Annotated in this window: 51 protein-coding genes, 5 tRNA genes, 3 pseudogenes and 1 riboswitch (2 of these 60 cut by a window edge); of the genes and pseudogenes, 33 read left to right on the forward strand and 26 right to left on the reverse strand. The window is 46.2% G+C overall.

The genetic code is table 11. The features are described 5' to 3' along the window. The 9 genes from hisIE to FTV30_RS02150 all read left to right on the forward strand — a co-directional run. Window positions 1-460, forward strand: partial view of a bifunctional phosphoribosyl-AMP cyclohydrolase/phosphoribosyl-ATP diphosphatase HisIE gene (gene hisIE / locus FTV30_RS02110; protein WP_179999320.1) — the 3' portion only. It extends 323 nt beyond the left edge of the window; the window shows 460 of its 783 coding nt (coding positions 324-783); the start codon falls outside the window, past its left edge; its stop codon occupies window positions 458-460. Window positions 461-475: 15 nt separating this feature from the next. Next, window positions 476-1,978 (forward strand): UvrD-helicase domain-containing protein, encoded by a 1,503-nt coding sequence (locus FTV30_RS02115; protein ID WP_100357801.1) that lies wholly within the window; start codon window positions 476-478, stop codon window positions 1,976-1,978. 33 nt (window positions 1,979-2,011) lie between these two features. After that, window positions 2,012-3,394 (forward strand): AAA family ATPase, encoded by a 1,383-nt coding sequence (locus FTV30_RS02120; protein WP_100357764.1) that lies wholly within the window; start codon window positions 2,012-2,014, stop codon window positions 3,392-3,394. 446 nt (window positions 3,395-3,840) lie between these two features. Further along, window positions 3,841-6,678: a monovalent cation/H+ antiporter subunit A gene (locus tag FTV30_RS02125; RefSeq protein ID WP_074383643.1), complete on the forward strand. Its 2,838-nt coding sequence runs from the start codon at window positions 3,841-3,843 to the stop codon at window positions 6,676-6,678. 4 nt (window positions 6,679-6,682) lie between these two features. After that, window positions 6,683-7,048, forward strand: coding sequence for a Na+/H+ antiporter subunit C (locus tag FTV30_RS02130; RefSeq protein WP_005168933.1), 366 nt, complete (start codon window positions 6,683-6,685; stop codon window positions 7,046-7,048). Then, window positions 7,048-8,856, forward strand: coding sequence for a monovalent cation/H+ antiporter subunit D (locus FTV30_RS02135; RefSeq protein ID WP_100357765.1), 1,809 nt, complete (start codon window positions 7,048-7,050; stop codon window positions 8,854-8,856). Before FTV30_RS02130 ends, FTV30_RS02135 begins: the two co-directional genes overlap by 1 nt. Next, window positions 8,856-9,374, forward strand: coding sequence for a Na+/H+ antiporter subunit E (locus FTV30_RS02140; protein ID WP_005094373.1), 519 nt, complete (start codon window positions 8,856-8,858; stop codon window positions 9,372-9,374). Before FTV30_RS02135 ends, FTV30_RS02140 begins: the two co-directional genes overlap by 1 nt. Beyond that, window positions 9,371-9,646 (forward strand): monovalent cation/H+ antiporter subunit F, encoded by a 276-nt coding sequence (locus FTV30_RS02145; RefSeq protein WP_005094376.1) that lies wholly within the window; start codon window positions 9,371-9,373, stop codon window positions 9,644-9,646. Before FTV30_RS02140 ends, FTV30_RS02145 begins: the two co-directional genes overlap by 4 nt. A 10-nt stretch (window positions 9,647-9,656) precedes the next feature. Further along, the gene (locus tag FTV30_RS02150; protein WP_005094378.1) at window positions 9,657-10,061 is read left to right on the forward strand and encodes a Na+/H+ antiporter subunit G; all 405 of its coding nucleotides are present in this window, start codon (window positions 9,657-9,659) and stop codon (window positions 10,059-10,061) included. 105 nt (window positions 10,062-10,166) lie between these two features. Here the strand turns inward: FTV30_RS02150 and FTV30_RS02155 are convergent, their stop codons facing one another. From FTV30_RS02155 to tpiA, 11 genes are all read right to left on the reverse strand, one after another. Further along, the gene (locus tag FTV30_RS02155; RefSeq protein ID WP_005094380.1) at window positions 10,167-10,571 is read right to left on the reverse strand and encodes a ribosome-binding factor A; all 405 of its coding nucleotides are present in this window, start codon (window positions 10,569-10,571) and stop codon (window positions 10,167-10,169) included. Further along, window positions 10,571-13,282 carry a translation initiation factor IF-2 gene (gene infB, locus FTV30_RS02160; RefSeq protein ID WP_005094383.1) on the reverse strand — a complete coding sequence of 904 codons (2,712 nt, stop codon included), beginning with the start codon at window positions 13,280-13,282 and terminating at the stop codon, window positions 10,571-10,573. The genes FTV30_RS02155 and infB overlap by 1 nt, the downstream gene beginning before the upstream one ends. A 10-nt stretch (window positions 13,283-13,292) precedes the next feature. After that, window positions 13,293-14,777, reverse strand: coding sequence for a transcription termination factor NusA (gene nusA / locus FTV30_RS02165; protein ID WP_005094384.1), 1,485 nt, complete (start codon window positions 14,775-14,777; stop codon window positions 13,293-13,295). A gap of 34 nt (window positions 14,778-14,811) precedes the next feature. Then, entirely contained in the window at window positions 14,812-15,336 is a 525-nt protein-coding gene (gene rimP, locus FTV30_RS02170; protein ID WP_005094386.1) for a ribosome maturation factor RimP, read from the reverse strand. 223 nt (window positions 15,337-15,559) lie between these two features. After that, window positions 15,560-15,636 (reverse strand) — tRNA-Met (locus tag FTV30_RS02175). Window positions 15,637-15,832: 196 nt separating this feature from the next. After that, window positions 15,833-15,909 (reverse strand) — tRNA-Met (locus FTV30_RS02180). Between the two features lie 68 nt (window positions 15,910-15,977). Beyond that, window positions 15,978-16,054: transfer RNA gene (locus tag FTV30_RS02185), tRNA-Met, on the reverse strand. Between the two features lie 80 nt (window positions 16,055-16,134). Further along, window positions 16,135-16,211: transfer RNA gene (locus tag FTV30_RS02190), tRNA-Met, on the reverse strand. 54 nt (window positions 16,212-16,265) lie between these two features. Further along, window positions 16,266-16,350, reverse strand: a tRNA-Leu gene (locus FTV30_RS02195). 53 nt (window positions 16,351-16,403) lie between these two features. Further along, the gene (gene secG, locus FTV30_RS02200) at window positions 16,404-16,733 is read right to left on the reverse strand and encodes a preprotein translocase subunit SecG (RefSeq protein WP_005094388.1); all 330 of its coding nucleotides are present in this window, start codon (window positions 16,731-16,733) and stop codon (window positions 16,404-16,406) included. Between the two features lie 13 nt (window positions 16,734-16,746). Continuing rightward, window positions 16,747-17,538, reverse strand: coding sequence for a triose-phosphate isomerase (gene tpiA, locus FTV30_RS02205; RefSeq protein WP_005094392.1), 792 nt, complete (start codon window positions 17,536-17,538; stop codon window positions 16,747-16,749). Between the two features lie 277 nt (window positions 17,539-17,815). Between tpiA and pilB the strand changes: the two are divergent. The 4 genes and pseudogenes from pilB to coaE all read left to right on the forward strand — a co-directional run. Next, window positions 17,816-19,177, forward strand: a pseudogene (pilB, locus tag FTV30_RS02210) (type IV-A pilus assembly ATPase PilB); the annotation flags it as partial. After that, window positions 19,177-20,382: a type II secretion system F family protein gene (locus FTV30_RS02215; RefSeq protein ID WP_180000934.1), complete on the forward strand. Its 1,206-nt coding sequence runs from the start codon at window positions 19,177-19,179 to the stop codon at window positions 20,380-20,382. The pseudogene pilB and the gene FTV30_RS02215, both read left to right, overlap by 1 nt. Further along, complete coding sequence (locus FTV30_RS02220) at window positions 20,382-21,242, forward strand: A24 family peptidase (RefSeq protein WP_074383650.1); 861 nt, start codon at window positions 20,382-20,384, stop codon at window positions 21,240-21,242. The genes FTV30_RS02215 and FTV30_RS02220 overlap by 1 nt, the downstream gene beginning before the upstream one ends. Before the next feature lies 1 nt (window position 21,243). Next, window positions 21,244-21,843: a dephospho-CoA kinase gene (gene coaE, locus FTV30_RS02225; protein ID WP_074383651.1), complete on the forward strand. Its 600-nt coding sequence runs from the start codon at window positions 21,244-21,246 to the stop codon at window positions 21,841-21,843. Between the two features lie 21 nt (window positions 21,844-21,864). Here coaE and FTV30_RS02230 read toward each other — a convergent pair whose 3' ends face one another. The 3 genes from FTV30_RS02230 to FTV30_RS02240 form a co-directional block, all read right to left on the reverse strand. Beyond that, window positions 21,865-22,788: a DMT family transporter gene (locus FTV30_RS02230; RefSeq protein ID WP_005094400.1), complete on the reverse strand. Its 924-nt coding sequence runs from the start codon at window positions 22,786-22,788 to the stop codon at window positions 21,865-21,867. Window positions 22,789-22,794: 6 nt separating this feature from the next. Then, window positions 22,795-23,544 carry a 23S rRNA (guanosine(2251)-2'-O)-methyltransferase RlmB gene (gene rlmB / locus FTV30_RS02235; RefSeq protein ID WP_005168959.1) on the reverse strand — a complete coding sequence of 250 codons (750 nt, stop codon included), beginning with the start codon at window positions 23,542-23,544 and terminating at the stop codon, window positions 22,795-22,797. A gap of 136 nt (window positions 23,545-23,680) precedes the next feature. Continuing rightward, window positions 23,681-24,004: a pyrimidine/purine nucleoside phosphorylase gene (locus FTV30_RS02240; RefSeq protein WP_004281089.1), complete on the reverse strand. Its 324-nt coding sequence runs from the start codon at window positions 24,002-24,004 to the stop codon at window positions 23,681-23,683. A 414-nt stretch (window positions 24,005-24,418) separates the two neighbouring features. Between FTV30_RS02240 and recN the strand changes: the two genes are divergently transcribed. From recN to ruvX, 3 genes are all read left to right on the forward strand, one after another. Next, on the forward strand, window positions 24,419-26,080 hold the full coding sequence (gene recN / locus FTV30_RS02245) for a DNA repair protein RecN (protein WP_005094403.1): 1,662 nt from the start codon (window positions 24,419-24,421) through the stop codon (window positions 26,078-26,080). Between the two features lie 113 nt (window positions 26,081-26,193). Further along, window positions 26,194-26,748: a YqgE/AlgH family protein gene (locus FTV30_RS02250; protein ID WP_005094405.1), complete on the forward strand. Its 555-nt coding sequence runs from the start codon at window positions 26,194-26,196 to the stop codon at window positions 26,746-26,748. Then, a complete protein-coding gene (gene ruvX / locus FTV30_RS02255) occupies window positions 26,741-27,184 on the forward strand; it encodes a Holliday junction resolvase RuvX (protein WP_005094407.1) in 444 nt (147 codons plus the stop codon). Before FTV30_RS02250 ends, ruvX begins: the two co-directional genes overlap by 8 nt. Before the next feature lie 63 nt (window positions 27,185-27,247). Here the strand turns inward: ruvX and FTV30_RS02260 are convergent, their stop codons facing one another. Beyond that, window positions 27,248-27,868: an alpha-ketoglutarate-dependent dioxygenase AlkB gene (locus tag FTV30_RS02260; RefSeq protein WP_005094409.1), complete on the reverse strand. Its 621-nt coding sequence runs from the start codon at window positions 27,866-27,868 to the stop codon at window positions 27,248-27,250. Between the two features lie 150 nt (window positions 27,869-28,018). Here FTV30_RS02260 and FTV30_RS02265 point away from each other — a divergent pair, with 150 nt between their 5' ends. Then, window positions 28,019-29,821 carry an ABC transporter ATP-binding protein gene (locus FTV30_RS02265; RefSeq protein ID WP_180000935.1) on the forward strand — a complete coding sequence of 601 codons (1,803 nt, stop codon included), beginning with the start codon at window positions 28,019-28,021 and terminating at the stop codon, window positions 29,819-29,821. A 64-nt stretch (window positions 29,822-29,885) separates the two neighbouring features. Here the strand turns inward: FTV30_RS02265 and phoU are convergent, their stop codons facing one another. Then, entirely contained in the window at window positions 29,886-30,605 is a 720-nt protein-coding gene (gene phoU, locus FTV30_RS02270; protein ID WP_005094412.1) for a phosphate signaling complex protein PhoU, read from the reverse strand. A 92-nt stretch (window positions 30,606-30,697) separates the two neighbouring features. Beyond that, the gene (locus FTV30_RS02275; protein ID WP_180000936.1) at window positions 30,698-32,044 is read right to left on the reverse strand and encodes a TolC family outer membrane protein; all 1,347 of its coding nucleotides are present in this window, start codon (window positions 32,042-32,044) and stop codon (window positions 30,698-30,700) included. A 288-nt stretch (window positions 32,045-32,332) separates the two neighbouring features. On the opposite strand from FTV30_RS02275, the gene FTV30_RS02280 reads away from it, so the two are divergent. From FTV30_RS02280 to FTV30_RS02310, 7 genes are all read left to right on the forward strand, one after another. Beyond that, window positions 32,333-33,364 (forward strand): hypothetical protein, encoded by a 1,032-nt coding sequence (locus FTV30_RS02280; protein WP_180000956.1) that lies wholly within the window; start codon window positions 32,333-32,335, stop codon window positions 33,362-33,364. A gap of 106 nt (window positions 33,365-33,470) precedes the next feature. Further along, window positions 33,471-33,603, forward strand: a riboswitch (TPP riboswitch). An 88-nt stretch (window positions 33,604-33,691) separates the two neighbouring features. Then, window positions 33,692-35,587, forward strand: a complete 1,896-nt coding sequence (gene thiC / locus FTV30_RS02285; RefSeq protein WP_180000937.1) for a phosphomethylpyrimidine synthase ThiC — start codon at window positions 33,692-33,694, stop codon at window positions 35,585-35,587. A 76-nt stretch (window positions 35,588-35,663) separates the two neighbouring features. Next, window positions 35,664-36,299: an NUDIX domain-containing protein gene (locus tag FTV30_RS02290; RefSeq protein WP_100357774.1), complete on the forward strand. Its 636-nt coding sequence runs from the start codon at window positions 35,664-35,666 to the stop codon at window positions 36,297-36,299. Next, window positions 36,296-37,108 carry a 3',5'-cyclic-AMP phosphodiesterase gene (gene cpdA, locus FTV30_RS02295; protein WP_100357775.1) on the forward strand — a complete coding sequence of 271 codons (813 nt, stop codon included), beginning with the start codon at window positions 36,296-36,298 and terminating at the stop codon, window positions 37,106-37,108. Before FTV30_RS02290 ends, cpdA begins: the two co-directional genes overlap by 4 nt. Before the next feature lie 210 nt (window positions 37,109-37,318). Further along, complete coding sequence (gene dksA / locus FTV30_RS02300; RefSeq protein ID WP_005094428.1) at window positions 37,319-37,846, forward strand: RNA polymerase-binding protein DksA; 528 nt, start codon at window positions 37,319-37,321, stop codon at window positions 37,844-37,846. 2 nt (window positions 37,847-37,848) lie between these two features. After that, complete coding sequence (gene gluQRS / locus FTV30_RS02305; protein WP_225553535.1) at window positions 37,849-38,769, forward strand: tRNA glutamyl-Q(34) synthetase GluQRS; 921 nt, start codon at window positions 37,849-37,851, stop codon at window positions 38,767-38,769. Between the two features lie 56 nt (window positions 38,770-38,825). Beyond that, window positions 38,826-39,086, forward strand: a complete 261-nt coding sequence (locus FTV30_RS02310) for a zinc ribbon domain-containing protein (protein WP_005094432.1) — start codon at window positions 38,826-38,828, stop codon at window positions 39,084-39,086. Here FTV30_RS02310 and ftsW read toward each other — a convergent pair. The 5 genes from ftsW to FTV30_RS02335 form a co-directional block, all read right to left on the reverse strand. Then, window positions 39,075-40,271 (reverse strand): putative lipid II flippase FtsW, encoded by a 1,197-nt coding sequence (gene ftsW, locus FTV30_RS02315; RefSeq protein WP_005094435.1) that lies wholly within the window; start codon window positions 40,269-40,271, stop codon window positions 39,075-39,077. The two genes, FTV30_RS02310 and ftsW, sit on opposite strands and share 12 nt — an antisense overlap. A 20-nt stretch (window positions 40,272-40,291) precedes the next feature. Beyond that, window positions 40,292-41,638: a UDP-N-acetylmuramoyl-L-alanine--D-glutamate ligase gene (gene murD, locus FTV30_RS02320; protein ID WP_180000938.1), complete on the reverse strand. Its 1,347-nt coding sequence runs from the start codon at window positions 41,636-41,638 to the stop codon at window positions 40,292-40,294. 161 nt (window positions 41,639-41,799) lie between these two features. Continuing rightward, window positions 41,800-42,051, reverse strand: a complete 252-nt coding sequence (locus tag FTV30_RS02325) for a DUF6587 family protein (protein ID WP_005094438.1) — start codon at window positions 42,049-42,051, stop codon at window positions 41,800-41,802. 56 nt (window positions 42,052-42,107) lie between these two features. Then, window positions 42,108-43,964, reverse strand: coding sequence for a ferrous iron transporter B (locus tag FTV30_RS02330; protein WP_005094440.1), 1,857 nt, complete (start codon window positions 43,962-43,964; stop codon window positions 42,108-42,110). Next, the gene (locus tag FTV30_RS02335; protein WP_004281065.1) at window positions 43,961-44,221 is read right to left on the reverse strand and encodes a FeoA family protein; all 261 of its coding nucleotides are present in this window, start codon (window positions 44,219-44,221) and stop codon (window positions 43,961-43,963) included. The genes FTV30_RS02330 and FTV30_RS02335 overlap by 4 nt, the downstream gene beginning before the upstream one ends. A 175-nt stretch (window positions 44,222-44,396) precedes the next feature. Between FTV30_RS02335 and xerD the strand changes: the two genes are divergently transcribed. The 4 genes from xerD to thrC all read left to right on the forward strand — a co-directional run bounded on the left by xerD (window position 44,397) and on the right by thrC (window position 48,853). Next, window positions 44,397-45,314, forward strand: a complete 918-nt coding sequence (gene xerD / locus FTV30_RS02340) for a site-specific tyrosine recombinase XerD (RefSeq protein ID WP_180000939.1) — start codon at window positions 44,397-44,399, stop codon at window positions 45,312-45,314. 99 nt (window positions 45,315-45,413) lie between these two features. Further along, on the forward strand, window positions 45,414-46,226 hold the full coding sequence (locus FTV30_RS02345; protein WP_100329427.1) for a DsbC family protein: 813 nt from the start codon (window positions 45,414-45,416) through the stop codon (window positions 46,224-46,226). Window positions 46,227-46,351: 125 nt separating this feature from the next. Continuing rightward, a complete protein-coding gene (locus FTV30_RS02350) occupies window positions 46,352-47,656 on the forward strand; it encodes a homoserine dehydrogenase (RefSeq protein WP_005094444.1) in 1,305 nt (434 codons plus the stop codon). A gap of 57 nt (window positions 47,657-47,713) precedes the next feature. Further along, the gene (gene thrC / locus FTV30_RS02355) at window positions 47,714-48,853 is read left to right on the forward strand and encodes a threonine synthase (RefSeq protein ID WP_005094446.1); all 1,140 of its coding nucleotides are present in this window, start codon (window positions 47,714-47,716) and stop codon (window positions 48,851-48,853) included. Between the two features lie 54 nt (window positions 48,854-48,907). On the opposite strand, the gene FTV30_RS02360 is transcribed toward thrC, so the two are convergent. After that, the gene (locus tag FTV30_RS02360) at window positions 48,908-49,975 is read right to left on the reverse strand and encodes a serine hydrolase (protein ID WP_180000940.1); all 1,068 of its coding nucleotides are present in this window, start codon (window positions 49,973-49,975) and stop codon (window positions 48,908-48,910) included. A 219-nt stretch (window positions 49,976-50,194) separates the two neighbouring features. On the opposite strand from FTV30_RS02360, the gene FTV30_RS02365 reads away from it, so the two are divergent. From FTV30_RS02365 to FTV30_RS02385, 5 genes and pseudogenes are all read left to right on the forward strand, one after another. Further along, the gene (locus tag FTV30_RS02365) at window positions 50,195-50,830 is read left to right on the forward strand and encodes a response regulator (RefSeq protein ID WP_005108454.1); all 636 of its coding nucleotides are present in this window, start codon (window positions 50,195-50,197) and stop codon (window positions 50,828-50,830) included. 22 nt (window positions 50,831-50,852) lie between these two features. After that, window positions 50,853-51,458: pseudogene (locus tag FTV30_RS02370) on the forward strand (histidine kinase); the annotation flags it as partial. A gap of 41 nt (window positions 51,459-51,499) precedes the next feature. Next, window positions 51,500-52,322, forward strand: a protein-coding gene (locus tag FTV30_RS02375; protein WP_087554504.1) for an IS5 family transposase whose coding sequence is annotated in 2 segments (ribosomal slippage) — window positions 51,500-51,880 and window positions 51,882-52,322 — 822 coding nt in all. Because the reading frame shifts where the segments join, the coding sequence is not laid out codon by codon here. A gap of 13 nt (window positions 52,323-52,335) precedes the next feature. Beyond that, window positions 52,336-53,301: pseudogene (locus tag FTV30_RS02380) on the forward strand (PAS domain-containing sensor histidine kinase); the annotation flags it as partial. 15 nt (window positions 53,302-53,316) lie between these two features. Next, window positions 53,317-54,003 carry a DNA-binding response regulator gene (locus FTV30_RS02385; protein WP_180000941.1) on the forward strand — a complete coding sequence of 229 codons (687 nt, stop codon included), beginning with the start codon at window positions 53,317-53,319 and terminating at the stop codon, window positions 54,001-54,003. On the opposite strand, the gene FTV30_RS02390 is transcribed toward FTV30_RS02385, so the two are convergent. The 3 genes from FTV30_RS02390 to lptG all read right to left on the reverse strand — a co-directional run. After that, window positions 54,004-55,176 (reverse strand): S41 family peptidase, encoded by a 1,173-nt coding sequence (locus FTV30_RS02390; protein ID WP_100355200.1) that lies wholly within the window; start codon window positions 55,174-55,176, stop codon window positions 54,004-54,006. A 34-nt stretch (window positions 55,177-55,210) separates the two neighbouring features. Beyond that, the gene (gene gpmI, locus FTV30_RS02395) at window positions 55,211-56,755 is read right to left on the reverse strand and encodes a 2,3-bisphosphoglycerate-independent phosphoglycerate mutase (protein ID WP_180000942.1); all 1,545 of its coding nucleotides are present in this window, start codon (window positions 56,753-56,755) and stop codon (window positions 55,211-55,213) included. A 124-nt stretch (window positions 56,756-56,879) separates the two neighbouring features. Then, window positions 56,880-57,671 carry the 3' portion of an LPS export ABC transporter permease LptG gene (gene lptG, locus FTV30_RS02400; protein ID WP_005094459.1) on the reverse strand. 279 nt of this gene lie beyond the right edge of the window, so only the last 792 of its 1,071 coding nucleotides appear in the window; its start codon lies beyond the right edge, outside the window — the gene reads right to left on this strand; it ends in the stop codon at window positions 56,880-56,882.

Raw genomic sequence — 57,671 nt, forward strand, 5'->3', positions numbered from 1 at the left:
ACTCACGCCAAATGGCTGGGAAATTGTCGATGCACAGCTGAAACACCCGTCTGCGATTTATGGTGAAAAATCCACAAATCCGCATACGCTGGCGATGGAAGCGTCAACCGCTCAATCTGAACAGGTCGAAGTCTTGTCCTATCTGGGCCAAATGATGGCAGAACGCAAACAGGCCGATCCGGATTCCTCTTATGTGGCCAAGCTCTATCACAAAGGCCTGAACAAGATTTTAGAAAAAGTCGGTGAAGAAAGCTTTGAAACTGTGCTGGCTGCCAAAGATTTCAACGCTCAGGTCTCTGAAGACAATAAAAATGATCTGATTTATGAGGTGGCAGATCTGTGGTTCCATACTATCGTCATGCTCGGCTATTTCGATATCGAACCGCAACTGGTCTTGAATGAGCTGGCACGTCGTCAGGGCTTATCCGGTCTGGTTGAAAAAGCCAGCCGTCAGCATTAAATGATGAATATGCCTGTGTCTGATCTGCAAAAACCCAAGGCCACTTATGAGCAGGCCACTGCCATCGATAATGCCCGTCTGGGTAATTCCTTTAAAGTGATTGCCTATGCCGGCACAGGTAAAACCACCACATTACAAATGATCAGTGATGCCATGCCTGAACGGCGTGGCATGTATCTGGCTTTCAACAAAGCCATTGCCAGTGAAGCGCAAGCCAAATTTCATCGCGGCGTAGATTGCCGCACTTTTCACTCGCTGGCATTTCGCAGTGTTCCACGTGGAATCACCGACAAGCTGCGTCTGCCCCGTTTAAGTCCAAGCTTTATTGCCAAAGAATACCGTCTGGAACCGATGACCATGCGCCGTATGATGGGTGGGCGTTATGAAAAATATGTCTTGATGCCTTCGCGTCTGGCGAGTTTAGTCGCCAATGCGGTTGGCTATTTCTGTTCGACCAGTTCGCAATATCCTGCTCCGCGGCATATTCAGGCACCGAGCTGGTTGCATCCAGATGATATTGAGATCCTGCAAAAGAAACTCTATCCGGCCGTAGAACGGCGCTGGCTAGAATCAATCGATCCCAATCATCAGGCCGGGATTGGCCATGATATTTACCTGAAACTCTGGGCGCTGTCTGAACCGAATATTCCGGCCGATTATGTGCTGTTTGATGAAGCGCAAGATGCCGACCCACTCATGCTCGGAATTTTGCTGAAACAGCGGAATACTCAGGTGATTTATGTCGGTGATGCGCATCAGCAGATTTATGCCTGGCGCGGTGCGGTGAATGCCATGCAGCAACTGCCTTTACCCGAATCACGCCTGACCACATCGTTTCGTTTTGGCCCTGAAATCGCGTTAAATGCCAATGCCATTTTAGGTGCACTGAATGAAACCGTGCCTTTGCTTGGCAATCCGTTGTTAGATTCTAAAGTCGTGAATAAACCGCATACCAAAATGCGTGATGCGATTCTGTGCCGGACCAATGCCCGGGCCATGGAGTTGTTATTAGCAGGTTTAGTTCGTGGCGATAAAGTCAGCCTGCAAGCCGATCATGTCAAACTGAATCGTTTTGTCGATGCGGCTGCCATGCTCAAACAAGGCAAACGGGTGATTGATGTGCCGGAACTGGCCTGGTTTAATTCCTGGCATGATGTGCATGAATACTGTGAAACCAATGAAGGCAGCGATATCAAACCGCTGGTTAAACTAGTCGATGAACATGGCACCGATCCATTGAAAAAAGCCTTGGCCAAAATCACCCCGATTGGACAGGCGGACTATATTATTTCCACTGCACATAAGGCCAAAGGTCTGGAGTGGGAACGGGTGCATATTGAAGATGACTATCAGTTTAAGCTGAATGAAAAAGATCATAAAATTAGTGATGAAGAGCTACGTTTACTTTACGTGGCCTGTACACGTGCTAAAGTAAGCTTAAATATTCATCACATTTATGACCTGATTCAACAACTGAAGATCAAGATGCCGCAGTCGCTTCGTCAAGCCGTCGGTTAAGGTATGGATGTAAAATCATGGTACAGGTGACCTATGCACATCGAAGCGCTTCAACTGAAACACATCCTGCATTTTCCAGAGATTCAGCTCCAGCTTGATTATTCACAATATCCGCTTACCTTAATTTTGGGCAATCAGGGTACTGGCAAAACCACTTTGTTACGCTGTGCTTATCAGGCGCTGACCTGGTTTGCAGCGCGTTATCGCGATAGCCGGGCTGCCGGTCTGGTGATACCTGATCAGGACATCATGCAACACCGGCTGCAATCCAAAATTGATATCCGGGTTGGCTTTCCCGAAGAGGTTTCAGCGCTTACAGAATCCAGCCAGACTGAAGCTGCACAGCAACAGAGTTTTTCCTGGCAAGTCTATAAGACTTTAAATAGTCAGGGACTCGGCTTTAGCAAAGCCGAAACTGCACAACTGGACAGCATGCTTGGCCTTTATCAGAAAGCCCGATTCAATGATCCTCTGCTCGGCTTGCCGCTGATTGCCTATTATCCTGCCGACCGCTTTGTCAATGACGTCAATCTGATCAGCAAAAACAATCCAGCCATTTTCCATACAGCGTATGCTTACGACATTGGCGCGATTCCGTTTACGACCTTTGCCCGTTTCTTTGAATGGTTGCGTGAAGTCAGTGATATTGAAAATGCGCAAAGCGCCAAGATCATGGATCAGATTTTAGCGCGTGCCTTGCAGCAGCCTGAAGATATTCGGGGAGATGAACTGGCGTGGCAGATCGAGAAAGCCCAGGCACAGCTGCATACCCCACATTTAACGGCCTTAAAAAATGCCCTGTCGCAGGTACTGCCTGACATCAGCCAGATTGAGTTAAAATACCAGCCCAGGCTGCAACTGATGCTGACCTATCAGGACAAGCGTTTTACTTTTCAGCAGCTTCCCAATAGCATCCGTACCTGGATTGCACTGGTGGGCGATATTGTACGGCGTCTTTGTCTGCTCAACCCGAACAGTTTATTTCCATGTCAGGAAGGTACAGGAGTGTTGTTGATTGATGCCATTGATCATCAGCTGGATCAGGATCTGGCAGCAGAGATTCTGCCACGTCTGCATCAGGCATTTCCTAACTTGCAAATTATTGCCACCGGCAACCGACCTGAGTTACTGGAACATGCACAGGCCTTTCAGTGCTTAAGACTCGAAAATAAACAGTTGCATCCAATTCATCTTGAAAGCATGAAAATCCAGTTTGATCAGATCTATGCCGAAATGGGTCTACATACTGATCCAGACGCAATTCCTGCCGAAGAAGCGCTAATAGAAACCGTCACCGAACCGACTACACCGCTTGCTGTATTACAGCGGATTCAGCAACAGTTGAATCCTGAACAGCAGCAGGAATTGTTACGTTTACTTGCTCAGGATCAGCCGACGCTACCGCAATCGCTCTAAGTAACGTTGAAAAACAGTAATGATCGTTTCGATGAATATCGAGATTTATCCAGACCATTTTAGTGCTGTCTTTTTGCAATTGTAAAACTGCATTTAGTCATATTTACAATCAATGCTTGCAATTTAATCTTAATTTTCGGTCACTTCTGGATGAACTGTTTAAGCATCCACCCCACGCCAAAAGCCTGCTCGCGTATAATTTATAAGTTCGACATAAAAACGTTGATGTTGTTGTTATCCTGTAATATGATCGGTTTTATTTGCGAATTTCATTGTAAAATCGGAATTTGCTATCGTTTATAAGTTGCGCAATACAACTGTTTTTATATTCTTTTTGAATATTCTTTTGGCTTTCAAGATTGAGAAGTTTGGGTTGCTCCTTGTAATCCTGTAGTCCTTGAAAGATGAAGATTCACCCTAGGTTGGTCACAACCTAAATCACGACAATGGATACGAGTGTGCTGCCGATTATTATATTGTTACCGTTAGTATTAGGCACAACCCTTGTCTCGTGGCTGAAGCAATTTTCGCGCGGGGTAACGGCTTTAGGGGCAATTGGTGTCAGCCTCAGCAGTTTCTTATTATTATTGAGTCAGGCGCCTGCCATCTTTGATGGTGCCGTGATCATTCAGACCTGGTCCTGGCTGCCCCAGCTCGGGATCGATTTCAGTTTCCGTCTGGATTCTCTGGCCCTGCTGTTTGCCTTGCTGATCAGTGGCATAGGCACCCTGATCTATATTTATGCCTATTATTATCTCAATCCTAAAAATTCGCTGAGCAAACTTTATTTCTTGCTGATGCTGTTTATGGCAGCCATGCTCGGAATTTCATTGTCGAATAACTTGCTGATCCTGCTGGTTTTCTGGGAACTTACCAGTATTTCATCATTTTTACTGGTGGGCTATTGGAGCAATTACGAAGCCGCACAGCGCGGCTCACGTATGGCCTTGACCATTACCGGCATGGGTGGCTTGGCCATGCTTGGTGGCTTCATCCTGCTGGGTCAAATTACCGGCACTTATCAGATTGATCAAATCCTGACGATGACTGAACAGATCCAGTCACATGCGCTATTTGTTCCCACTTTGTTGCTGATTTTACTCGGTGCCTTTACCAAGAGTGCGCAGTTCCCCTTCCATTTCTGGTTACCCAATGCCATGGCAGCACCGACACCGGTCTCTGCCTATTTACACTCGGCCACCATGGTCAAAGCCGGCCTGTTTCTGGTCGCACGTTTACTCCCGATTTTTGCGGGCGCGGCACTGTTTCATAATATTGTGACCTTTGTCGGTCTGTTTACCCTGTGCATGGCCGCCTTTTTTGCCATTTTTAAGGAAGATCTGAAAGGCTTGTTGGCCTATTCAACCATCAGTCATCTGGGTCTGATCATGTGTCTGCTCGGGATTGGTTCTCCACTGGCAGTCGCAGCGGCAATTTTCCATATTATTAACCATGCCACCTTTAAAGCGGCCCTGTTTATGATTGCCGGTATTATCGATCATGAATCTGGTACCCGTGATTTACGTAAGCTTTCAGGTCTATGGCAACTGCTGCCCTTTACTGCAACGCTGACCATGATCACTGCGGCCTCTATGGCCGGTGTTCCATTGACCAATGGTTTCCTCTCCAAAGAGATGTTCTTTACTGAGCTGGTGGCCAATTTAAGCGGGCCAGTGCTGGTCGGTTCAGCCATTGTGGCGACATTGGCCGGAATTTTTGCAGTCACTTATTCGATTCGTCTGGTGCATGGGGTATTTTTCGACGGCCCACTGGGCAAGCAAGTCCCGAATAAAAATGCGCATGAGCCACCATTTGGCATGCGCGCACCCGCCACTTTACTGGCATTTTTATGTATTTTAGTGGGTCTATTGCCAGCACTTTTAGTCGAAAAAATCGTGAATAGTACCACGCAGGCAACGACTCAAAATTTTGCTTTTGAAGGTACGCATCTGGCCCTCTGGCATGGGTTTAATCTGCCATTATTAATGAGTGTGATTGCTTTGGCCGGTGGTGCAGTATTTTACTTTTCTCTGGCCAAAGGTGGTGCCTTACGTGAAATTGATCTGGATCCAAAACTGGGCCGCTTACAGGGTCGGATCCTGTTTGACCTGTTCCTGAAAAATCTGCTGTTAAATTCACGTCGTTTCCGCCGTGCCACTGAAACTGGCAAATTACAAAGCTATTTATTGTGGATTGTGATCTTTACCATCGGCCTGGTTGGTTTCCCATTGTTATCCAATGGTATCGGTAGCGGTACGCGTGAGCTGACCCATGCCCCTGCCCTGGCCATTGTCTTGTGGATGTTGCTGTTCTCTGCCTGCTGGATGCTGCTATGGTTCCATCATGAACGGATTAAAGCGGTACTGATCAGTGGTGCAGTAGGTCTGGTGGTGACCATGGTCTTTATTGGCTTCTCGGCACCTGACCTGGCATTGACCCAAATTACAGTCGATGTGGTCACCACGGTTCTGCTCCTGATGAGTTTATCTTTACTGCCACAACTAACTCCGTATGAATCGAGTCCGACCCGTCGCTGGCGTGATGCCATTATTGCCTTGGGCGGCGGTCTCGGTATTGCCACCATCGCCTGGCTGATTATGACCCGTGATCATAATTCTATTTCATGGTTCTTCCTGCAGCAGTCAATTCCACTCGGCGGCGGCACCAATGTGGTCAATGTGATTCTGGTCGACTTCCGTGGTTTCGATACCTTCGGCGAAATTACTGTACTCGGGATTGCCGCGATTGGTGTGCTTAGCCTGATGGATGGCATGCGTGCGCATGGCACCACCATGACCCAAGGTTTGACCTATCGATTTAATCCCTCCCCCTTGATGTTACGTATCACGGCATCATGGATTTTACCTGTAGCTCTGGTAGTCAGCCTGTATATCTTTATGCGTGGCCATAACCTGCCGGGCGGTGGATTCATTGCAGGATTAGTCACCTCACTGGCCTTAATTATTCAATATATTGCAGTGGGACAGGATAAAACTGAACAGTTGCTGGGTGCCAAATCTGGTCGTTTGTATGAAATCTGGATTGGCGTGGGTTTAACCATTGCCGGTTTGACCGGGGTTGCAGCCTGGTTCTGGTCACGCCCATTCCTGACCAGTGCGCATATTTATGTCTCGCCACCCGTGATTGGAGAAATGCATCTGGCTTCGGCGGCGCTGTTTGATGTCGGTGTCTATGTCACTGTAGTCGGTGCGACCATGCTGATGATTTCTGTGCTGGGCGATTCACGTCACTCCAGTATGACTGGCCCAGTACCAAGAGGATAATAGAATGATGAGTTTAGAATTTTTATTAGCCTCCGCCATTGGTCTACTCGCCGCCACCGGAATCTATCTGATTCTGCGTGCGCGTACTTTTCCGGTGGTGCTGGGCTTGGCCATGATTGGTTATGCGGTCAACCTGTTTTTATTTGCCATGGGGCGGATCCAGATGAATTCGCCTGCCGTATTGACCGAGGCCTCCAGAGTCACCGATCCCCTTCCGCAGGCACTGGTGCTGACCGCCATCGTGATTGGCTTTGCCACCACTGCCTTTATTGTTCAGCTGGCACTGCGTAGCCGTTATGAATCAGGAACAGACCACGTTGATTCAAAAGAAGAAACACCTCAGATTGACCCACGTGAGGATGAGCCTTAATGACTGATTTTCTTCACTTCTGGTCTCAACATACGCCAATTTTCAGTATTCTTTTACCGGCCCTTACCGCTTTTAGTCTGGTACTTTTAGGCAATCCGGGTTCTGGCTCCCTGACCACAGACTGGCGTCAGCCTTGGCGTCGTGGTATCAGCCATATCTCGGGTATCTTGGGTCTGATCATTGCGGTCAGTTATTTAATTGACAGCAGTCAGGGTCAAGTCAGTGTATATACACTGGGCGAATGGGCGGCACCTTTTGGGATCGTGCTGGTGCTGGACCAACTCTCTGCCATGATGCTGGTGTTGACCTATGCCCTGGCAGTACCGGTGGTCTGGTATGCCAGTAAAGAATGGGATACCCGTGGCCGTTATTTCCATACTATGGTGCATTTCCTGCTGATGGGCCTGACCGGCGCCTTCCTGACCGGTGACTTATTCAACCTGTTCGTATTCTTTGAAATCTTGTTGATGGCATCCTATGTGCTGCTATTACATGGACAGGGCAAGGCGCGTTTCCAGCTGGGAATTCATTACGTCACCATTAACCTGCTGGCTTCTGCGCTGTTCCTGATTGGACTCGGCATGATTTATGGCAGTGTCGGCAGTCTGAACATGGCCGATGTGGCGCGCTTAATGCCTACCTTGGCAGCAGATCAGCATAAACTGGCCGTTGCCGGTGGACTCATGCTATTCGTGGTCTTCGGGATTAAGGCGGCAATGCTGCCGGTGGGCTTCTGGTTACCCAAAACCTATGCCGTAGCCACCACCCCTGTTGCCGCACTCTTTACCATCATGACCAAAGTCGGGATCTATGCGATTTTGCGAATCAATGGAACTGTTTTTGATGATGAATACAGCCATCAGATTCTGATGAACTGTCTACTGGTGATCGGTCTGATTACTTCAGTCTATGGTGTCATTTGTGCGATTGGTACAGAACGCCTGCGCCGTTTTGTCGGCTTTATGGTGCTGTCTTCAGTCGGCACGATTCTGGTGGCGATTGGCATGAATACGACTGCAGCCTGGGCCGGCGCCCTGTACTATATGGTACACAGTACCCTGATTGCTGCAGCATTTTATATCCTGTCTGGCTGGATTACCTCACAGCGCGGTGAGTTCAAAGATCATTTTAAAATCGCACCGCTGATGAAACAGAACAAGCTGGTTTCGATTATCTATTTCATCATTGCCTTGATGATGGCCGGTCTGCCACCGTTCAGCGGCTTCTTTGGCAAAGTCTTTATTTTGCAGGCTTCTGCCAATTCAGAGCATCAGATGATCATTATCCTGACCATTCTGCTGGTGAGTTTCCTCAGTATTCTGGCTTTTACTCGAGTCGGCTTTATGCTGTTCTGGCGCTCGACCAAACCTGAAGATGATTTGAATTCTGACGATTTCCACAAATATGAAGCTTTACCCAGTAAGGCACCTGCACGTAATGATCACACGATCTATTTGCTACTTGCCGGCTTAACAGCTTATGTTGTATTTGCTGGACCGATCTATCAATATAACTATCAGACGGCAGAACAGATTAAAAACAATCCGGTCTATGAAGCTGCCCTGTTAAAACGTGATGCAGAAGGTCAATTTATTAGTGTGCAACCCTTTGATCCAAGTTATTTGCCAGAAACCAAATATGGTGGCGAGGTGGTGGATCCAAATGCACATCTGATTCCTTATATGATTTCAGAAGCCACTTTGGAAGGTGAAAATATTTCTGAATTCAAACAACGTCAGATTGACCAGCAGCATATTGAACAAACCCAACATGATGATAATCAACTTAAACCGGCGGAGGGACCTTAATGGCTGAATCATTCCTGCAACGTTGGTTCCCGCACCCGTTGGTTTCTGTAATCGTGGGGCTCAGCTGGACTTTACTGTCACATAGCACAGAAGCCGGAACCTTGCTGGTGGCCCTGCTTCTGGCGATTGTCATTCCCAAAATGGTCGCGCCGTTTATTGACTATACCCCGAATATCCAGTGGCGGCCTGCGCTGCGTCTGTTCTTTGTCGTGGTCTGGGACATTGTGGTGGCCAATCTTAAAGTTGCAAAACTGGTCTTGGGGCCGACCAAAAACCTACATCCCAAATGGTTCCGTGTGCCTCTGGAAACCGAGCATGAAGAAGTCAACACCTTACTGGCCATGATTATTACCACTACACCGGGCACAGTCACTGCCGGTATTGATCAGGATCGTGGTGATATTCTGGTGCATGCTTTAAGCACGGATGATGAAGCAGCTGAAATCGAGCTGATCAAACAACGTTATGAACAGCCCTTGCTTAAAATTTTCAGCGCACAGACAGGAGAAAAAATATGACGATTCTGCCTTATGCATTAATGATTTGCCTGGGTGCAGTCACTGTCTCGATGTTACTCTGCCTGATCCGACTCATTACCGGCCCTTCTATCGTTGACCGCCTCTTGGCACTCGATACCCTGTTCCTGAATGCCACCTGTCTGATTGTCATTTTGGGAATTTACTGGAGTAGCACTTTTCTGTTTGAAGAGGCCTTACTGGTGGCGATGCTCGGCTTTGTCTCTACGGCAGCTTTGGCGCGTTATTTCACCACTGGCCATGTCATCGACTAGGAGTTTTTAAATGCCGTTAATTTTAGAAATACTAGTTTCGATTTTTTTATTGATTGGTGCTTTCTTCATGCTGGTCGGTGGGATCGGGATGGTGCGCCTGCCCGATCTGTTTATGCGGCTGCATGCACCAACCAAATCCAGTACCTTGGGCTTGGGCAGTTTTCTGATTGCCGCGATTATTTTTTCTGCCATGTACGGCCGTTTCGGTTTTGCTGAAGTGCTGATTACCCTATTTGCCTTTATCACTGCGCCAGTATCGGCCAATCTGATGGCGCAGGCAGCATTGCATTTACGTTTACGCTCACTAAGTGGTGAGGTTCCAGAAACACTAGAGCGCCCCCTGCCTTGGCAACGTTCACGTCGCCGTGCTTTTTATGAGAAAAAAATGAATCATAAAAATGATGATCTCACTTGATTTAGATTATTTTTAGATAGGTCGATTCACTTCTAATGTTTAAAGTTTCAATAAAGCCAGCAATAAAAAAGCCACCCGAAGGTGGCTTTTTTATTGTCCTAAGACTTATTCATCATCTTTTTTTGCTTCAGCTTCAGGTAAATCCTTCACAGCTTCAGCAATCAGACCAAACATATAGTTACCATAGGCATTGGTCTTGTCGTAATGGAAACGTAGACGAGGTGTAATACGGGTTTTGATACGACGGCTCAGTTCGTGACGCAGGAAACCAGAGGCTTTGTTTAATACCTCTAAAGTTTCTTTATTCGCCGCTTCACTTTGTTCATCGCCCAGCTCACGTCCCATAACAGTGACATAAACTTCCGCATATCCCAAGTCCGGGCTCACCTTCACGGCAGAGATGGTCACCAGACCACCTAAGCGTGGATCTTTCAGCTCCTGACGGATCAGTTCTGACAACTCGCGTTGTACTGTATCCGCCATACGCTTCAGACGTTGACTACCCGCCATTAAAGACTCCGTTTAATCAGTTGAACATCGTACACTTCGATCTTATCCAGTGCTTTGATGTCTTTATAACCTTTCACCGCAAGACCACATTCCATACCGGCACGAACTTCTTCAACCACTTCTTTATAGCGACGAAGAGATTCAAGCTCGCCCTGGAATACCACCACGTCATCACGGAGTACGCGAATCGGTTTGTTACGATGCAATACGCCTTCAAGAACCATACAGCCCGCAGCCGCACCGAATTTACTTGAGTGGAATACTTCACGTACTTGTGCAACACCCAGAATCGTTTCACGATGTTCAGGTGCCAGCTTACCACTCATTGCTGCTTTCACATCATCAATCAATTGATAGATAATTGAGTAGTAACGAATGTCGATGCTGTCTGCATCGGCTTTTTGACGCGCAGTGTTGTCCGCACGAACGTTAAAGCCAAGTAGAACTGCTTCTGAAGATTCAGCCAGTGTTACGTCAGACTCGGTGATTGCACCAACGCCCGAACCAATAATACGTACTTTCACTTCATCCGTTGCAAGTTCAGCAAGTGCAACATGCAAGGCTTCCAGTGTACCGCGTACGTCAGTTTTCAGCACCACGTTCACGATAGGCACATCTTTCTTGCCCATAGACGCCATGATGTTTTCAAGACGCATTGCAGATTGACGCTCAAGACGTTTTTGACGTTCACGATCCATACGTGCATCGGCAACTTCACGTGCTTTTTTCTCATCGCTAACAACAAGAACTTCGTCACCTGCCATTGGCGCTTCTGGAAGACCCAAAATTTCCACTGGAATCGAAGGACCTGCAGATTTGATACGCTGACCATTTTCATCGGTCATTGCACGAACGCGACCATAAGATGAACCGGCAAGAACCAGGTCACCCACTTTCAAGGTACCGTTTTGAACCAGAATAGACGTGACCGCACCACGGCTGTTGTCTACACGTGCTTCAATCACCACACCTTGTGCAGCACCTTCTTCCGATGCTTTCAGTTCAAGCAATTCAGCCTGGATCGAAATCAGGTCTAGAAGTTCATCGATACCTTGACCAGAATGCGCCGAAACCATTGCAACCGGTACATCACCGCCCCATTGTTCAGGTACGATCTGTTTGGTGGTCAATTCGTTCAATACGCGATCTGGATCAGCAGATTCTTTATCCATCTTGTTGATTGCAACAATGATTGGTGTACCTGCAGCACGTGCATGGTCGATTGCTTCTGCAGTTTGTGGCATAACACCATCATCTGCTGCAACAACCAGTACCACGATATCCGTTGCTTTGGCACCACGTGAACGCATTGCAGTAAACGCTGCGTGTCCCGGAGTATCAAGGAAGGTAATAATACCTTTGTCGGTTGTAACGTGGTAAGCACCGATATGCTGGGTAATACCGCCTGCTTCGCCTTGCGCCACTTTGGCACGGCGGATACGGTCAAGAAGCGATGTTTTACCATGGTCAACATGGCCCATGATGGTAACCACTGGTGCGCGCGTTGTTTGTGCACCACGTGCTTCTTCAGCTGCTTCAAGCAAGTTATCTTCAGCTTGCGTATCAGAAACCAATACCGGGTTATGACCCATTTCTTCTACGATTAACGCTGCAATTTCCTGATCAATGGCTTGGTTCTGAGTAACCAGCTCACCCATTTTCATGAGAGATTTAATAACTTCACGAACCTTGATCGCCATTTTCGCAGCCAGGTCAGCCACAACAATGGTTTCACCAATTTCAACATCGTAAACCTGTTTCTTCACAGGTTTTTCGAAGCCGTGCTTATTGCCCTGGCTGGTTTTCAAACCGCGTTTAGGCTGTTTGCTGAAGCTCTGTTCTTCCTGACCACGACGTCCACCTTTTTTCGGTGCACGTGCAGCTGGGGTATTGGTACCACGTTTGATCTCGCGGTCTTCTTTGGCAAATGAGTCTTCATATGCCTGACCTACCAGACCGGCAGCAAGCGGAGAATCATCTACGACACGAATCGTTGCTGTTGTATCTTCAGCGGTGTACTTAGACGCCATCTGACGCATTTGTTCAAGCGTACGTTGCTGCGCTTCTTCAGCCGCTTTACGACGTGCTGCTTCTTCAGTCGCTTTTAATTGCGCTGCCTGAGCTTCACGTGCTTTTTTCTGTTCAGCCGTTTCAGTTTGTTTAACAACCTGTTTTACAATCGGCTTGTTGGTCGATTTGCGTTTTACCACGACTGCCGCTTTAGAAACTTCTTGCTTGTCGCTGGTTTGTTTTGCAGCAGCACGCATCGCTTCTAGAGCTTTACTCGCGTTATTTACGCCAGTTTTCGGAGCTTCAGCAGAAGAAGCAGCTTGTGCTGTATTCTGCTCAGGCGCAGCTTTGGCCTGTTGTTCAGCCTTGGCTTTCGCCAATGCTTCTGCTTTGATCTGTTCTGGATCAGGCTTAACAAATGTATGCTTCTTGCGAACTTCTACATTAATCGTTTTCGCCTTACCTGAAGTACTCGCAACTTTTGCAGTACTGGTTGTTTTACGTTTCAACGTGATTTGCCCTGCTTGGCTTTCTGAACCTTGTGATTTCTTCACATGGCTCATCAAGCTATCTTGTTGTTCGGTGGTAATAATATCGTCAGCTTTACGCTGTGGTAAACCTGCCTCACGAACCTGCTCTAGGAGCTTCTCAACTGGACGACCCACGCTGAGGGCTAACTCTTTAATCGACTTGTCCGTCATATACTACCTCCTAGTTAAACCATGATTCGCGCGCTTTCATAATGAGTTGACCGGCTTTCTCAGCACCCAAACCTTCAATATCTTCGATATCGTCGGTCGCCTGATCTGCCAAATCGTCAACTGTTACCACACCACGAGCTGCTAGAGCTTGCGCGATCTCTGCTGTCATGCCTTCCATTGCAACAAGTTCTTCACTTGGCGCTTGTATATTCTCTTGCTGTTGTAATGCATCAGCAAGTGCAATTTCTTTCGCACGGCTTTGCAATAATTCAACCAGTTCAGCATCAAGTTCGATTTCATCAAACGTTTCTGCAGGGACATAAGCAATTTCTTCAAGCGAGGTGAAGCCCATTTCTACCAGTGCCATCGCCAAATCTTCCGCGATATCCAGACGTGTTACAAACATGTCCAGATACTGTTGCGCTTCGTTTTGTTGACGGGCGTAGTATTCCTCTTCCAGCATCATGTCCAGCTTGTAGCCAGTCAATTCTGATGCCAGACGAACGTTCTGACCTTGTGAACCAATCGCACGAGCCAATTGATCACTCGTTGCAAAGATGATGTCTGCAGTACGGGCATCTTCATCGATGACAATACTCGATACATCTGCTGGTTCCAGTGCGCTGGCGATGTACTGGGCAGGGTCGTCAGACCATACCACGACATCGATACGCTCACCGTTCAATTCTTGTTGAACAGCCTGGATACGTGTACCACGCATACCAATACATGCACCAACCGGATCAATACGGTGATCATTTGTTTTTACTGCAATTTTAGCACGCACGCCTGGTTGACGAGCTGCTGCTTTAATTTCAATAATTTCTTCAGAAATCTCAGGGATCTCTTTCTTCATCAATGCGATCAGCATATCCGGCTTGGCACGTGACAACTGGAGTTGCGCACCACGACCTTCACGGTTCACATTGAACAGAATCGCATTCATACGTTGCTTCGGACGAAGAATTTCTTTCGGAATCATTTCTTCACGTGCAAGGTATGCTTCAGCATTATCACCCAAGTCAATGATAAAACCATCTTTGGTTTGTTTCTTCACTTCACCATAGATCAGCTCGCCGACTTTAGATTCATAAGCATCGGCCACAAGTGCGCGTTCTGCTTCACGGATCTTCTGTACAATCACTTGCTTGGCAATTTGTGCTGCAATACGACCGAAATCAATCGATTCTACTTCGAGTTCACGAATATCACCAATTGACCATTGTGCAGGATCAAGATCAGAAATCGCATCCTGACACGCTGGCATTTCATGATCTTCGTCAGCGACTACTTCCCACTGACGAAAAGTACGGTAGTCACCTGTTTTGCGATCAATTTCCACACGTAAACGTGCTTCTTCAGAGCGAGTTCCTTCGTAGAATTTTTTCTTGGTCGCCGCAACTAAAGCTTGCTCAAGCGCTTCGAAAATTGCTTCACGAGGTACACCCTTTTCGTTACTAACCGTTTCAACGACGGTCAGAATTTCACGTGCCATACGTCACCTATTCGTTAAATTTTTATTTATTCAATTAATCTTGGAAGACCAAATTTGCTTTATCGATATTGTGACTGTCGATCTCCAATACCTGTTGCTTTTCTACTTCAACTTGAATCATTTCATTGTCTAGGTCGACTGCAACCAGTTTGGCCTGGAATTTACGACGGTTATCTACTGCACTAATCAGACGTAATGCTACGCTATGACCAATATAGCCTGACATCTGTTCGAGCTGGAAGAATGGACGATCCCAGCCTGGAGAAGACACTTCAAGTGAATATTCACCCGAGATCGGATCATGAACATCCAGCATGGCGCCGACTTGCTGCGTTACACGCACACAATCCTGAACACCAATACCACGCCCCTGTTCCTCTTCACCGTCTTCATTAACGGCCGGTTCAGCGCTTGCATCGACCGGTTTGTCGATGTAGATACGTAATAACGAACGTTTACCCTGTGGCAGGAACTCAATCCCCCAAAGGTTTACATTACAGGCTTCAACTGCCGGTGCAATCAAGTCCTGAAGTGCTTGAGTTTTATTTGATAGCTTCATTTACTCTCGTCATCTGGTGCGATTTTATGATCTATTTGACCACTACAAACCAATACAAACTATAGTAGTAGTGAAACATGGAGACGTGACCAAATAATGTCGACACTACACGATAGCCAATAAAAAAGGGCGTAAATCGCCCCAATTAAGCACAATAGCGATTTTTTTTCAAATCCCACTGTGCAAAAAGGCCCACCTTGTTGTGAGCCTCTTTTTAGAAACTTGGTAGCGGGAGCTGGATTTGAACCAACGACCTTCGGGTTATGAGCCCGACGAGCTACCAGACTGCTCCATCCCGCATCAACGTGCAAAAATTATATACAAAAGATGAGAGCTTTTCAATCAAAACTGCATCATTCTGCATATTTGTCATCTGTGACTGAAAAAATGGTAGTGGGTGCTGGATGTAAACCAACAACCTTCGCCAGTTTATAGAGAGTTGAGCCCGACAAGCAATCAACTAAATCCATAAATAACGTTTACCAAACCATTTAAATGGTAGCGGGAGCTGGATTTGAACCAACGACCTTCGGGTTATGAGCCCGACGAGCTACCAGACTGCTCCATCCCGCATCAGCGTACAAATAACATTCAGCTTAAAAAAACTTAAACTGCTTTTAAAGTTTGCATCTTTAAAAGATTGGTAGCGGGAGCTGGATTTGAACCAACGACCTTCGGGTTATGAGCCCGACGAGCTACCAGACTGCTCCATCCCGCAACAACATGCAAATTATATTTCTCAGCTTAATAACTTATTAAACTGCCTCTTAAAAGTTTGCGTCTTTAAAAAGGATTGATTGGTAGCGGGAGCTGGATTTGAACCAACGACCTTCGGGTTATGAGCCCGACGAGCTACCAGACTGCTCCATCCCGCATCAACAGAAGTTTTTTCAGCTGCATACACCAACTTAAATTTCTGGATTATAAGTTGGTGCGGAAGGGGGGACTTGAACCCCCACGCCCGAAAGCACTACCACCTCAAGGTAGCGTGTCTACCAATTCCACCACCACCGCAGCTGTGACGCATTCTAGTCGCATCACTGGAAAAAAGAAAGGACTAATTAAAACTATTCGGTCGTTTCTGGTGCAGTTGGTGAAGTTTCATTCGATTGCACAGGCATGGTCGGCGCAGATTGAACCGTTCCCAAACTATAGGCATTTGTGCTGTCTTTCTTGGCCAAAACAGCCAGAGTCAAACTGGTCACAAAAAATAGCGCCGTTAAAATGGCAGTCAAACGGGTCATAAAATTGCCGGAACCCGATGCCCCGAATACTGTCGCCGCACCACCGCCACCGAAAGAGGCACCAGCATCTGCACCTTTACCATGCTGAACCAAAATCAAGACAATCATCAAAACAGCTAAGATAATATGTACTACCAGCACAAAAGTTTGCATGCTGAACTCCTAATTATTGTGTATTTGCAAATGCGTGAGCAATTTTATGGAACGACTCAGCATTGAGTGATGCACCACCGACCAGTGCTCCATTGATATCCGGGCAGGCTGCTAACTCTACTGCATTTTCCGGCTTGACACTACCACCATATAAAATCGCCATGGTTGCACCATAGCCGGTGATCTGGCTCAAACCTTGACGGATTTGTGCATGCATGGCTTGTGCATCTTCAGGAGAGGCGGTTTTACCGGTACCAATTGCCCAGATCGGCTCATAAGCAATCACGATATTTTTCCATTGCTCAGCGTCCACTACCGCTGCAATATCACAAATCTGTTGCAATACGACCGCTTCAGCCTGCCCTGCTTCACGTTGTTCCAGGCTTTCACCCACGCAGTAAATCACCGTTAAACCGGCAGTTAATGCATGCTTGATTTTGGCATTCAGAACTTCTGCGTTTTCTGCGAAAACTTCACGACGCTCAGAATGACCAATCAGTACATAATGAATCTGGCTGTCTTGCAATAATTCAGCGCTCACTTCACCGGTATAAGCACCCGTTCCTGAAATACGTGAAACATCTTGTGCTACAGTGTAAACAGGACGAGTCGCAGATGACAGTTCCGCCTGAATCTGGGTCAGGGCAAGAGCAATCGGGGCTACACCGATATGACATTTATCTGCGGCGATTGGTGCAGTTTCCAGTAAATTTTTAATACCGTGCACCAGTGTTAATGCATCTGCCTGCAGCGGATTCATTTTCCAGTTACCTATTACCCAAGGGGTAATCGTCGAAACTGACATAATTAACCTATTTTATTTACATATTTCGAATTGGGCACATTCTACACGGAATTGGAAAATTTAAAGAATAGTTTTCTTATCACTTATTCTAGGTTTAGACTATTCAAAATGGTTGTTTTTTGTTATCACTTAAAAAAATGGGAACTTCTTCTAACCAGTTCAAAGTTTTACTGGATATGAGGAAGGTAGCAGCACTCTTAGCTATGGTATTTTTACGTAACAAACGTATAATTTTAATATAGCAATTAAAAAAATTTGATTTATAGGCATTTATAGCATGACAGCATTACAGGGGGCGCCAAGATTTACCGGATTTATTCGTCGTTTGGTCGAGGAAGGCGTCATCTCGGCTGAAGATATGCGCAGTGCTTTGGCACATGCCAAGCAAGAAAAAATAGATATTGTGGCGGAGCTGATTAACCAGCAACAGCTCTCCCCAACCGTTATTGCTGAAACGATTTCAGTCGAATTTGGTGAGCCGCTGTTTGATATCAGTGCCTATGACCCTGCGCAAATTTTGCGGGATATCATTGATAAGAAGCTGATTACCAAGCATCGCATCCTGCCAATTTTTAAAAATTCCAGTATTTTATATATTGCCATTAGTAATCCGACCAATATTGAAGCGATTGATGCCGTTCGCTTTTCAACCAAGCTCAATATTGAAACCATTATTGTTGAACACAATAAACTGGTAAAACTGATCGAGCAGAATTTTACCGAAGAAAGCACTTTTGAGTTTGATGAAGACTTTGATCTGGATGTAGATTTCGATTCATCTGATCCGAGTAAAGAAGAAGATGAAAAAGACAAAGGTGAAGAAGAAGCACCGATTGTCAAATATATCAATAAATTATTAATCGATGCGATTCGTATGGGTGCTTCGGATCTGCATTTTGAACCTTATGAAAAAATCTACCGGGTTCGTTATCGGGTCGATGGGGTATTACGCCAAATTGCAACACCGCCGCTGCAGTTGGCAACCCGCCTGTCTTCACGTTTAAAAGTCATGTCGCAAATGGACATTTCTGAAAAACGTGTTCCTCAGGATGGCCGTATCAAGCTGAAACTCTCAAAGAACAAAGCCATTGATTTCCGTGTCAACTCATTACCGACCCTGTTTGGCGAAAAACTGGTACTGCGTATTCTAGATCCATCTAGCGCGATGCTGGGGATCGATGCACTCGGTTATGAACCGGAACAAAAAGAACTGTTTATGCAGGCGCTGGATAAACCGCAAGGCATGCTGCTGATTACCGGGCCAACGGGTTCTGGTAAAACGGTTTCACTTTATACCGGTTTGAACATCCTGAATCGTGAAGATACCAATATTTCCACCGCGGAAGATCCGGTCGAGATCAACCTGCAAGGAATTAACCAGGTCAACGTCAACAATAAAGTCGGCCTGACCTTCTCTGCTGCCTTGAAGTCATTCTTACGCCAAGATCCAGATATCGTGATGGTCGGTGAGATCCGGGATCTGGAAACTGCAGAAATTGCCATTAAAGCGGCACAGACCGGTCATATGGTGATGTCAACGCTGCATACCAACAGTGCGCCTGAGACCCTGACCCGTTTACGCAATATGGGCGTGCCGTCTTTTAATATTGCCACTTCAGTGAATCTGGTTATTGCACGATGATGCCGATCTTCAGCTATGAAGGAATTGATCGTAAAGGGGCAAAGATCAAGGGGGAATTGCCGGCGCGCAACATGGCACTGGCCAAAGTGACGCTCAGAAAACAGGGCATCAGCATCAAGACCATTCGGGAAAAGAAAAAAAACATTCTCGAAGGCTTAATGAAAAAACGTGTCAGCACACTGGATATTACGATTTTTACTCGACAGCTCGCGACCATGATGAAAGCCGGTGTACCTTTAGTACAAGGCTTTGAAATTGTTGCAGAGGGTCTGGAGAATCCAGCCATGCGTGAAGTCGTTCTGGGGATTAAAGGTGAGGTGGAAGGTGGTAATACCTTTGCCGGTGCACTGCGTAAATACCCGCAATACTTCGATAAACTATTTTGTTTACTGGTCGAATCGGGTGAACAATCCGGTGCGCTAGAAACCATGCTGGATCGGGTTGCGATCTACAAGGAAAAAAGTGAACTGCTCAAGCAAAAAATTAAAAAAGCCATGAAGTACCCGGCTGCGGTGGTCGTGGTCGCGCTGATTGTCACGATTATTCTAATGGTAAAAGTGGTCCCGGTTTTCCAGGATTTATTCTCTTCATTTGGTGCTGACTTACCGGCTTTTACCAAAATGGTAGTCAATATGTCGGAATGGATGCAAAAATATTGGTTCCTGCTCATTATTGCCATTGGGGCCATCATTACGGCTTTTCTGGAAGCAAAAAAACGCAATAAAAAATTCCGCGATTTTCTGGATAAAGCAGCACTTAAAGCACCGATTTTCGGTGATCTGGTGTATAAAGCGATTATTGCCCGTTATAGCCGTACCTTGGCCACCACTTTTGCAGCCGGTGTACCCTTGATTGATGCACTGGAATCCACTGCTGGCGCAACCAATAACGTGGTGTATGAAGATGCCGTCATGAAAATCCGCGAAGATGTTGCCACTGGTCAGCAATTACAGTTTGCCATGCGGGTGACCAACAAGTTTCCATCTATGGCCGTGCAAATGGTCGCCATTGGTGAGGAATCCGGTGCGTTAGATGCCATGCCGGATAAAGTTGCTACCCATTATGAAAATGAAGTCGACAATGCCGTAGACGGTCTCACTTCCATGATGGAGCCCTTGATCATGGCTGTTCTCGGTGTACTTGTCGGTGGTCTGGTGATTGCCATGTACCTTCCAATCTTCCAAGTGGGTTCTGTGGTTTAATGCAAGATCTTATTCAATATTTCATTCAAAACCCAACAGCGCTGTATAGCGCAGTTGGGCTTTTTAGTCTCTGCATTGGTAGTTTCTTAAATGTGGTGATTTATCGCACTCCCAAAATGATGGAGCAGGAATGGCGTACCGATTGCCAAATGTTCCTGCATCCGGAACAGCCAATTATTGATGAGACCAAATTAAGTTTAAGCAAACCCGATTCGACTTGCCCCAAATGTCATCAGCCAATCCGCTGGTACCAGAATATTCCCGTCATCAGCTGGCTGGTCTTGCGCGGCAAGTGCGGCAACTGTCAAAATCCCATCAGTATCCGCTATCCATTTATTGAGCTTCTGACCGCGGCCTGTGCGCTGATGGTGGTGGCTGTTTTTGGTCCGACTGTCCAGATGTTATTTGGCCTGATTCTGACTTATGTCTTAATTGCACTGACCTTTATTGATTTTGACACCCAGTTATTGCCGGACCGTTATACCCTACCCCTGGCCGCGCTGGGTCTGGGCGTCAATAGTTATGCCCTCTATACCTCACCGAGTTCTGCCATCTGGGGCTATATCATTGGCTTCCTGTGTTTGTGGGTGGTGTATTATGTCTTTAAAATTGTCACTGGCAAGGAAGGTATGGGCTATGGCGATTTTAAATTGCTTGCCGCCTTGGGTGCCTGGATGGGGCCTTTGCTATTACCATTAATTGTGCTCCTTTCTTCTTTAGTGGGTGCGATTATCGGGATTATCCTGCTGAAAGTCCGTAAGGAAAATCAGCCTTTTGCCTTTGGTCCCTATATCGCGATTGCCGGCTGGATTGCTTTTCTGTGGGGCGAGCAGATTATGAAAGTGTATTTAGGTCAATAAAGTGAAATTTATACTCGGATTAACCGGCGGGATTGGTAGTGGCAAGTCTGCGGCCAGTCAATGGTTTGAAGCACAAGGCATTGTCGTTGTGGATGCCGATGTGGTGGCGCGTGAAGTGGTCGAGATTGGCCAGCCTGCACTCGCCCAGATTCAGCAGGCTTTTGGGGATTGGGTACTGCTTGAAGATGGTTCACTGAATCGTCGTGCCTTGCGCGAATATATTTTCCAGTCTCCTGAAGCACGTAAAACCCTGGAAAATATTACTCATCCAGCAATTCGCACTTCGATTATTCAGCAGTTAGATGCTGCGCAAAGTTCCTATGCCATTCTGGTTTCACCGCTCCTGTTTGAGACCAATCAACATGAGCTCACTCAGCATCGCTTACTGATTGATGCCACAATCGAATTGCAAATTGAACGTGCCTCACAACGTGATGGTCAAAATATTGAGCAAATCCGAAACATTATTGCCGCACAAATGTCACGTGAACAGAAACAGGCCATGGCTGATGATATTGTGCTGAATGATGGTCATCTGGATCATCTTTATGCCCATCTCCGCCCATTGCATGAAAAATATTTAAACATGGCAGCTGCCTGAGGTATAAAAAAAGCAGTCCGATTAAGACTGCTTTTTCTGTGCTGCAAGTTGTGCTTCTAAACTATCTTTACGGCCAATCCAGCGCCAAGGCTGTAAGGCCCCAATTGCCATCCCCACCAAGCCACAGATCATCGCCAGGCTCAGCGCTTCATTTAATAAAGGCACCGCCAGAATCGCAGCAATAAATGGTGCAAGATTGGTAATGCTACCGGCTTTAAATGCACCGAGACGCTTGATTGCTTCGACATAGCTTAAAGTGGCAATAATTACCACAAAAACCCCATGAAAGATGGTTTGAAACAATAAGTGCTGGGGTTCTGGCACACTCAAATTTTTGGGTAAAAACAGCAGATAAACAGGTACGTAAACCACTGCTGACCAGATCGCGACACCGCTCATTGCCTGCCATGCAGTTAACTGATATTTCCGCAATAACACGGTAAAAATTGCCCAGAGTATTGCACTGATAAAAAATAGCCCATCCCCTGCCCCGAATGCCACTCCGGTTTCCTGATACATCAACAGACTCATGATACAGAGCACCGCAATCATAATAATCAGGCTGGCCCAGGTATGCTTATCAAAAGCCTGCCCCATCAGGAAAAAAGCCATGATGGCAGTACAAATCGGAATACAGCCATTCAAGAAAATCGCGGCATGGGCGGTAGGCGCATAATGAAAGGCGCTATAGGCAAACAGACAGTAAATTACTCCGCCAATCATGGCCAGAATAAAGGGTTCTTTTTTCAGTAAAAAAGCCGCCTCCTTGCGATAGAGCAAGATCGGCATCAGAATCAGAAAAGCCAGAGAAAACCGCAGAGCCACGATATCCCAGGCACTGATGTTCCAAAGCGCATTCAGACGGGCGGTTAAAGTAAAACCGCCCCAGATACACATAGTCGTCAGTAGAAAGACATAGCCCTGTGTACGATCTGACAATGCCATCATCAATTACAGGTTACGCTGGCGGCAAGCTTCATACAGTGCCATACCTGTTGCAACACTGACATTCAGGCTTTGCAGATTACCCGCCATCGGGATATACACCGTCTGATCGCATTGGCTTTGTGTAATTGGACGTAGACCGGTATCTTCCGCACCCATCACCACACAGACACCAGTACCGGTGAAATCAAACTCCTGAATCGGCAGCGCTTTTTCATCCAGCATGGTACCGACGACTCGCACATTAAAGTCTTCTTTGATTTGCCCCAAGGTACGCGCCAGATTAGTCACCTGAATAAATTTGACTTTGTCAGCACCACCGGCAGCCACTTTACGTGCAGTCGGAGTCAAGCTTGCAGAACGATCACGTGGTGCAATCACCGCCTCAACACCCATCGCAGCGGCGGTACGCACACATGCTCCGAGGTTGTGTGGATCGGTAATATGATCAAGGGCCAATAACAAGGCTTGCGGATTTGCGCTCAATAATGTCTCAAGATCTTTTTCATTCAAGACCGGATGGGCACGAACGGCTGCTACAACACCCTGATGAAAGGGTTGACCGGCCAATTTTTCCAGTTTGTCACGGCTGGCTTGCTGCACACTGATGCCAAACGGTTCAGCCAGTTCCAGTACACGTTTTAAACGCTGATCATCGCGTCCTTTGAGAGTGAATAATGTCAAGACACGTTCAGGCTCAAGCTCTAACAATGACTCCACTGAATGTACGCCATAAAAATATTCAGGTTTTGCCATGAACGACCTCTAAATTAAATTTATATATAAAAGAAAAATCCCGTAAAGCTGACTTCACAGGATTTCTATAGAATGATTAGTTTAACCGATTCGCACTGAAATTTCTTGCCCGGTTTGCACTGATCTTGCGCTGTACTTAACCTTCAAAATGGCAGACATAGTCCAGCACATCATCGGTTTCGATTTTAAAACGGCTATTACCCGGCACATAGAAGGACTGGCCTGCACGGAACAGCTCACTTTCTTCGCTATCTCCGATCTGAACACGACATTCACCTGAAACAATTTCCATGCGCTCAGGCACATGCGTTTCAAAGGTTAAGGCATTTTCTGATGGTAAAATGACCCCCAAAGTCTTTTTGGTGCCATCTTCAAATTGAACAATATGGCTGATACATAAACCGCCGAAATATACATTTGATTTTTTAAGTACAGATACATGATCAAACTGAGCTGACATGCGATTTCTCCAGATAAAGCATTTTGTAATATTTTGATTGCTGTAGTTTAAATGTGCACTCTCAACTAATCAATCGAAGTTTGTCGGCAGCGGTGAAATATTCTATCTCGCCTGAATGCCTGTTGCGAAAGGGGTATTCTGGCCGCTTGTTTACTGGCTTGATGGTATATTCAGCCCGCCAGATTTGGTTTCTAGCTTAAACTTTGACAATGTCAAAACTATGAAAACAAGCAGTGAATTTGCCGGCTTTTGAGTCAGCTTCTTTCGAAAATACAGTGAAATAAGCATATATGAATCGCTAAAATTTAAGATAGAATGAAATTGATTCATCCTGATTTATAATCACAGCCGTGTTGTGACCCCAATCCAACATCAGGCTATTTCACTCAAACTTTTCGCAGCCCGGATGCGTTTATGCTGACACATTTAACTCTAATCAATTTTGCTTTAGCTGAGCACCTTGCTATTGATATTGATAAAGGTTTTAACGTTTTAACCGGTGAAACCGGTGCAGGTAAATCCCTCTTGTTAGATGCCTTGTCTGCCTGTCTGGGTGAGCGAACCGATACCAATTATGTGCGTTATGGTTCCGAAAAAGCCGATGTGACTGCAAGCTTTAGCTATCAGGAACATAGTCCTGAAGCCGCGTGGTTAAAAGAACATGAGCTGGATGATGAATCAGGTGAAATCCATTTACGCCGGGTAATTTTTGCCACCGGTCGCAGCAAAGCCTGGATCAATGGACGACCGAGCAGCCTGTCCGAACTAAAAGAAATTGGACGTTTACTGGTTCAACTCTATAGCCAGCACAGTCAGCAACAACTACTCGAACCCCCTTATCCGAAGCATTGGCTGGATCGTTATTATCATTTTTATGCGCCGGCGCAAGCGGTACGGGATGCTTACAGTACCTGGCAGAAAAATATCCGCCAGCATCAGGCAGCACTGGATGCACAAGCCACCCGTAAACAGCGTATCGAAACCCTTGAGCTGCAACTGGAAGAACTGGAAGACATCGTTCAGACTGATTATCAGGAGATTGAGCAGGAATTTGACCGGCTTTCCCATCATGAAGCGATCATGCAGGATTGTGTCTATAGCCTGAATGTACTCGATGAGGCTGAACAGAACATGACCCAGGAACTCGCATCAATTATGCGTCGGGTCGAATCGCATGCCGGTCGTAGTGAGCAGCTTTCCGGAATTTATAATTCCTTATTAAATGCACAAAGCGAACTTGAAGATGCTGCGGCGAATTTACGTCAGTTTATGGATCGTCAGAGTTTTGACCCGGAACGCATGGAAGAACTGAATTCAACTTTAGAGGTTTTCCACCGTCTGGCTCGTAAATATCGTACTCAACCGGAATTGCTCAAGGCAGAATATGAAACCTGGCAAACCGAATTAGAACAGCTGCATCAACTGGAAGACCCGGAAACACTGGCTGAACAGGTTGCAGTCTCTTATCAGGATTTTCTGGAGAAAGCCCAACATCTGGAACAGATTCGCCGTGAAGCCGCAGCACCTCTGGCCAAGCAGCTCACAGAACAGGTTAAACAACTGGCACTACCAGAAGCCCATTTCGAGTTTAAGTTTGAAGCTTTGGAACAGCCATCGAGTGAAGGCCTCAGCTTTATTCAACTCCTATTTACTGCCAATAAAGGCATTCCGGCACAACCCTTAGCTCGCGTGGCATCAGGTGGTGAGCTGTCGCGTATTGCACTGGTGATGCAGGTCATGAATGCAGAAAAAACCGAAGCCGAAGTACTGGTCTTTGACGAAATTGATGTCGGGATCAGTGGCGGTACAGCAGAGATTGTCGGGCGTTTATTGGCAGGTTTGGCCCAACATGTGCAGATTCTGTGTATTACCCATCAGGCACAAGTGGCCGCACAATCCGATCAGCATTTACTCGTGAAAAAGCAGCAAACCGACCCGGCCAGCAGCACCATTCTGAGTTTGCAAGAAGATGCACGTATTGATGAACTCGCGCGCATGACCGGTGGTGTTGAAATCAGTGAAACGACTTTACAACATGCCCGTCAGTTACGTCAGTTGAAATTTCAGCAGGTTTAAATATCACAATCCAGACAAATAAAAGTTGGTAAATCCATAAAGCTCGAGTAACGTAGCGGTTAGGATCATACGATTTCTTTGCGAAGAAATTGATTTTAAGGAGAACTGCTCAGGTGACCAAACAGTTTCTGACACATCGTTGTCTGATTGCGCCGCCACATGCGGATGATGATTTTTTTGCCCAGACGGTGATCTATCTGGCTCGCCATGATGAAGATGGTGCACAAGGCATCATCATCAATCGCCCTGCCGGTATTCAAATTAAAGAATTGCTGAATGATCTTGATATTGAAGCAGACAATGTCAATCCGCATGAAGTCTTGCAAGGTGGCCCTTTACGCCCTGAGGCCGGCTTTGTGCTGCATACCGGTCAGCCGACCTGGCATTCCTCTATTGCAGTGGGCGAAAATGTCTGTATCACCACCTCCAAAGATATTCTGGATGCAATTGCGCATAATGAAGGTGTGGGTCGCTATCAGATCGCACTCGGCTATGCCAGTTGGGGCAAACACCAGCTAGAACAGGAAATTGCCCGTGGTGACTGGCTGATTTGTGATTCTGATATGGATCTGATTTTTAACTTACCTTATAACGACCGTTGGGATGCTGCCTATAAAAAGATGGGCGTCGACCGCAACTGGTTGTCTTCCGAGATTGGACATGCCTGATGTAAACACGCCACAAACCATTATGGCGTTTGATTTTGGTACACAAAAAATGGGAATGTCTGTTGGACAATCCCTGATTGCAAGTGCCAGTCCCCTACCTTTATTTCCCATGAAAGATGGTATTCCGAACTGGGATGAACTGCTCAAAATAGTAAAAAGCCATCAACCGAATCTATTTCTGGTCGGTTTGCCACTGAATATGGATGATAGTGAATCGGAGCTTTCGACACGGGCACGTAAATTTGCGCGCCGTTTACGGCACCAGACCAATATTGCAACCTTGATGGTGGATGAGCGTCTGACCACCCGTGAAGCACGCGATGAGCTGGATCATTATCAGGCGCAAGGTCGCGGCAAGAAACTTTCTGCTGATAGTATCGCCGCAGCCTTATTGATTGAAAGTTGGTATCGCCATCCTGCCGGAATCACCCCTTAAACTGCTGATGAAATTTTAAAATCAGCATCCTTTGGGATGCTTTTTTATGCCTAAAAACATGATTTAAGGATAAAAATAACGAAAGGTCAGATTAATTCTGGGTGTCAAAACTTTGCTACTTTTACCAATGCTGTGTTTCCAGTACTGCTGGGTCTGGCCGCGCATTACAATCAGTTGGCCACTGTGTAACAGTAACTCGACTTTATCCCCGTGAGTTTTATGTTTAAAACTCATTTTACGGATCGCGCCCAGACTCAGAGAAGCAATGACATTTTCCCGAGAACTTCCTGTATATAAGGCAGGCTCATCATCGCTATGCCAGCCCAAGCCTTGTGAACCATCTTCATATAAATTGGCCAGACAGGAATTAAAGGGATGACCCACCAGCTGTTCAATATGCTGCTTTAAACGCAATAATCCCGGGGTCCACAACTGAGCTTGCTTGAGCGTCCCCGAATAGCGATATTGATAGTGCGCATCGCCATACCAGACCACCTTGCGTGCTGTGACATAGTGCTTGCCGAACAACCGTACTTCATCATGTTGCCAGGCCAACTGGCTCAGAAAATACTGCAAATACTGCTGGCTTTGTGCCTGATCCAGAATCAGACCATAGTCCTCCACCACCCCATCAAAGGGTAAGATATTCGTTTCAGGTTGGAGCGCAAATAAATCTAAAGTCATCTCAATTAGACCGAGTATCTTACTGAAAATACTGACATTGACTTTGAAAAAGTACAATCGTATTTCACAAATGACTACAAGATTTGCTCTTGTGACTTGTCCTGTTCCTGCCTAAACTGAATTTAACTTTCACAATAAAAATAATCCTTTATGAACTTATGGCAGCTGTTTCAGAAACTTCGTCCTTTTGTTCAGCCCTATCGGGTACTGGTCATTGCCACGCTGATTTTGACCCTGATCGGTTCCTTTACCGCACAGGTCAACGCACTGACCCTGCAATATGCAGTCGATAGTATCAATGCGCTGCTGGAACAAGGTCAGGGACTGGAGCAAGGCTGGCATATTCTGATTACGATTTCAGCGATCTTGCTCGGCAAAGAGATTATCAATGCCTTTGTCCAGTTCGGCCAGAAGTTTTATGGAGAAAAGCTACGGATTTTTGTTTCTCAGGATCTGGCCCAAGGAATTATTGAAAAATTCTTAAAATATCGTCTGGAATTTTTTAATCAGGAAAATAATCAGGCCGGAAAATTACAGACCCGTATTGATCGTGGTATCGGCTCACTGACCCGTCTGGTACAGATCTTTTTTATTGATATTTTACCGTTATTTACCAGTGCGATTGTGGCTTTGGGCCTGATGTACTATGCCAATATGTATGTCGGTCTGGTGGCCACCGCCATTGTCCCAATCTATTTCTGGCTGACCTATAAACAGGCACAAAAGCTCGGTGGTTGGCGCCGCAGTTTAAGAGATGGCCGCGAGAAAAAGAGTCAAGGTATTCTCAGTATTATTAATTCAATTACCGTGATCAAATCCTTTAACCGGGAAGTGATTGAATCGGAAAAGCAGCTAGGATTGCAACGCGAACTGACCGACAACCAGATGAAAACCCGTCAGACCAGTTTCCTGTTTGATGGTATGAAAACGTTCCTTGAACAGATCGGCATTGTGCTGATTATTATTCTGACCTCTTATTTTGTGCTGGATGGCCAGATGAGTATCGGCATGATCATGTTTCATGTGCTGCTGTTTAATAATGTCTCCGCCCCGATTCGCTCACTGCACCGGATTTATGATGAAGTGAATGATGCCATGATCTATTCAGAAAGCTTCTTTAAGATTCTGGAAGCGGATCAGGAAATTGAACAAAGTGGTCAACAAAAACCGCAAGTGACTGGTAAATTTGAACTGACTGGGGTGAATTTTTATTATCCGAATGGCCATCATGCCCTGAAAGATATTGAGATGGAAATTCGTCCGAATAAGATCACGGCTTTGGTCGGCTTATCCGGTGCGGGAAAATCCACCCTGATCAGCTTGCTGGATAAATTTTATGAGCCGCAACAAGGCCAGATTAAACTGGATGGCATTGACCTGAAAGACTATGACACCCAATATCTACGCGATCATATTGGTCTGGTGTTGCAGAAAAATCATATTTTCCAAGGCACCATTTTTGAGAATATCCGTTATGGCAAAACTACAGCTTCGATGGACGATATCATTGAGGCGGCAGAAAAAGCCTCGATTCATGCGCAGATTTTACAGTTACCGGATGGCTATGATAGTGATGCCCTCATGCTGTCTGGCGGACAGCAGCAACGCATTGCCTTGGCGCGGATGTTCCTGAAAAACCCACCGATTATTTTTCTGGATGAACCGACGGCGAGCCTGGATGCCATCGCCACCGAACAGATCAAGCAAAGTCTGGATCAAATCAAGCAAGGCCGTACCGTGATCATCATTTCACATAGCCTGTCGCAAATTATTGACGCGGATTATACCTATGTGATGAAAGAGGGAAGGATTGCCGAACATGGTGAGCACGCTCAGCTTTATCATCAGCAAGGCGTGTATAAGGAAATTTTTGATGCCATGGCCAAGAGCCTGAATATTGAAAAAATCGCCAAGACTTTTGAGGATGATGCCGAGGAAGAAACCCATGGTTAGGGCTTCTTCCAAGCCAATAAAAAAACCTCCGAGCAGGAGGTCTTTTATTGAGAGATAATTGTTTTTAACGCTGAACTTTTTGCTCAATTTCTTCGACGCTGGTATGACGTACGTCAAAACCTTTGACCATATAGATCACCTGTTCAGAAATATTCCGGGCATGGTCGCCAATTCTTTCGAGTGAACGAAGCACCCATAGCACATTGATAACACGACTAATATGTCGCGGATCTTCAATCATATAGGTCATGAGAGTACGCGTTGCTGACTGGTATTCACGGTCGATATCCGCATCTGCCAACATCACTTTCAAGGCCTGATCTACATCCAGACGTGCAAAAGCATCCAGTGCATCATGAATCATCACCCGAACCTGGTTGCCAATATGCCGGGTTTCCATATAACCGCGCGGCGAGCTACCCTCTTCGCTCAGGCTTTGTGCAATCCGGCCTATTTTAGACGCTTCATCACCAATACGCTCAAGATCGGTATTGGCCTTGGACATGGCAAGCACCATCCGTAAATCAATCGCAGCAGGATGCCGGCGTGCCAGAATCAGGGTCAGTGCTTCATCAATGTCTCTTTCCATCTGATTGACAACATTGTCCTGAAACTGCACATCAATCGCCATGGCGACATCGGTATCCAGTAAGGCATGAATGGCGTTGGCCACCTGCTGTTCCACCAGTCCGCCCATAGTCATGAATTTGGTATTGACGTCCTGCAACTCTTCATTAAATTGCGAAGAAATGTGATGACTTAACACAGGATTATTTGGACACAAGGAAGTCTACTCCTGAAACGGCATATAGCGATGATCAATAATAAAGCACATTAAAGCATATTTATGATGAAAGTTTGATGACAATCGTAGCGTCATCTGGGCTGAGGTGAATCATATTCGATCAGCCAGGCATTCAGCTCTGCCAGCTCCTTTTCGGTCAGCTGCCCGACTGAAGCCTGTAACTGTAGTACATGCAGCAGATAATCATATTTGGCATTCAGATAATCCGTTTTGGCAGAAAAAGCATTGCGCTGGGCCAGCAACACATCGACCATGGTCTTTAAGCCCTCCTGATATTGGGCTCTAGAGGCTTGTGAAACTATTTCCGAAGATTCCATCGCTGCTTTACGCGCATTCAGTTTGGCCTGATCGGTTTCTACCTGCATGAAGGACTGCTTTACATCGGTATTGGCTTTGCGGATCGCAGCGTCTAATTGGGCTGCACTTTTTTGTACATTGACCCCAGCCTGACGAATACTTTTCTGGGTACGGCCACCACTAAATAGGTTCCAGTTGACTTCCACCCCAATCTGGTCGAAATCACCATTACTGGACATAATCGTTTCTGGTGTCTGTTTCAGATAGCCATAGGTGCCGACCGCTTCAACCTGCGGATAGAGGGCGGCCTGCTCAACCCGCTTGGCATCTTCAGAATAGCGTTTTTGCAGACGGGCTTGCAGAATGTTCAGATTCTGGCTTTGTGCCAAATCTGTCCAGGACTGCATGTCACTTGGAATCGGTTTCTGAAACTGGAAGTCATTGCGTAATACCGCCAGATTTTCTCGGTAAGGCCCGATCAGCTGAGCCAGTTGCTCCTGAGCGAGAACCAGCTGAACTTGGGTCGAAATCCGGTTGGCTTGGGCACTTTGATACTGGGCATTGGCTTCACTGACCTCACTACGTGCCACCAGACCTTCTTTTAGTTTGGCATTCATCATGCGCAGCTGCTCAGATAGAGCCTGTTCTTCCTGCAAATATGCCGTGGTCAAAGACTGCTGACGCAAGACATTAAAATAGGCTTCTGCCACCTGTAAAATATGCTGCTGTTTTTGCAGACGTAAGTTGACTTCGCTGAGTTCGACCGAAGTTTTGACCTGTTTATAGCCTTGCCAGGCATCCCAGCGGAATAAAGGCTGGCGTGCAGTTAAAGCCAGCTGGCGGGTGGTATTACTGGAAGTAATGAAATTAGAAAACTGTGGATCGGCAGGTGCATCAACAGACTGGTTTTTACGGGTGATATTTCCTGAAAGGCTCACGGTCGGCAGTAAATTTCCGCTAGCAATCCCCAGATTGAGCTGATCGGCCTGATATTGCAACAGATTCGCTTGCCAGTTCGGATCGTTTTGCTGGGCGCGCGCATAGGCTTGTTGCAAATCCAGGGCAAAAATCGCCGGACTACTGCACAATAAACCGGCCATGACACTGAGTTTTAGTTTCATTTTATAGTGTTAACCCCTAACAGCCATTCAGATCAAAAATTCTGGCGCTTTAAGCTAAGCCATACTAAAGAGATTTTTTGCATTTTTGCGTATGATTTTTATTAACTTTTTAATATAACTCTCGGGTTTTATCCACGATTAATTCAATTTTCAAGATCTATACCCGCAATGTAACAAAGCAATTCACAATACTAAACATAGTATTTTTATTTGATCTATACAATATATCTCCCAGCAAGGCCGTTATTTTCTGAATTCACCTATACAGAGTCCTGAAACATAGTGTTAATGCCATTCCCGTCGATATTCAAAGCCTGTCTAATTTCCGGCAGTCTGCTGTTTCTGGCAGGCTGTCAGCAGCCGTCAGAACCACAGATCCAGGTTGAACAGACTGAGACCAATCAGAAGCAAAGTCCAGTCAATGACTTTAGCCTGATGTGCAAGAATATTGAAAAAAATATGTCCCAGATTAATGACCAGCGCACCACTTTTGCGCTGGAACAGGTTAATCAGGATCTTAAAGTGTGTCTGCCCCTGATGGAATTGGCGGAGCAGAAGCATCTGATGCTGCGTTCTACTGAAATGTATCAGCGCTTTTTAGCCGTCGACCGTACCGAATTCCAGCAACGCGCCTTTGAACAGTATGCGCTGGAAATGGCCCAGCATCCGACCATTCAGCAAGCCCATTTTCAGCAGCTCACCTCACGTGACCAGTACCTGTTAAAACACAAAGGTCAGGCTTATGTCGAACTGCTGGATCTTGGCGATGGCAACTTACATTATCGTCGTAGTCCGGAATATCTGGCCCGCATTTTTGCGCCTTATTTACCCGACGCTGAAAAAGCCTTTATTGAACATCTGGCTGAACAGAATATGCAGCCGGTACTGGTGGAAAAACGCCTGCAAATTGAAGCAGCTGACATTGCAGCCCGCAGTCTGCTTTGGGAAGATTATCTCAAGACCTATCCTGAGAGCAGCTATAAGCGGGATGCCGAATACCTGCTGAAACAATATACCTATTTTTTGTTTAGAGGCACCGAAGCATCTCCCATTTCTGAGGATTATCGTGACCGTTATGCAGTCGATACCAGTCATCTGGAAACCATTATTGGTCTATCCAGCGGTCAGAAATCAACGCTTTCGACCCAGGCTCGCCAATTTCTGGAGTTTCTGGATATGAATCCGCAACAGCGCCAGCAAGCCTTGCCTGCCGACTATCGAAACCGTTCGGATGCTGAACAGATTCTGTATTATGCCAAGATCAGTCCACCCTCACAAAAATATGATAAAGACTGTTTTATGGATGCATTCTGTATCTAGCTGGAACGATTTAGACCAGAGTCCAGCTTCCCCTGCCTGAAGAGACCATCGCTCAAGTTGAGAGATTTAGACCTGTTTATTCGGCATAAACTGAGCTAAGCTTTAGCCTCGCTTGACGGAGCGCGAGTAATCCCTCGCTGAGATCATGTGATTCCTTTTATCTTTATCAGGAATTGAGCATGGGTACCGTTGAACCTGATCAGGTTAATACCTGCGTAGGAATCAAGCCAGCTAAAAACCCAGCCCCTGCTTTATCTGCTCAGGATAAATCTGCCCGCGTTTTTGGTCGTGCTTGATTCGTTGATGTCATTCATAAGGATCATAGCCATGAACCAGTTAACGAATCTTTCTTCTGAAACTTCTCTCTCCGCTCATGAACAGGAAGCACGTGATTTAACGCGCATTCTACCCGCTTCACGTAAAGTCTATCTGCCAGGCTCGCGTCCTGATATTCAGGTACCGATGCGGGAAATTTCCCTCAGTGAAACCCCGACCGGCTTGGGCGGTGAATATAATCCGCCCTTGATGGTTTATGACACGTCTGGTGTCTATACCGACCCCAATGTGACGATTGACCTGAATAAAGGCCTGCCCAATATCCGTGACAGCTGGATTGAACAGCGTAACGATACGGAAATGCTGGACGATTTAAGCTCTGAATTTGGCCGACAACGTTTACGTGATATCCGTACTGCGGCCATCCGTTTCGCGCATATTCAAAAACCGCGCAAAGCCAAACGTGGCCAGAACATCACCCAGATGCACTATGCCAAAAAAGGCATGATTACGCCAGAAATGGAATATATCGCCATTCGTGAAAACCTGCGTCAACTGGAGGGTGTCGATATGCGCCAGCATCCGGGACAAAATTTCGGCGCTAAAAACCTGACTGAAATCACCCCGGAGTTTGTACGGCAGGAAGTCGCTGCCGGCCGCGCGATTATTCCAGCCAATATCAATCATCCGGAACTGGAACCGATGATCATCGGACGCAATTTTCTGGTAAAAATCAATGCCAATATTGGCAACTCGGCTTTGGGTTCTTCGATTGAAGAAGAAGTCTCGAAAATGACCTGGGCCACACGTTGGGGCGCAGATACGATTATGGATCTCTCAACCGGGCAGAACATCCATGAAACCCGGGAATGGATTATCCGCAATTCTCCCGTGCCAATTGGCACCGTACCGATCTATCAGGCCTTGGAAAAAGTCAACGGCGTAGCCGAAGACCTGACTTGGGAAATCTTTAAAGATACCCTGATTGAACAGGCGGAACAGGGCGTGGATTATTTCACCATTCATGCCGGCGTGCTTTTAAGATATGTACCGCTCACAGCCAACCGTCTGACCGGGATTGTTTCGCGTGGCGGTTCGATCATGGCACAGTGGTGTCTGGCGCATCATCAGGAAAACTTCCTTTACACCCATTTCGATGACATCTGCGACATTATGAAAACCTACGATGTGTCTTTCAGCCTTGGCGATGGCCTGCGTCCGGGCTGTGTGCAAGATGCCAATGACGAAGCGCAATTTGCTGAACTGAGAACCTTGGGTGAACTGACCCATCGTGCCTGGGAACATGATGTACAGGTGATGATTGAAGGTCCGGGGCATGTGCCGATGCACATGATCAAGGAAAATATGGACCTGCAACTGGAAGTCTGTAAAGAAGCGCCCTTCTATACCCTTGGCCCTTTAACTACGGATATTGCCCCGGGTTATGACCATATTACTTCAGCGATTGGTGCCGCAATGATTGGCTGGTATGGCACTGCCATGCTGTGCTATGTCACCCCGAAAGAGCATCTGGGTTTGCCAAATAAGAAAGATGTCAAAGACGGCATTATTACCTACAAGATTGCAGCACATGCAGCCGATCTGGCCAAAGGGCATCCGGGGGCACAGGCCCGGGACAATGCGCTGTCCAAGGCACGTTTTGAATTCCGCTGGGAAGACCAGTTTAATTTGAGTCTGGATCCGGATACAGCCCGTAGCATGCATGATGAAACCATGCCCAAAGCAGCACATAAATCTGCACATTTCTGTTCCATGTGTGGACCGAAGTTCTGTTCAATGAAGATTAGCCAGAATGTTCGAGACTATGCCAATCAGCAGGCCAAGCCTGATCAGCCGGCAAGCTCTCAGGCCGAAATTGAAGCAGGTATGGATCAGATGAAAGCCAGCTTCCATAAGTCTGGCCAAAATCTGTACCACAAACTATAAAACTTTAAAAAAAACAGTTGTCTTCAAAAAAAACTCAGATAGGATGAAAATAAATCAATTCATTCTATCTGAGCATATGAATATTATTAAACAGGCCTCTTATAATAAAAAAGACTTTCGCATAGAGGCACGTGAGTTTTTGTACCGGGGATTTATTCAGGTGGAAAAAGTCAGCCTGCGACACCGTTTATTCCAGCAGGACAGCTCGACGCCTATTTTGCAACGTGAGCTGATTCACCGGCCAGAAGCAGCGGGTGTGCTGCTCTATAACCATCAACAGAAGAAATTCGGCCTGATTGAACAGTTCCGGATTGGCGGACTGGACGATGTCGATTCACCGTGGCAACTCGAAGTGATTGCTGGCGTTCTGGATGGCGATGAAGCGCCTGAACAGTGTATCCGCCGGGAAGCACTCGAGGAATCAGGCTGTAGCTTGAATCAGTTACAGCATATTTTCAGCTTCTATCCTTCAGCGGGCGCTTGTTCCGAGTTGTTTCATCTATATGTCGCCGAAACTGAACTGCCTGAACATGGCGGGATTTTTGGCATGCCGGATGAAGGTGAAAATATCCAGCTGCATATTCTGGATTATGCAGATATTTCCGCACTACTCAGCAATGGGCGCTTAAGGAATGCACCGGTCATTATGGCCTTGCAATGGTTGCAACAACATATTCATACTGCAGGGATATGTCTAAGGGGAAAGACATGAGTTTTTCGCAGTCAAATACAACCGAACAGCCAGACTGGACCATTATCCAGATTTCTGATACCCATTTGATGGATCGGGAAGAGCTGGAATTTGCCCGGATGAATCCAGAGCAGAGTTTTCATGAAGTGATGCAGCAGATTCAGCAGCGCTTTCGCAAAATGGATGCGCTGATTCATACCGGTGATCTGGCCCAGGTGCCGGTGGAACGAACTTATCAGCGTTATTTAGACTTTATCCAGTCCTTAAACGTGCCGCATTATCAGATTCCGGGTAATCATGATGACACCCGGATCTTTCCGTTTCATCAGAATGCCAATCAGGTACATGCGATTCATTTTGGTAGCTGGACCATGATTTTGTTGAATAGTGCGGTTCAAGGCAAGGTTGATGGCTGGGTGGAACAAGCTCAGCTTGATCAATTGAACCAATTATTGCTTGAGTTTAAGCATCAGCATGTCATCATCGCTTGTCATCATCACCCTTTTGCGATGAAATCGCACTGGATTGACCAGCACCGGCTTAAAAATGCCGAAGATCTGAAAGATGTCCTGGCACGGCACCAGAATATAAAGTTGGTCTTGTTTGGTCATGTGCATCAGGATTCCTGTAATGAATGGCATGGTATCTATTTTTTATCCACGCCATCGACCAGTGTGCAGTTCAAACCTAAAAGCCAGGATTTCGCGCTAGATCAGGCGGCGCCCGGTTATCGTGTATTACATTTGCAACAAAATGGTGAGTTTGATACCTATATTGAACGGGTGGCATTGAGTCAGCAAAATATTAATACTGAAATTTCAGGTTATTAACTTTTCAATTTGTTTTTTTTGCATTACTTTATTGCAACCAAAGGAAATGTGATATGCATAGTCCAGACATCAAAGACTATCAATAAGCATAAAAAGTCTATATGATGACGGCCCCCACAGGAGGATAATCCTTCTACAGGGTGGATAAAAATTGCATATCACCATATTTTTTGCGTAGCAATCATACGCATATGATGAGGAATGCCCTAAATGGCGAATGACAACCAAAATCAAGTCTTAGACAATCAAATTGAAGTTGTAGAAGAGAAAGCTGCAAAGCGCGTACGCAAATCTAAGCCTAAAACGACTGACGGTGGTTCTACTGCTAGCTTATTTGGTATTGAACCTTATCAACCTAAAAAAAATGAAGAATACATGTCTGAAGGTCAGCTTCAGCATTTCCGCCAAATTTTGCTGGCCTGGAAAGCCGAGTTGATGTCAGAAGTGGATCGTACGCTGAATACGATGCAAGATGAGAATACTGCCCTGCCTGATGTCAACGATCGTGCCACTCAGGAAGAAGAATTTGCAATTGAGCTGCGTACCCGTGACCGTGAACGTAAACTGATCCGTAAAATCGAACAGTCAATCGAAGCGATCCAGAATGATGACTATGGTTTCTGTGAAACTTGTGGCATCGAAATTGGTTTGCGTCGTTTAGAAGCCCGTCCAACGGCTACTTTATGTATTGACTGCAAAACCCTGGCGGAAATCAAAGAGAAGCAAAATAACGGTTAATGATGCTGTTGAATAATCCTCCCCTAACCCCTCCTTTAAAAAAGGAGGGGGACAATAGGATGGCTTATGTGGGTCGGTTCGCGCCATCGCCAACCGGCCCTTTGCATTTTGGCTCCCTCATTACCGCAGTTGCCAGTTATTGCGATGCCAAAGCCAACCACGGCACATGGCTGGTTCGGGTGGAAGATACCGATATTCCGCGTATTTATCCGGGCAGTGAAGAGCATATTTTGCGTGCCATGGACGCCTTTCAGCTTGAGCCAGACGGCGAAATCATTTTCCAGAAAGACCGTTTAGATATTTATGCAGATGTGATCGAACAATTACGTCAGCAGGGTCTGGTTTATGCCTGTCAATGTACCCGTAAAATGCTCGGTTCCAATCATATCTATCAGGATACCTGCCGTGACCTAGCTCTGGCATTCGACAATCAAGCGATCCGTTTAAAAGTCGAAGATATCGAAATCTGTTTTGAAGATCAATTACAAGGTCGACACTGCTCAAAGCTGAAGAAAGATCTGGGAGACTTTGTCTTAAAACGTCGTGACGGGATTATTAATTATCAGCTGGCGGTAGTGGTCGATGACTATCTGCAAGGCATGACCCATGTGGTACGTGGTGCTGACCTGCTGGACAATACCGAACGGCAAATCTATCTGGGGCAGTTGCTCGGTTATCCGCGTCTGAATTATATGCATCTACCCCTGGCGATGAATGATCAGGGACAAAAACTCTCAAAACAGAATCTGGCCCAAGCACTGGATTTAAGTCAGGCCCCACAACTCTTAAAACAGGCACTTAATGCTTTGCATCAGGCTGAAGTTGATCTGGATACGCCACAACGCATGCTGCAACAGGCGGTTGCGCAATGGAACATTGAACGGATTCCACATACAACAGCGCTACAAGGTTGTTATCAATAAAAACCTGTTTTGGCTTAAGCTAGAATTCTAGAATTAAAATCAGAGAGGAAAAGCAGATGTTTTTTATTTTTGGATTCGGCCCTAAAACCAAAACTATTGAAAAGAGCCAGTTCCTGTGTCCAGTCTGCCGAACCCGTACAGGCTATGAGCTGAAACAGCAACGTCATTATTTTTCTTTGTTTTTTATTCCATTGATTCCACTTTCCAAGCCTAAAACTGCTTTTGTGACCTGTTCCAATTGCGGAACTGCAATGCCGAGCACAGTGCTTGACCATGCTCAGCCGGAGCCCGGGTCCAACTCCAATCTAGAAGCTTGATTCTTCCCGGCTTGGATTGACCTGCCGAGTGGTCGAATCAATTTTCAGCACTAAACTGATCATCACCGCACAGATAATCAATGATGACCCCCCATAACTAATAAATGGCAGGGTCAAACCTTTGGTCGGTAACACGCCCATATTCATACCGGCATTCACCAGAATCTGTAACAGGAAAATGATACAGATCCCATAGGCCAGATAGCCGGCGCGTAGATATTGATGTTGCAAGGCACGATGTCCGATCCGGATACAGCAGACCAGCATGGTAAAAGACAGGATCAGGATGGTCGCAATACCTAAAAAGCCAAATTCCTCACCTAAAATCGCCAGCATAAAATCAGTATGCGCTTCAGGCAGATAAGACATTTTCTGAATGCTGTGCCCCAATCCAACCCCGGCCCACTCACCACGGCCGAAGGCCATTAGTGCATTCGAGAGCTGATAACCGCTACCCAGTGGATCTTCCCATGGATTTGAAAAAGACATCAAACGCTGCAAGCGATAAGGCTCTAATAAAATCGCTGCGGCAAATGCACCGACCAAGGTCATAAAGGCCACACCAAACTGAATCCACGGCGCACCCGCGAGGAAAAACACGCCAAGCATGGTCAAGGTAATTACTACGGTTGCCCCCAAGTCCGGCTCAAGAATAATCAAACCGACGGTCACACCCATAATCGCACTTAAACGAACCAAACCTTTAATATTGTTCCGGACTTCTTCCGCACGGCGTACCACATAGTCCGCGGTAAAAATCGCCATCATCACTTTCGCCACTTCCGAGGCCTGCAAGGTAAATCCGGCCACCCGAATCCAGCGCTTGGAACCATTGACCTCAGTCCCGACCACCAGCACGGCCACCAACAGTACAATGGTAATAATCCACAAAAAGAAGGTGTTATTAAACCAGACCTTTAAGGGAATTTTATAGGTTAGATAGGCGGCTACTGCTGCCACAAAAATCGAAATGCCATGGCGGCTAATATAATGAAAGGCATTTTCATGCATACGTTCAGCATAAGGCATCGAGGCCGATGCCACCATGATCGAACCAATACACAGTAAAGCCAATACACAGAAAATTAGTACATTCCGTGGATTTAGCTCAGCGGGGAGCTTGGGTACCCACTGGCTATAAAATTGGTTTAGTTTATTGATCGTAGTCTGAGCAAACCCAGCCATATCACGAATCCTTGTTATTCTTAATTGAGTTCATTCACATACGCAACAAACTTGCGACCACGCTCAGGATAACCCGAGAACATATCAAAACTTGCGCATGCAGGAGACAATAGCACGACATCATCTGCCTGGGTGTGCTTTTGGCAGGTTTCTACGGCCTGCTGCAAACTCTCTGCATGAACCAGCTCAGTCGTGCCCCTAATCGCTGCTTCGATGATCGGACGGTCTTCACCAATCAGCACTGCAATCTTGGCATATTTACTCAATGATTCACGCAAAGCCTTAAAGTCCTGTCCTTTGCACTGTCCACCGAGAATAATCGCAACTTTGCCACCTTGGGCTTCAATCGCCATACCGAGACCATCGAGAGCCGCCAAGGTTGCACCGATGTTGGTGCCTTTGGAGTCGTTATAATAACGTACGCCCTGCACTGCTTTGACAAATTCGCAGCGATGTTCCAGACCTTTGAAGGTTTTTAAAGTGTTTAGCATGCTGTCCAATGGCAAACCAATCGCTTCACCGAGTGCCAGACAAGCCAGGGCATTGGCAACATTATGCGTGCCCTGCATATACATCTCGGTACTTTTTAACAGACGTTCACGACCACGCGCCAACCAGATGCCACCATCGGTATCTTTAAGAATCCCGTACTGGTTCATATCGGGTGCATTCAGGCCAAAACTTTGCATCGGCGTCACATCTGGCACCAAAGGACGGGTCAAAGAATCATCCCGGTTATACACCACTTTTTTCACACCCTGAAAAATCCGGTGCTTGGCGGTGTGATAGCCCATCATATCGCCATGCCGATCCAGATGATCTTCACTCATGTTCAGTACCACCGCCACTTCAGCCGCCAGATTTGAAGTAGTTTCCAGCTGAAAACTGGATAATTCTAAGATATATAACTCAGGATCATCTTTGGTTAAATCCAGTGCAGGACGTCCCAGATTGCCACCGACCGCGACTTTTTTGCCAGCATCGGCTGCCATTAAGCCAATCAAAGTGGTCACTGTACTTTTGGCATTGGAACCGGTAATCGCGACAATGGGCTTATCCGTAGCACGGCGTAAAATCTGGATTTCACTCACCACAGGAATACCCTGCGCCATCGCCGCCTGAATTTCTGGCAATTTTGGATCCAGTCCCGGACTGATCACGATTTCTTCTGCAGACAGCAACAGCTCGGCATCAAACTGGCCGAAACTGGTCTGGACTTCGGCCGGAATCTGGTCATGTCCCGGAGGGATGGCTCTAGAATCCGTTACTGCAACGCGGTAGCCCTGGTCATGTAAGAAATTGACTGCTGCAACACCTGATATTCCGAGTCCTGCAACGACTTTTAACCCACCACGTTGTATTAACATTTTCGCCCCATATTTTGGTCTATTTTGAAACTGACGAAATGGTAGCACTTTGCTGTTTTGAATGCCTTTTCTGATTGAGCTTTCTGCATATTTTTTTGTGTCCATGCGTAAAAAAACCGTCATGCTCATGACGGTTTTTAAAATTACAGCCAAAAAGGAACTTATTTCCATTTGACCGCTTGCTGGGCCGGCTTTTCCTGTGCACTTTGCTCCGACACCGGACAGGCACAGTTGCCACCACAGCCTGCAGCCATACCCGGTTGCAGCCATTTGGCCAGACGCGTCCAGCCTTTTGCTGCGCAGGCATCAGACAGCTTCTGGAAGACTGAGTGAGAGGTGTTCGGAAACACCTTTTTAAATACCACCAGCGCACTCCACAGCACCAGTGCCGCCACAATCAGAATTTCAATCATCTCAATCTCCCATGCATATACTCAGGCAAGCTCAACGGGCCGAGGCCAACCTGAGATTAGCCCAAATAATATGAAGCAATTTGATAAGTCAGGAATGACATGAAATATGCCAAGCCAAACAGGTAAACCGTCATGATACTGACCGTTTTCCAGGAACCAGTTTCACGTTTGACTGTCGCCAAAGTTGCCAGACAATGCGGTGCATAAATAAACCACACCAGTAAAGACAGACCTGTCGCCACTGACCAGCCCAGATCACCACCACTACTGATGAGTGAAGAGAGACCTTCGGACATTGCATCGTCATCTACGGCAGACAGTGCATAGACAGTGCCCAATGCAGCAACCACCACTTCACGTGCTGCCATGGCTGGAATCAAGGCAATACAGATCTGCCAGTTAAAACCGAGCGGTGCAAAGATTGGCTGCATCAGATGACCGAGCATACCTGCCAGTGAATAATCAATCGCCGGCAAAGTCGCACCTTCTGGGGGTTGCGGGAAGGTACACAGGAACCAGAGTACAATCGATAAGGCAAAGATGATACCGCCGACCCGCTTCAAGAAGATTTTGCCGCGATCCAGCAAGCCGATCCAGACGTTTTTCAGATCCGGGAAACGGTAGCTTGGCAGCTCCATCAACAGCATGTGCTGGGATTTATCTTTATGGAAAAATTTCAGTACAAAAGACACCGCCAGAGCACTGACAATACCCGCCATATACAGGCCAAATAACACCAGACCTTGCAGGTTCATAAAACCCCAGACAGTTTGCTGTGGAATGAAAGCTGCAATCAGCAAGGCATATACCGGCAAACGTGCTGAACAGGTCATCAGCGGTGCCACAAAAATCGTGGTTAAACGATCTCGCGGATCACTGATGGTACGCGATGCCATGATGCCCGGAATGGCACAGGCAAAGCTGGACAATAACGGAATAAAGGCACGGCCTGACAGGCCCGCTTTAAACATCAGCTTATCGAGCAAGAAGGCTGCTCGTGGTAAATAACCTGATTCTTCCAAGACTAGAATAAAGAAGAACAGAATCAGAATCTGTGGCAGGAATACCACCACCCCGCCGGCACCAGCAATAATCCCGTCCACCACCAGACTATTCAGTAAAGGATGAGCAATATATTCACCGAGGAATTCACCGAGCCAACCAAAGAAGGTTTCGATGCCATCCATAAACGGCGCAGCCCAGGCAAATACCGCTTGGAAAATCACGAACATCATTACAGCCAGGCTGAGTAGACCCAGTACCGGATGTAAAAAAATCCTGTCGAGAAAATCAGTACGTTTGTCTTCCTGATCGACGAAATTGACCACGTCGTTCAGAATGACTTCTACCTGCTGATGCGGGTCACCCTTTAAGCCACTCAGTTCAGTCTGCGGTACCGAGAATTTTCCCTGATCCAGGGCATTCTTCAGGTTTTCAATCCCTGAACTGCGTACCGCTACAGTTTCCACCACGGGCACGCCGAGACGTTCAGACAGCTTCTGGGTATTGATTTGCATCCCACGACGGCGTGCTTCATCCATCATGTTGAGTACAACCAGAATCGGACGACCCAAAGCAATCATTTCTAGGACCAGACCCAGATGCAGTTTCAGGTTAGTGGCATCTACTACACATAAGAATGCATCCTGCTGCTGTTCTTCTGCGATTTTACCTTGCACCACATTACGGGTGATTTCTTCATCCGGACTGGTCGCATCCAGACTATAAGTTCCTGGCAAATCCAGTACCCGCACCGCTTTGCCTGAAGCAAGCTGAAACGTACCGACTTTACGTTCAACCGTGACCCCCGCATAGTTACCAACTTTTTGGCGTGTTCCGGTTAAATGGTTGAATAATGAAGTTTTACCGCAATTAGGGTTACCGACAAGGGCAATACGTAATGTATCACTCATGCCGATACCGCCTGTTCGATTTCAATTTTGGCTGCTTCTGATTTACGCAAAGCAAAACGGGTAAATCCAACTTGAATCAAAATGGGATCTCCACCAAAAATACCTTTCGTAATCACCTGTACCTTCGTACCCGGCACAAAGCCTAGAGTTTCCAAACGACTCGCGACGACATCGTGTAGAGCACTTTCACCATCAGTTGTTCGACTCACTTTTCGAATGATGGCAATTTGTTTTGCTTTTAAATCAGACAAACGCACCGTGAAATTCCTGAACTATTTTGTACAGTATACAAACAAATGAGAATAATTAACAAATAAGATTGATTACATGCTGAATTAGTTTTTATATCACATCGACAGTCTGGTGAAATTAAACTACAGTGGAGAATACCTATTAAATTCATCGCTTTTTCAGATCAGATCCTTGCACCCTATGCTGAATAAAAAACCCCGTATTCCCGCCCCGGTTCAAATTCCTGAAGCCTTGAGCTATTTACAGGGTTTTCGTGATTATCTGATTGCGCAAACGGTTAGTCCACACACCCGAAATGCCTATTTATCTGATTTGCTGCAATGTGCAGAATGTCTGAGCAAGCCTTTGCCAGAATGGACCCATGACGATATTTCCGATGTATTGATTGCACTGACCAAACAGCAAAAAAGCCCACGCTCAATTGCCCGCTGTCTGTCAGCCTTGCGTTCATTTTATAAATTTCTGCGTGAACAGAAGCTGCGTAGTGATAATCCGGTGGCAGCGCATAAAACCCCGAAGCTTGGCCGTGCCTTGCCCAAAGACCTGTCTGAAGCCGATGTTGAGGCCTTGATTGATGCCCCCGATATCAATACTGCTTTAGGCCTGCGTGACCGTGCCATGTTTGAAGTGCTGTATGCTTGCGGTTTACGTGTCACTGAACTGATTAACTTACGTCTGGAACTGATTAACTTAAAACAGGGCTATTTACGCATCGTCGGTAAAGCCAATAAAGAACGGCTGGTACCGATGGGACACATGGCCTGTGAATGGGTGGAAAAATATCTGAATGAAGCCCGTCCACAACTGTATAAGACCTCAACCGATTATCTGTTTTTGACTCAGCATGGCGGCATCATGAGCCGGCAAAATTTCTGGTATGCGATTAAACGCTATGCTTTACAGGCCGGAATTGCATCCGAGCTGTCACCGCACACCTTGCGGCATGCCTTTGCAACGCATCTGCTCAATCATGGCGCAGATTTACGTGTGGTACAGATGCTGCTTGGACATAGTGACCTGTCGACCACCCAGATTTATACCCATGTGGCGCAAGTGCGGATGCAGCAGCTGCATGCAGCGCATCATCCACGGGCTTAAAACATCTACACATGGAATAAACTGAGAAGTTTGACGTGTTTGTATTTTTTTTTGTTATGCTAATGCTCTGTTTTTAGTCCAAGAAGAAAAGGGTTATTTATGACATTTGCCCGCTCAAAAGTTTTTATGGCTTGTACACTTGCTGCTGGTTTGGGGCTTAGCGCATGTTCCAATTCCGATAACAACACTAAAAAGCAAGATACACTGACTGCAAGTGCACCAGCAACGGGAGAAGCCTCTACCCTGACCGAACGCAATGCACAACAGCGTCTGGTCTCTACCTTGGAAAAGCATTTCAAAACTGCGGGGATCAGTGCCAAAATTATCGATATTAAAACCACCGAAGTACCGAACCTGTTCTGGGTCAGTCTGGAAGGTATGTCTGCGGTCTATGTCACCAGCGATGGTAAATACCTGATTCAGGGCGACGTGATCCGACTCGGTGATAAACAGCTGCATAATGTCAGTGAAAACCTGCAAGCCGGAATCAACAACAAACTCTTTGCCGAACTGAAAGCAGAAGATCTGCTGATCTATCCGGCCAAAGGCAAGGCCAAGCATGTGGTCTATGTCTTTACCGATGTCAGCTGTCCGTATTGCCATAAATTCCATGAACAAATGGATGAAATGAATAGTAAAGGTATTGAGGTTCGTTATATCGCCTGGCCGCGTGGTGAACAGCATATGCCGGCCATGGAAGCAATCTGGTGTAGTGCTGACCGTCATAGTGCTTTTGATCAGGCCATTGCCGGCGCACAGATTAGTGCAGAGAAATGTGAAAATCCTGTTCAAGATCAATATCACATGGGCCTGAATATGGGCGTCAATGGCACCCCTGCCATTTATAGTTCGGAAGGGGTTTACCTAGGCGGATATCTGTCTAGCGCTGAATTATTGAAGCGACTTAAATAACTCATTTTAATACGTTATTTAACTTTATTTTATACATAAAGATATTCTGAAATGACCCTAGAGTCATGGCGTTTTTTTAGCTATGATCTAGGTTCTCGTAAAAAACTGTTTATTTGGAGTGTGACGTGAAACCAGTTCGTCTGGCTATCCTCGGTCTTGGTACTGTAGGTGGTGGTGCCTTGAAACTATTAAAAGAAAATGCTGCTGAGATTAAACGTCGCACCGGTCGTGAAATTGAAATTACCTATGTAGGCACCCGTCGTCCACGTCCTGATCTGGACCTACCTGCATCAGTGAAACAAAGTGCAGACTTGATGGACATCGTGCGTCAACCTGACGTAGACGTGGTGGTCGAAGTCATGGGTGGGATTCATCCTGCTTTTGAAATCATTATGGAAGCCATGAAACATGGCAAGCATATTGTCACTGCCAACAAGGCGCTATTGGCTGAACATGGGAATGAGCTGTTTAAAGCGGCTGAAGACAATGCCGTGCAGATTGCCTATGAAGCGGCAGTGGCTGGCGGTATTCCCATTATTAAAGTGATTCGTGAAGGTCTGGCGGCCAACAAGATTGAATGGCTGGCGGGCATCATCAATGGTACGGGTAACTTCATTCTCAGCGAAATGCGTGAAAAAGGCCGTACTTTTGAAGACGTACTCAAAGAAGCACAAGAACTCGGATATGCCGAAGCCGATCCAACCTTTGACGTGGAAGGTATTGATGCTGCACATAAGCTGACCATTCTAGCTTCATGTGCCTTTGGTATTCCGCTACAGTTTGACAAAGTCTTTACTGAAGGTATTGGCAAAGTCACTGCACAAGATGTGAAATATGCAGAAGACCTCGGTTTCCGTATCAAGCACCTGGGAATTGCACGCCGCACCGATGCCGGGATTGAACTCCGTGTTCATCCAACCCTGATTCCTGAAGAAGAACTGATTGCCAACGTCAATGGCGTGAAAAACGCCGTACTGGTACAAGCCAATGCGGTTGGCCCAACGCTGTACTACGGCGCAGGTGCGGGTGCAGGCCCAACGGCTTCTGCTGTGGTCGCAGACGTGGTGGATATTGTCCGTGATATCATTTATACCGAAGACGGTGCTGGAACCATTCCGCAACTGGCCTTTGAAGCCCTGACCGATTTACCGATCTTGAGTCGTGAACAAATGACCACCGGCTATTACATCCGTATTAATGCCGAAGATCAAATGGGCGTGCTTGCCGATGTCACCACGATCCTCAGTCGTGCCGGAATCAGTATCGATGCCATCATGCAGCAACCTCGCTTAAAAGACCTTATTCCGATCGTGATTCTGACCGATCCTATCGTCGAATCAAAAATGGATGCAGCGCTCTCACAAATTCAAGCATTACCCGTCATTCATGGCGAAATTGTACGAATTCGTTTAGAATCGCTTGATAATTAATCGGGTTAAGGGGAGTATTTCCCCTTGCCAAGCTCTACACACAATTGGAACATCATCATGTCGAATGCCAATCGTTATACTGGTTTAGTTGACCGCTATCGCGACCGTTTACCAGTGTCTGCAACTACTCGTGCGATCTCTTTGGGTGAGGGTAATACTCCACTGATCAAGCTTGAGAATATTCCACGCATTATTGGTAAAGATGTTGAAATTTATGTGAAGTACGAGGGCTTAAACCCGACTGGTTCATTTAAAGACCGCGGTATGACTATGGCAGTGACCAAAGCCGTTGAAGAAGGCTCTAAAGCCATCATCTGTGCATCCACTGGTAATACTTCTGCTGCTGCGGCTGCATACGCTGCTCGTGCCGGTATCAAAGCATTCGTACTCATCCCGGAAGGCAAAATTGCCATGGGTAAAATGGCCCAAGCGATGATGTATGGTGCAATCACCATGCAAATTCGTGGCAACTTCGATGACGGCATGCGTCTGGTGAAGGAAGTTGCGGATCAGGCACCGGTAACGATTGTAAACTCAATCAACCCGTACCGCCTGCAAGGTCAAAAAACCATTGCTTACGAGATCGTTGAAGCTTTAGGTCGTGCCCCGGATTACCACTGCCTGCCAGTGGGTAACGCAGGTAATATCACTGCACACTGGATGGGCTATACCGAAGCGGTGGCCAATCAGTCGAAAGAAGAATTTGAGCAAGTGATTTACGATGCTGAAACCGATGCTTTCACTGGTCCTAAACCGGCTGGCTTGCCAATCATGGCCGGTTACCAAGCGTCTGGTGCTGCTCCGTTCCTGCGTGGTGGTCCAGTAGAAAATCCGGAAACTGTTGCAACTGCCATTCGTATTGGTAATCCGCAAAGCTTCAATCATGCCAAAGCTGTCGTTCGTGATTCAAACGGCTGGTTTGATGAACTGACGGATGCGGAGATTCTTGAAGCGCAACGTCTGCTGTCGATGTATGAAGGTGTATTTGTAGAACCTGCATCTGCTGCGTCTGTTGGCGGTGCAATCCGTGATATAAAAGCAGGGAAAATCGCTGAAGGTTCAGTAATCGTATGTACCGTAACCGGTAATGGTCTAAAAGATCCAGATACCGCGATCAAACAATGTGCCGATGCGGTGATGCTGTCTATCGACGCAACCATGGCTCAGGTAAAAGACTCTATTCTGTCGAACATGTAATTTCAGCCAGAATAAAAAACCCTGCATTTGCAGGGTTTTTTATGAGCGCAGAGATTAGATTCGTTTTGGTTGCTGGCTCACCCAGCTCATCAAACGGGTCGCATCATTGGTACGCGCCTGTGAGCTATTTGCACCTAACAGTACCACTGCCACCGGACGGTTATTCAGGGTCGTATGCATCACCACACAGCGCCCTGCTTCATTAATAAAACCGGTTTTAGAAATATTGATATTCCAGCCGCCGTTACGCACCAGTGCATTGGTATTATTCGATTTCAGTACACGATAACCCAAGTTAAAGTCATAGCTTGGTGTGGTCGAGAATTGACGAATCAAACCATATTGAGAAGCGGTATTCACTAAAATACCCAAATCACGTGCTGATGCCACATTTCCAGGGTGTAAGCCGGTTGATTCCATAAAGCGGGATGAATTCATGCCTAAGGCCTTGGCCTTACTGTTCATCGCTGCAATAAATGCACTGCGACCACCTGGATACGTTCGCGCCAAGGCTGCAGCTGCCGGGTTTTCAGACTTCATTAGAGCAAACAATAAAGCTTCGGCACGGTTCATGCTATCGCCAGCACGTAAGGTCGAGCTTGAGCTTTTACAACCTGCGCAAGAGAAATCAGCCTGTTGCAGCGTGATTTTTTCTGACATGTTTAAACGTGCATCGGAAATCACCACTGCTGTCATTAATTTGGTAATAGATGCAATCGGCAAAGCGGTATTGGTGTTTTTGCTAAACAGCACCTCACCGGTTTGCGCATCCATAACCAATGCAGCACGGGCATTTACAGAGGGTTGATTGCTATAAATGTTTGTATCAAAAATCTGTGTTGTTTTTGCTGGTTGCTGAACACTGACCGACTGCTGGGTGCTCGGTACACTCTGACGCAAGGTCGTGGTCACGGTGGCTGAACCGGGTGGCGAAGGCTCATCAGCAGCCACACGGAAATCATCACTCATCAGCTGATTGACTTCCTCAGAAGACCAACTAATGCTGGATCCGCCCTCTGTCGTGCCAGAATTCATAATGATTTCAGCAAAACTTGTCGCACTCATGCTGACTAACACGGACAGGCCCAATACATGCCTTAAAGACTTGTTTATTTTCTTCACTATTTCTTCACTCAACTAACAGAGGTAAGATTGATTTGCGTATTACCTCTAATATGCCTTACATTTAAACACATTGCAGAACATTTTTTGATCTTGACACTGTGTGATAAGTTTCAGATTTTATCTTGCGAATAGGATTGCTAATTTTGTACTTTCATTGCAAGCTTATTTTGCTTTATGTAACAAAAAAATGATTTTTTTAACAGAGGGAGAGCGTAGGTGATCACAGTTTTAGTTGTGGACGACCATGAATTAGTACGTACTGGAATTTGCAGAATGCTGGAAGACCATGCGGAGGTTCAGGTGATTGGACAGGCTGAATCTGGTGAAGAAGCGATTTCTCTGGTTCGTCAGCATCATCCGAATGTGGTTTTACTGGATGTGAATATGCCGGGCATTGGTGGCGTAGAAACCACGCGTCGTCTGCTTCAGAGCGCCCCTGAAACCAAAGTACTGGCTGTCAGCGGTCTGGCAGAAGAACCCTATCCTTCGCTGTTATTAAAAGCCGGAGCCAAAGGTTATATTACCAAAGGGGCGCCGATTTCAGAAATGGTTCGCGCCATCAATAAAGTCATGCAAGGCGGTAAATATTTTAGTGCCGACATTGCAGAACAGTTAGCGAGTTCTTACCTTTCTGATACACAGCAATCGCCTTTTGATGCACTGTCAGAACGTGAAATGCAAGTGGCGATGATGGTGGTGAACTGTATCAGCGCTCAGGAAATTGCTGACAAGCTCTTTGTCAGCGTCAAAACCGTAAATACTTATCGTTATCGTATTTTTGAAAAACTGAATATTGATAGTGATGTCAAACTGACGCATCTGGCCATGCGCTATGGGCTGATTAAACCTTAGCCTTTGGCGAGTCGCGCTGCATATGGCACAAAAACCCAATTATTCTGAACTCAATCAGTATCATTTAGGGATCTGGTATAGTGCGTATCGCCTGCTGATCAGCACTGGCCTGCTGCTGATTTTTCTGCTGACCTACCCCGAGCTAACCGGCGATTATCAATATCCACAACTGTATTATTATGCGCTAGGAATCGGTGTTGCCATTAATACAGCGCAGCTGTTCGCACTGAAATGGATCAGACGCCTGATCCAGCCGCAGCTGATTATGATTTTTTTTAGCGATGTCTGCGTCTTAAGTTTACTGACTTTGGCAAGTGATGGGCCTAATCTGCAAATTGGTTTGCTGTTTGTGATTACCATCTTTTCCGCATCGTTATTGCTGGATGCAAAAAAAGCTTTGGTGGTCACGCTGATTGCTGTGATTAGTGTCATATATCAACATTTTATCGGCAGTATTTTTGCATTTTCTTCCTTAAGCAATATCAGTAATAGTGCCCTGCTGGCCTTTTTGTTCTTTGTGGTCTATGGAACCGGGCAAATTGCGGTGCGCCGTTTTCAGATTCTGGAAAACCTGAACTTTTCGCAATCTCTGGAACTTTATCGCTTACAGAATATTAACCGTTATATTAGATCTCTTGCGAAAGTAAAAACCACCTCAATATAAATTTCATGAGATATCAGAAATTAAATCGTTTTTCAGATTCTGAATTCAAACGCTTGGTTGGCGTACCTCGACAAGTTTTTACTGAAATGGTAGAGGTTTTAGAAAAAGCAGAATCACTCAAAAAGAAATCAGGTCGTCCTCATACTTTAGATATAGAGGATCAGTTGTTATTAACTCTCAATTACTTACGGAACTACAGCACTCAACTGGAATTAGCGGCAAATTACCATATCGCTGAAAGTAATGTGAATCGAACCATTAAAAAGGTTGAAGATGCATTGATGAAATCAAGACGTTTTACTCTGCCAAAACGAAGCATTACCACAGCAGACGAACACTTTAACTGGGTCATTATTGATGCGACAGAATGTTCAATAGAACGTCCGAAAAAAAAATCAGAGTAAGTTCTACAGTGGTAAAAAGAAGAAACATACGCTAAAAGCACAAGTGATCTATCATCCGAACAGCAAACAAATCATAGGGCTAGATATATCGAATGGCAGTCAGCATGATATTAAATTGGCAAGAAAAACGGTTAAGAAATTCAAACATTGTGAATATGTTATGACCGATTTAGGGTACTACGGATTAGAGCAAGATGGCTTTAAATTATTGATGCCAATAAAGAAAAAGAAGAATTTACCCTTATTTGATGTTGAGAAAAGGTACAATAAAATGATTGGAAAAATACGAGTTGTGATCGAACACATTAATAGTCAATTGAAAACATTTAGAATATTAAGTGAACGCTATCGAAATAGACGGAAAAGATTCGGTTTACGCATTAACTTAATTGCTGCACTCGTAAACCGGATAAACTTGCAATAATGACTTTCGCAAGAGATCTATTCTGGAACAGATCGAAACTGGCTATCTGGTGCTGGATGAAAATTATCATGTGGTTCTGAGTAACCCTGCGGCCTGTACACTGCTCGGGATCGAAGCAAAATTTGCGCATGAGAAATTTACCCTCTACCAGTCACAACCAGATTTATTTGAACTGATCCAGTTTGAAACGCTGGAAAATGGCGAGCGTTTTCAATTTGAATCACAGCAAAGTCGCTATAACATTCATGTACAGGTACAAAAGCTGATTGTGCCGCATCAAACCCTGATGTTATTGGTGTTACAGGATGCCAAAAAACTCAATCAGCAGGTGCAGCAACTTAAACTTGCCGCACTGGGCCAGCTTTCGGCCAGTATTGCGCATGAAATTCGTAATCCATTGGCAGCTATTGTGCAGGCCAATGATTTATACCTTGACTCTGGCAGTGAACAACAAGTACTCAACCAGATGATTGGCCGACAGGCGACCCGGATTGACCGGATTATTCAGGACACGCTGAATATGGTCAAAAATAAAGAAACCCATCCGGTGCCGATTCATCTCAATGAATTTATCCCGTTATTTATCCAGGAAGATTTGGCCGATATTTGCGATCAGATTCAATTTAATATTGATGTGCCGCTGCTGATTCAGTTCGATGAAGCGCAGTTCCGGCAAGTCCTGATTAACCTGCTTCGCAATGCCATCCGTCACAATTCAGCAGATGCCAATTACATTCAGCTGAATATACATCCCTATGAACATCGGGTCTGGATTGATATCCGGGATTTCGGCTCAGGTGTAGCCATACACGACCAAGCCCTATTATTTCAACCTTTTTTCAGTACCTCGATTAGTGGAACCGGATTAGGACTGTACTTATCACATAGTTTTTGTGAAGCAAATCAGGCACAATTAAACTATATACAACAAGAACAGGGCGCATGCTTTCGCATTAGCTGCCAACGTATTACGGTATAAAGGGGTTTAAGGGAAATGAGTGTGGAACAACAGCCACTGGTGCTCTTGGTGGATGATGAAGAAGATTTATGCACCCTCATGCAAATGTCGTTGCTGCGGATGGGGATTCGTACGCACATCGCACATCGTCTGCAAGATGCTAAAAAATATCTTGCAGATCATCAATATGATGCCTGTTTAACTGACCTGAACCTGCCCGATGGCAATGGTTTGGAGTTACTGGACTGGATTGGTCATCTCTATCCTGCACTTCCGGTCGCGGTTCTGACCGCCTATGGCAACATGGAAATCGCGATTGCTGCACTCAAGGCCGGTGCCTTTGACTTTGTCAGCAAACCGATCAATCAGAAACATCTGGAACAGCTGCTACAAAAAGCACTGAATAAACCGGTGGATTATTTCCATAATAATCCAAATGATGCTTTAGAACATAAAATGCTGATTGGGCAATCGATACCGATTCAGCAGATGAATACGCTCACGAGCGAGATCATTGCGACTGACACCCTGATTGCTCCGAGAAAGCTCCCAGAAGAAGGCCTAGAGCTATATTTAGAAAAGATTGAAAAAGAAGTCCTACTCAATGCGCTGAATCTAACGCACTGGAACCGCACACTGGCCGCGAAAAAGCTCGGTATGTCATTCCGCTCCCTACGTTATCGTTTGAAAAAGTTCGGACTGGATACTGAGGAAGACGAATAATTATTTTTGCAGGAGTAGCAGGTCTGTGACGTGTTCCAGATAGCTCTCCTCACGCATTTCCTGCTTAAACGGATAACTGAAATGTGGCTGCACGCCCCGCCCTTCAATCATCTGACCACTCGGACTGAAGTATTGTGCCACTGTCATTTGTAAAGCAGAACCATTACTCAGTGGAAATAGCTTTTGTACCACACCTTTGCCATAGCTTTGCTCACCGACCACCCAAGCCCGGCTATGTTCTTTCAATGCTGCCGTAAAGACTTCAGCTGCCGAAGCTGAACGGTTATTAATCAGAACGCCCACTTTCAGATTCTGAAATTCAAAACTTGGCAGCGCCTGAAATTGCTGATTGCCTTCCGAACGGCTTTGGGTCGAGACAATCACACCCTGATTCAAAAATAAATCGGCCGATTCTACTGCGGCAGAAAGTAAGCCACCCGGGTTATTGCGTAGATCAAACATCACCGCTTTTAAGCGTCTGTCAGAATAGCTTTCAATCAGGCGCTTGATTTCATTGGCTGTATCTTGCTGGAAAACTTTGACCTGCAATACCAGTACCTGATTATTGTGCAGACTGGATTTAATTTCAGTATCGAGCTTGGTATTCCTTACCAGACGAACCACCGGACTTTGCGGGGAAAGCTGTATGCTCAGCGTAGAGCCGACCGCCCCGCTCAATAACTGTCGCACCTGCTCCTGATTCAGGCTACTCAGTACCTGATCATCAATTTTATAGACCGTGACACTATTACGCAGTCCCTGCTTGGCAGAGTCGGCATCGGCGCTCAATCCCTGCACCATCCATTGCTTCATCTGCGAGTTAAATTGCAGATCGAAATCAATGCTGGCCAGATCACCTTCAGTATATTCACGTAGCTGCTTATAATCTTCAGGAGACAAATAACGGGAATAGCGGTCTAAGCCACTGACCAGACCTTGGATTGCCTGTTGGAACAAGGCGTCGTCATTTTTGTCTTGAATATAATTGTCTTTGACGATGCCATAAATTTGTACGAATTCTTGAATGGATGCCACAGGAATTTCAGTATAGGCCTGACCATCCATTTCCATATCATCGAATGCCGGCTCTTTTGAGCCCGCACCCCAGGCCGAATGACTCAAACACATCAGTAAGCATGGTATAACGACAGACTTCCAATGTGTTGTTGCCATTTTTTACCTTTCTTTTAGATCTTATCGAAAATTATTAATTCAGTTCAATCAGGTTGCGACCTTGCATTTCCGCAGGGACTGGAACTTGCATCAGACTTAATAAGGTCGGTGCGACATCTGCCAATACGCCACCTTCTGCGATCGTGGCCTGAGTTGGACCCACATAAATAAATGGAACCAATTCAGTGGTATGTTGAGTATGCACCTGACCACTGTGATAGTCCTGCATCTGCTCTACATTACCATGATCGGCAGTGATAAGCATATGACCTTTTTGCGCCATCACCGCCTCATAAACCCGGCCTAAGCAGGTATCGACCGCTTCAACCGCTTTCACTGCGGCATCAAAAACACCGGTATGACCGACCATATCACCATTGGCATAGTTCACCACCAGCAGGTCAAATTCGCCTGAATTGATCGCAGCGACCAGCTCATCAGTCACTTCATAAGCACTCATTTCCGGTTTGATGTCATAAGTTGCTACATTTGGCGATGGAATCAGGATACGTTTTTCACCCGGATATTCATCTTCACGACCGCCACTAAAGAAGAACGTCACGTGTGCATATTTTTCAGTTTCAGCAATACGCAATTGGGTTTTACCCAGATTTGACAGGTATTCACCAATCGAGTTGACCAACGCTTCTGGCATATAGGCCACAGGCGCATCAATCGTTGCTTGGTAACGCGTCAACATCACAAACTTGGCTAAGTTCGGCACTACTTTACGTGCAAATCCAGCAAAATCTTTTTCTACAAATGCGCGAGTCAATTCACGGGCACGATCGGCACGGAAGTTCATGAAGACCACGCTGTCGCCATCCTGAATTTTTGCCAGCTCACCAATGCGGGTGGCTTTGACAAATTCATCCGACTCATCTGCGGCATAAGCCTGTTCCAGACCTTGAACTGCGGTGGCAGCTGTACGGGCCGCTTCGCCTTCAGTCAATAAACGATAGGCCTGTTCGACGCGATCCCAACGGTTGTCACGATCCATCGCGAAGTAACGACCAATCATGCTGGCAATACGACCCTGACCCGGATATTGTGCAAACAGCGCATCCAGTTTTTCCAATGACGGTTGGGCACTTCGTGGCGGCGTATCACGACCATCCAGGAAAGCATGCAAATAAACTTTGACACCACGTTTGAGTGCCAGTTCAGCCATCGCAACAATATGGTCTTCATGCGAATGCACACCGCCTTGAGATAAAAGGCCGAGCAAATGCACTGCACCACCTGAAGCTTTGGCTTTCTCCACCGCATCGACGAGTACTTCATGATTGAAGAAATCACCGGTACGAATGTCTTTGGTAATCCGGGTAAAATCCTGATACAGCACACGACCTGCACCGAGGTTCATATGTCCGACTTCCGAGTTCCCCATCTGGCCATCTGGCAGACCAACATCTTCGCCTGAACCCGAGATCAAACCATGCGGATGCTTGTCCTGCATTGCAGTTAAATTTGGTCGTTTAGCTGCTAAAAACGCGTTGTCTTCGACCGCTTCGCGATGACCCACACCATCCATAATCACCAAAACGTGAGGGATTTTGCCAGCAGTTGCATCCGTCATAATGAAATACTCTGTTCGTCTACGAATTAATCGCTCTATTTTAGCGAAGTTTGCAAAAAGAGGCCATGACCAGAGTATGGTTTAAGCCGCTCATCGCGATTGATTTGTTCTATTTTCCTGGGTCTTAGCGTGCCCGATGCAGCAGGTAACCCCCAATACCGAACATGATCAGAATCGGAATAAAGACAAACCATGCCGGAGATGGCGCATAGACCAGACTGGCATAGCCGAGGAAATCCTGTAGATAGAAAAAGCCCAGACCGGCAAATAAGGCAATCACCAGACGAAAACCCATGGATTGCTGACGCAGCGGCCCGAAAATAAATGAACAGGCAATCACCACCAGTGCAATCAGGGCAAAAGGAGAACCGAGTTTCTGCCAGAAAGCCAGTTGATAGGTTTTTGGCACCTGACTATATTCATGCATATAACTTGTGAAACTGATCAGTTGGCTCGGTGACAAGTCTTCAGGATCGATGGTGACCATATGCACATATTTTGGCTGTAATGCCAGTGCCAAAGGTTGCTGTTCCTGCTTGATCAGGGTAGCACTACCATTTTGCAGAATATCGAACTGCTCGGTATTGCTTAATGTCCAGGAGCCATCTGTGACAAATTCACCCTGATCCGCTTGCAAGGTGCCGCGTAAGCGATAATTTTCATCAAAATCCAGCATCTGCACATTTTTCAGCTGACCTTGCGAATTGGCATAATCAATATAAATAAAGCGCTGCCCTTCCCGGGTCCAGTAACCCCGCACTTCGCCCAGTTGTGCGGCTTTACTCGAACTTTTTACGCTCTTGGCCTGTTCATTGGTATAGGGAATCACCCACTCGCTTAAGGCAAATGACAAGACCACCAGCAGTAATGCTGAACGGATCACCCAGCCAACAATCCGCCACAGACTGATCCCGAT

Source organism: Acinetobacter sp. YH12255, assembly GCF_013417355.1.
GTDB classification, from domain to species: domain Bacteria; phylum Pseudomonadota; class Gammaproteobacteria; order Pseudomonadales; family Moraxellaceae; genus Acinetobacter; species Acinetobacter pseudolwoffii.

Coding starts and splice junctions, on each gene's coding strand:
- FTV30_RS02120 (WP_100357764.1), top strand. CDS start 2,012: ATGCACATCGAAGCGCTTCAACTGAAACACATCCTGCATTTTCCAGAG.
- FTV30_RS02125 (WP_074383643.1), top strand. CDS start 3,841: ATGGATACGAGTGTGCTGCCGATTATTATATTGTTACCGTTAGTATTA.
- FTV30_RS02130 (WP_005168933.1), top strand. CDS start 6,683: ATGATGAGTTTAGAATTTTTATTAGCCTCCGCCATTGGTCTACTCGCC.
- FTV30_RS02135 (WP_100357765.1), top strand. CDS start 7,048: ATGACTGATTTTCTTCACTTCTGGTCTCAACATACGCCAATTTTCAGT.
- FTV30_RS02140 (WP_005094373.1), top strand. CDS start 8,856: ATGGCTGAATCATTCCTGCAACGTTGGTTCCCGCACCCGTTGGTTTCT.
- FTV30_RS02145 (WP_005094376.1), top strand. CDS start 9,371: ATGACGATTCTGCCTTATGCATTAATGATTTGCCTGGGTGCAGTCACT.
- FTV30_RS02150 (WP_005094378.1), top strand. CDS start 9,657: ATGCCGTTAATTTTAGAAATACTAGTTTCGATTTTTTTATTGATTGGT.
- FTV30_RS02155 (WP_005094380.1), bottom strand. CDS start 10,571: ATGGCGGGTAGTCAACGTCTGAAGCGTATGGCGGATACAGTACAACGC.
- infB (WP_005094383.1), bottom strand. CDS start 13,282: ATGACGGACAAGTCGATTAAAGAGTTAGCCCTCAGCGTGGGTCGTCCA.
- nusA (WP_005094384.1), bottom strand. CDS start 14,777: ATGGCACGTGAAATTCTGACCGTCGTTGAAACGGTTAGTAACGAAAAG.
- rimP (WP_005094386.1), bottom strand. CDS start 15,336: ATGAAGCTATCAAATAAAACTCAAGCACTTCAGGACTTGATTGCACCG.
- secG (WP_005094388.1), bottom strand. CDS start 16,733: ATGCAAACTTTTGTGCTGGTAGTACATATTATCTTAGCTGTTTTGATG.
- tpiA (WP_005094392.1), bottom strand. CDS start 17,538: ATGTCAGTTTCGACGATTACCCCTTGGGTAATAGGTAACTGGAAAATG.
- FTV30_RS02215 (WP_180000934.1), top strand. CDS start 19,177: ATGATGCCGATCTTCAGCTATGAAGGAATTGATCGTAAAGGGGCAAAG.
- FTV30_RS02220 (WP_074383650.1), top strand. CDS start 20,382: ATGCAAGATCTTATTCAATATTTCATTCAAAACCCAACAGCGCTGTAT.
- FTV30_RS02230 (WP_005094400.1), bottom strand. CDS start 22,788: ATGGCATTGTCAGATCGTACACAGGGCTATGTCTTTCTACTGACGACT.
- rlmB (WP_005168959.1), bottom strand. CDS start 23,544: ATGGCAAAACCTGAATATTTTTATGGCGTACATTCAGTGGAGTCATTG.
- FTV30_RS02240 (WP_004281089.1), bottom strand. CDS start 24,004: ATGTCAGCTCAGTTTGATCATGTATCTGTACTTAAAAAATCAAATGTA.
- recN (WP_005094403.1), top strand. CDS start 24,419: ATGCTGACACATTTAACTCTAATCAATTTTGCTTTAGCTGAGCACCTT.
- ruvX (WP_005094407.1), top strand. CDS start 26,741: ATGCCTGATGTAAACACGCCACAAACCATTATGGCGTTTGATTTTGGT.
- FTV30_RS02260 (WP_005094409.1), bottom strand. CDS start 27,868: ATGACTTTAGATTTATTTGCGCTCCAACCTGAAACGAATATCTTACCC.
- FTV30_RS02265 (WP_180000935.1), top strand. CDS start 28,019: ATGAACTTATGGCAGCTGTTTCAGAAACTTCGTCCTTTTGTTCAGCCC.
- FTV30_RS02275 (WP_180000936.1), bottom strand. CDS start 32,044: ATGAAACTAAAACTCAGTGTCATGGCCGGTTTATTGTGCAGTAGTCCG.
- FTV30_RS02280 (WP_180000956.1), top strand. CDS start 32,333: ATGCCATTCCCGTCGATATTCAAAGCCTGTCTAATTTCCGGCAGTCTG.
- thiC (WP_180000937.1), top strand. CDS start 33,692: ATGAACCAGTTAACGAATCTTTCTTCTGAAACTTCTCTCTCCGCTCAT.
- FTV30_RS02290 (WP_100357774.1), top strand. CDS start 35,664: ATGAATATTATTAAACAGGCCTCTTATAATAAAAAAGACTTTCGCATA.
- cpdA (WP_100357775.1), top strand. CDS start 36,296: ATGAGTTTTTCGCAGTCAAATACAACCGAACAGCCAGACTGGACCATT.
- dksA (WP_005094428.1), top strand. CDS start 37,319: ATGGCGAATGACAACCAAAATCAAGTCTTAGACAATCAAATTGAAGTT.
- gluQRS (WP_225553535.1), top strand. CDS start 37,849: ATGCTGTTGAATAATCCTCCCCTAACCCCTCCTTTAAAAAAGGAGGGG.
- FTV30_RS02310 (WP_005094432.1), top strand. CDS start 38,826: ATGTTTTTTATTTTTGGATTCGGCCCTAAAACCAAAACTATTGAAAAG.
- ftsW (WP_005094435.1), bottom strand. CDS start 40,271: ATGGCTGGGTTTGCTCAGACTACGATCAATAAACTAAACCAATTTTAT.
- murD (WP_180000938.1), bottom strand. CDS start 41,638: ATGTTAATACAACGTGGTGGGTTAAAAGTCGTTGCAGGACTCGGAATA.
- FTV30_RS02325 (WP_005094438.1), bottom strand. CDS start 42,051: ATGATTGAAATTCTGATTGTGGCGGCACTGGTGCTGTGGAGTGCGCTG.
- FTV30_RS02330 (WP_005094440.1), bottom strand. CDS start 43,964: ATGAGTGATACATTACGTATTGCCCTTGTCGGTAACCCTAATTGCGGT.
- xerD (WP_180000939.1), top strand. CDS start 44,397: ATGCTGAATAAAAAACCCCGTATTCCCGCCCCGGTTCAAATTCCTGAA.
- FTV30_RS02345 (WP_100329427.1), top strand. CDS start 45,414: ATGACATTTGCCCGCTCAAAAGTTTTTATGGCTTGTACACTTGCTGCT.
- thrC (WP_005094446.1), top strand. CDS start 47,714: ATGTCGAATGCCAATCGTTATACTGGTTTAGTTGACCGCTATCGCGAC.
- FTV30_RS02385 (WP_180000941.1), top strand. CDS start 53,317: ATGAGTGTGGAACAACAGCCACTGGTGCTCTTGGTGGATGATGAAGAA.
- FTV30_RS02390 (WP_100355200.1), bottom strand. CDS start 55,176: ATGGCAACAACACATTGGAAGTCTGTCGTTATACCATGCTTACTGATG.
- gpmI (WP_180000942.1), bottom strand. CDS start 56,755: ATGACGGATGCAACTGCTGGCAAAATCCCTCACGTTTTGGTGATTATG.